Origin of the sequence: Breznakia blatticola, from assembly GCF_004365815.1 — a bacterium.
GTDB classification, from domain to species: Bacteria; Bacillota_I; Bacilli_A; order Erysipelotrichales; family Erysipelotrichaceae; genus Breznakia; species Breznakia blatticola.
Window position 1 is genome coordinate 1 of sequence record NZ_SODD01000005.1, and the last position, 57,671, is coordinate 57,671.

General features: G+C 33.8%; 48 protein-coding genes, 3 tRNA genes and 1 riboswitch (1 of these 52 running past the window's edge). Of the genes, 44 read left to right on the forward strand and 7 right to left on the reverse strand.

Annotated elements, in window-relative coordinates; genetic code table 11:
• Positions 1 to 128: 128 nt before the first annotated feature.
• The 22 genes from EDD63_RS02455 to EDD63_RS02560 all read left to right on the forward strand — a co-directional run bounded on the left by EDD63_RS02455 (position 129) and on the right by EDD63_RS02560 (position 23,421).
• Positions 129 to 791, forward strand: coding sequence for a response regulator transcription factor (locus EDD63_RS02455; RefSeq protein ID WP_134168150.1), 663 nt, complete (start codon positions 129 to 131; stop codon positions 789 to 791).
• Position 792: 1 nt separating this feature from the next.
• The gene (locus EDD63_RS02460) at positions 793 to 1,782 is read left to right on the forward strand and encodes a sensor histidine kinase (RefSeq protein ID WP_166667520.1); all 990 of its coding nucleotides are present in this window, start codon (positions 793 to 795) and stop codon (positions 1,780 to 1,782) included.
• A gap of 84 nt (positions 1,783 to 1,866) precedes the next feature.
• Positions 1,867 to 2,550, forward strand: coding sequence for an ABC transporter ATP-binding protein (locus EDD63_RS02465; RefSeq protein WP_134168154.1), 684 nt, complete (start codon positions 1,867 to 1,869; stop codon positions 2,548 to 2,550).
• Entirely contained in the window at positions 2,534 to 5,074 is a 2,541-nt protein-coding gene (locus EDD63_RS02470; protein WP_134168156.1) for an ABC transporter permease, read from the forward strand. The genes EDD63_RS02465 and EDD63_RS02470 overlap by 17 nt, the downstream gene beginning before the upstream one ends.
• An 88-nt stretch (positions 5,075 to 5,162) precedes the next feature.
• Positions 5,163 to 5,465 carry a rhodanese-like domain-containing protein gene (locus EDD63_RS02475; protein WP_208318290.1) on the forward strand — a complete coding sequence of 101 codons (303 nt, stop codon included), beginning with the start codon at positions 5,163 to 5,165 and terminating at the stop codon, positions 5,463 to 5,465.
• 3 nt (positions 5,466 to 5,468) lie between these two features.
• Complete coding sequence (locus EDD63_RS02480) at positions 5,469 to 5,714, forward strand: metal-sensitive transcriptional regulator (protein WP_134168160.1); 246 nt, start codon at positions 5,469 to 5,471, stop codon at positions 5,712 to 5,714.
• Between the two features lie 16 nt (positions 5,715 to 5,730).
• Complete coding sequence (locus EDD63_RS02485) at positions 5,731 to 7,383, forward strand: FAD-dependent oxidoreductase (protein ID WP_134168162.1); 1,653 nt, start codon at positions 5,731 to 5,733, stop codon at positions 7,381 to 7,383.
• A 108-nt stretch (positions 7,384 to 7,491) separates the two neighbouring features.
• Positions 7,492 to 8,334 carry a pirin family protein gene (locus EDD63_RS02490; RefSeq protein WP_134168164.1) on the forward strand — a complete coding sequence of 281 codons (843 nt, stop codon included), beginning with the start codon at positions 7,492 to 7,494 and terminating at the stop codon, positions 8,332 to 8,334.
• 213 nt (positions 8,335 to 8,547) lie between these two features.
• Entirely contained in the window at positions 8,548 to 11,058 is a 2,511-nt protein-coding gene (locus tag EDD63_RS02495) for a hypothetical protein (RefSeq protein ID WP_134168166.1), read from the forward strand.
• Positions 11,055 to 11,594: a signal peptidase I gene (gene lepB / locus EDD63_RS02500; RefSeq protein ID WP_134168168.1), complete on the forward strand. Its 540-nt coding sequence runs from the start codon at positions 11,055 to 11,057 to the stop codon at positions 11,592 to 11,594. Before EDD63_RS02495 ends, lepB begins: the two co-directional genes overlap by 4 nt.
• 15 nt (positions 11,595 to 11,609) lie before the next feature.
• A complete protein-coding gene (locus EDD63_RS02505) occupies positions 11,610 to 12,818 on the forward strand; it encodes a DUF7601 domain-containing protein (protein ID WP_134168170.1) in 1,209 nt (402 codons plus the stop codon).
• Positions 12,819 to 12,834: 16 nt separating this feature from the next.
• Entirely contained in the window at positions 12,835 to 13,785 is a 951-nt protein-coding gene (gene srtB / locus EDD63_RS02510; RefSeq protein ID WP_134168172.1) for a class B sortase, read from the forward strand.
• A 606-nt stretch (positions 13,786 to 14,391) separates the two neighbouring features.
• Positions 14,392 to 16,416 (forward strand): VWA domain-containing protein, encoded by a 2,025-nt coding sequence (locus EDD63_RS02515; protein WP_166667521.1) that lies wholly within the window; start codon positions 14,392 to 14,394, stop codon positions 16,414 to 16,416.
• Between the two features lie 236 nt (positions 16,417 to 16,652).
• On the forward strand, positions 16,653 to 17,396 hold the full coding sequence (locus EDD63_RS02520; RefSeq protein ID WP_134168176.1) for an NYN domain-containing protein: 744 nt from the start codon (positions 16,653 to 16,655) through the stop codon (positions 17,394 to 17,396).
• Positions 17,397 to 17,414: 18 nt separating this feature from the next.
• On the forward strand, positions 17,415 to 18,641 hold the full coding sequence (locus tag EDD63_RS02525; protein ID WP_134168178.1) for a DUF349 domain-containing protein: 1,227 nt from the start codon (positions 17,415 to 17,417) through the stop codon (positions 18,639 to 18,641).
• Positions 18,642 to 18,733: 92 nt separating this feature from the next.
• Complete coding sequence (locus EDD63_RS02530) at positions 18,734 to 19,162, forward strand: MarR family winged helix-turn-helix transcriptional regulator (RefSeq protein ID WP_134168180.1); 429 nt, start codon at positions 18,734 to 18,736, stop codon at positions 19,160 to 19,162.
• A 251-nt stretch (positions 19,163 to 19,413) separates the two neighbouring features.
• Positions 19,414 to 19,487, forward strand: a tRNA-Trp gene (locus tag EDD63_RS02535).
• Between the two features lie 90 nt (positions 19,488 to 19,577).
• Positions 19,578 to 19,654: transfer RNA gene (locus EDD63_RS02540), tRNA-Arg, on the forward strand.
• Positions 19,655 to 19,728: 74 nt separating this feature from the next.
• A riboswitch (TPP riboswitch) is annotated at positions 19,729 to 19,826 on the forward strand.
• A gap of 149 nt (positions 19,827 to 19,975) precedes the next feature.
• Positions 19,976 to 20,821: a bifunctional hydroxymethylpyrimidine kinase/phosphomethylpyrimidine kinase gene (gene thiD, locus EDD63_RS02545; protein ID WP_134168182.1), complete on the forward strand. Its 846-nt coding sequence runs from the start codon at positions 19,976 to 19,978 to the stop codon at positions 20,819 to 20,821.
• The gene (gene thiM, locus EDD63_RS02550) at positions 20,818 to 21,633 is read left to right on the forward strand and encodes a hydroxyethylthiazole kinase (protein ID WP_208318291.1); all 816 of its coding nucleotides are present in this window, start codon (positions 20,818 to 20,820) and stop codon (positions 21,631 to 21,633) included. Before thiD ends, thiM begins: the two co-directional genes overlap by 4 nt.
• Positions 21,617 to 22,243 carry a thiamine phosphate synthase gene (gene thiE / locus EDD63_RS02555; protein ID WP_134168184.1) on the forward strand — a complete coding sequence of 209 codons (627 nt, stop codon included), beginning with the start codon at positions 21,617 to 21,619 and terminating at the stop codon, positions 22,241 to 22,243. The genes thiM and thiE overlap by 17 nt, the downstream gene beginning before the upstream one ends.
• Before the next feature lie 413 nt (positions 22,244 to 22,656).
• Entirely contained in the window at positions 22,657 to 23,421 is a 765-nt protein-coding gene (locus EDD63_RS02560; RefSeq protein WP_134168186.1) for an alpha/beta fold hydrolase, read from the forward strand.
• A gap of 511 nt (positions 23,422 to 23,932) precedes the next feature.
• On the opposite strand, the gene EDD63_RS02565 is transcribed toward EDD63_RS02560, so the two are convergent.
• Positions 23,933 to 24,454: a hypothetical protein gene (locus EDD63_RS02565; protein ID WP_134168188.1), complete on the reverse strand. Its 522-nt coding sequence runs from the start codon at positions 24,452 to 24,454 to the stop codon at positions 23,933 to 23,935.
• Between the two features lie 295 nt (positions 24,455 to 24,749).
• Here EDD63_RS02565 and EDD63_RS02570 point away from each other — a divergent pair, with 295 nt between their 5' ends.
• The 10 genes from EDD63_RS02570 to EDD63_RS02615 all read left to right on the forward strand — a co-directional run bounded on the left by EDD63_RS02570 (position 24,750) and on the right by EDD63_RS02615 (position 36,125).
• On the forward strand, positions 24,750 to 25,685 hold the full coding sequence (locus EDD63_RS02570) for a LysR family transcriptional regulator (RefSeq protein ID WP_166667522.1): 936 nt from the start codon (positions 24,750 to 24,752) through the stop codon (positions 25,683 to 25,685).
• 314 nt (positions 25,686 to 25,999) lie between these two features.
• Positions 26,000 to 27,190 (forward strand): iron-containing alcohol dehydrogenase, encoded by a 1,191-nt coding sequence (locus EDD63_RS02575; RefSeq protein WP_134168192.1) that lies wholly within the window; start codon positions 26,000 to 26,002, stop codon positions 27,188 to 27,190.
• A 79-nt stretch (positions 27,191 to 27,269) separates the two neighbouring features.
• Positions 27,270 to 28,934 carry a [Fe-Fe] hydrogenase large subunit C-terminal domain-containing protein gene (locus tag EDD63_RS02580; RefSeq protein ID WP_134168194.1) on the forward strand — a complete coding sequence of 555 codons (1,665 nt, stop codon included), beginning with the start codon at positions 27,270 to 27,272 and terminating at the stop codon, positions 28,932 to 28,934.
• Positions 28,927 to 30,105, forward strand: coding sequence for a SpoIIE family protein phosphatase (locus EDD63_RS02585; RefSeq protein ID WP_134168196.1), 1,179 nt, complete (start codon positions 28,927 to 28,929; stop codon positions 30,103 to 30,105). Before EDD63_RS02580 ends, EDD63_RS02585 begins: the two co-directional genes overlap by 8 nt.
• A 13-nt stretch (positions 30,106 to 30,118) precedes the next feature.
• Entirely contained in the window at positions 30,119 to 30,961 is an 843-nt protein-coding gene (locus tag EDD63_RS02590) for a sulfide/dihydroorotate dehydrogenase-like FAD/NAD-binding protein (protein ID WP_134168198.1), read from the forward strand.
• A gap of 2 nt (positions 30,962 to 30,963) precedes the next feature.
• On the forward strand, positions 30,964 to 32,349 hold the full coding sequence (gltA, locus tag EDD63_RS02595) for an NADPH-dependent glutamate synthase (protein ID WP_134168200.1): 1,386 nt from the start codon (positions 30,964 to 30,966) through the stop codon (positions 32,347 to 32,349).
• A 149-nt stretch (positions 32,350 to 32,498) separates the two neighbouring features.
• Entirely contained in the window at positions 32,499 to 33,095 is a 597-nt protein-coding gene (locus tag EDD63_RS02600; RefSeq protein ID WP_134168202.1) for an RNA polymerase sigma factor, read from the forward strand.
• Positions 33,034 to 33,744: a hypothetical protein gene (locus EDD63_RS02605; RefSeq protein WP_134168204.1), complete on the forward strand. Its 711-nt coding sequence runs from the start codon at positions 33,034 to 33,036 to the stop codon at positions 33,742 to 33,744. Before EDD63_RS02600 ends, EDD63_RS02605 begins: the two co-directional genes overlap by 62 nt.
• Positions 33,728 to 34,612, forward strand: coding sequence for an ATP-binding cassette domain-containing protein (locus tag EDD63_RS02610; protein ID WP_134168206.1), 885 nt, complete (start codon positions 33,728 to 33,730; stop codon positions 34,610 to 34,612). Before EDD63_RS02605 ends, EDD63_RS02610 begins: the two co-directional genes overlap by 17 nt.
• The gene (locus EDD63_RS02615) at positions 34,596 to 36,125 is read left to right on the forward strand and encodes a hypothetical protein (RefSeq protein ID WP_134168208.1); all 1,530 of its coding nucleotides are present in this window, start codon (positions 34,596 to 34,598) and stop codon (positions 36,123 to 36,125) included. The genes EDD63_RS02610 and EDD63_RS02615 overlap by 17 nt, the downstream gene beginning before the upstream one ends.
• Before the next feature lie 49 nt (positions 36,126 to 36,174).
• On the opposite strand, the gene glgP is transcribed toward EDD63_RS02615, so the two are convergent.
• Positions 36,175 to 38,529: a glycogen/starch/alpha-glucan family phosphorylase gene (glgP, locus tag EDD63_RS02620; protein ID WP_134168210.1), complete on the reverse strand. Its 2,355-nt coding sequence runs from the start codon at positions 38,527 to 38,529 to the stop codon at positions 36,175 to 36,177.
• Positions 38,530 to 40,467, reverse strand: coding sequence for an alpha-amylase family protein (locus tag EDD63_RS02625; protein WP_134168212.1), 1,938 nt, complete (start codon positions 40,465 to 40,467; stop codon positions 38,530 to 38,532). It lies immediately after the preceding gene.
• Positions 40,468 to 40,628: 161 nt separating this feature from the next.
• On the opposite strand from EDD63_RS02625, the gene EDD63_RS02630 reads away from it, so the two are divergent.
• On the forward strand, positions 40,629 to 42,296 hold the full coding sequence (locus tag EDD63_RS02630; RefSeq protein ID WP_134168215.1) for a glycoside hydrolase family 13 protein: 1,668 nt from the start codon (positions 40,629 to 40,631) through the stop codon (positions 42,294 to 42,296).
• Positions 42,297 to 42,346: 50 nt separating this feature from the next.
• Here EDD63_RS02630 and EDD63_RS02635 read toward each other — a convergent pair whose 3' ends face one another.
• A complete protein-coding gene (locus EDD63_RS02635; protein ID WP_134168217.1) occupies positions 42,347 to 42,796 on the reverse strand; it encodes a hypothetical protein in 450 nt (149 codons plus the stop codon).
• Positions 42,797 to 43,859: 1,063 nt separating this feature from the next.
• Between EDD63_RS02635 and EDD63_RS02640 the strand changes: the two genes are divergently transcribed.
• The 11 genes from EDD63_RS02640 to EDD63_RS02690 all read left to right on the forward strand — a co-directional run bounded on the left by EDD63_RS02640 (position 43,860) and on the right by EDD63_RS02690 (position 55,706).
• On the forward strand, positions 43,860 to 44,156 hold the full coding sequence (locus tag EDD63_RS02640) for a transcriptional regulator (protein ID WP_134167437.1): 297 nt from the start codon (positions 43,860 to 43,862) through the stop codon (positions 44,154 to 44,156).
• Between the two features lie 686 nt (positions 44,157 to 44,842).
• Positions 44,843 to 46,519: a sensor histidine kinase gene (locus EDD63_RS02645; protein WP_134168219.1), complete on the forward strand. Its 1,677-nt coding sequence runs from the start codon at positions 44,843 to 44,845 to the stop codon at positions 46,517 to 46,519.
• Positions 46,520 to 46,523: 4 nt separating this feature from the next.
• Positions 46,524 to 47,315: a response regulator transcription factor gene (locus EDD63_RS02650; protein ID WP_134168221.1), complete on the forward strand. Its 792-nt coding sequence runs from the start codon at positions 46,524 to 46,526 to the stop codon at positions 47,313 to 47,315.
• Positions 47,316 to 47,528: 213 nt separating this feature from the next.
• Positions 47,529 to 48,845, forward strand: a complete 1,317-nt coding sequence (locus EDD63_RS02655) for an IS4 family transposase (RefSeq protein WP_134168223.1) — start codon at positions 47,529 to 47,531, stop codon at positions 48,843 to 48,845.
• A gap of 282 nt (positions 48,846 to 49,127) precedes the next feature.
• The gene (locus EDD63_RS02660; RefSeq protein ID WP_134168225.1) at positions 49,128 to 50,258 is read left to right on the forward strand and encodes an ABC transporter ATP-binding protein; all 1,131 of its coding nucleotides are present in this window, start codon (positions 49,128 to 49,130) and stop codon (positions 50,256 to 50,258) included.
• Positions 50,255 to 51,901, forward strand: coding sequence for an ABC transporter permease (locus EDD63_RS02665; RefSeq protein ID WP_134168227.1), 1,647 nt, complete (start codon positions 50,255 to 50,257; stop codon positions 51,899 to 51,901). Before EDD63_RS02660 ends, EDD63_RS02665 begins: the two co-directional genes overlap by 4 nt.
• A 12-nt stretch (positions 51,902 to 51,913) precedes the next feature.
• A complete protein-coding gene (locus EDD63_RS02670) occupies positions 51,914 to 52,981 on the forward strand; it encodes an extracellular solute-binding protein (protein WP_134168229.1) in 1,068 nt (355 codons plus the stop codon).
• A 99-nt stretch (positions 52,982 to 53,080) separates the two neighbouring features.
• Positions 53,081 to 53,740 (forward strand): deoxyribose-phosphate aldolase, encoded by a 660-nt coding sequence (gene deoC, locus EDD63_RS02675; protein ID WP_134168231.1) that lies wholly within the window; start codon positions 53,081 to 53,083, stop codon positions 53,738 to 53,740.
• A gap of 30 nt (positions 53,741 to 53,770) precedes the next feature.
• Positions 53,771 to 54,622 carry a transketolase gene (locus tag EDD63_RS02680; protein ID WP_134168233.1) on the forward strand — a complete coding sequence of 284 codons (852 nt, stop codon included), beginning with the start codon at positions 53,771 to 53,773 and terminating at the stop codon, positions 54,620 to 54,622.
• Positions 54,622 to 55,584, forward strand: a complete 963-nt coding sequence (locus EDD63_RS02685) for a transketolase family protein (protein ID WP_134168235.1) — start codon at positions 54,622 to 54,624, stop codon at positions 55,582 to 55,584. Before EDD63_RS02680 ends, EDD63_RS02685 begins: the two co-directional genes overlap by 1 nt.
• Positions 55,585 to 55,631: 47 nt before the next feature.
• Positions 55,632 to 55,706: transfer RNA gene (locus tag EDD63_RS02690), tRNA-Arg, on the forward strand.
• 254 nt (positions 55,707 to 55,960) lie between these two features.
• On the opposite strand, the gene EDD63_RS02695 is transcribed toward EDD63_RS02690, so the two are convergent.
• The 3 genes from EDD63_RS02695 to EDD63_RS02705 all read right to left on the reverse strand — a co-directional run.
• Positions 55,961 to 57,007, reverse strand: a complete 1,047-nt coding sequence (locus EDD63_RS02695; RefSeq protein ID WP_134168237.1) for a site-specific integrase — start codon at positions 57,005 to 57,007, stop codon at positions 55,961 to 55,963.
• Positions 57,008 to 57,028: 21 nt separating this feature from the next.
• Positions 57,029 to 57,238, reverse strand: a complete 210-nt coding sequence (locus EDD63_RS02700) for a helix-turn-helix domain-containing protein (RefSeq protein ID WP_134168239.1) — start codon at positions 57,236 to 57,238, stop codon at positions 57,029 to 57,031.
• A 310-nt stretch (positions 57,239 to 57,548) separates the two neighbouring features.
• Positions 57,549 to 57,671 carry the final stretch of an ABC transporter permease gene (locus EDD63_RS02705; protein WP_134168241.1) on the reverse strand. It continues 591 nt past the right edge of the window, so 123 of the gene's 714 nt are visible here — the last part of the coding sequence; its start codon lies beyond the right edge, outside the window; the stop codon is at positions 57,549 to 57,551.

The following is a 57,671-nucleotide window of genomic DNA, read 5'->3' on the forward strand; positions in this document are numbered from 1 at the left end:
AAGCACCTAAAAGTTAAAAGTTTGTGCACTAAAAAGTAGGAAAATAGAATGATAAATATTGATTTATCCATCTTGTTTTACTTATTAACAATCCCTTGATAAAATATTCTTATAAATGGGGGAGTTGTATGAAGAAAATAGGGATTGTTGAAGATGATAGAGAATTAAGTCATGCATTGAGGTTGCTACTTGAGCAACACAAATATCAAGTATTTCAAGCATATACAGTTGGTGAAGGAATTAAAATGATAGATACTATTGAACTTGATATTGTCTTGCTGGATATTGGATTGCCTGATGGTGAAGGTTTTGAAGTAAGTCAATATTTGGAAGATGGTTCAATTCCAATTGTATATTTAACAGCAAGAGATGATGAAGTAGATATGCTTCATGCGTATGACAACGGTTGTGAAGATTATGTAGTCAAACCTTTTTCAATGACAGTATTATTAAAACGAATTGAAGTTGTATTACGACGCAATGAACAAAAAGGAAATATTTTTATTTATAAGGATATTGAGTTAAATGTTGAACGGCATGAGGTGAATGTAAATCAAATGTTAGTTGCTCTGACAGCAAATGAATTTGAGGTTTTACATTTATTTATGCGTAATCAAAAGCGTGTATTAAGTAAGACCCAAATTCTTGAGGCAATATGGGATGAAAAAGAACAATTTGTTGATGATAGTACAGTAACAGTAACAATCAGTAGGCTGCGCAAGAAATTAGATAAGGATCCAAGAAAATATATAGAAAATGTATTTGGTAGTGGATATCGTTTGGTTGCATAATATGAAACTTCTAAAACCAAAGGTATTGTTTATTGGGCTTATTATACTAGTAAGTGGAATTCTTATCTATGCATTATTATTAAATAATTTGGCATTACTCATAAGCTGTATTTGTCTTGTAATATATGGGGTTCTTATATTTTTTATAGAACGAAAAAAAATACAAGAGGAGTTAAATCTCTTATCAGTAATGATTGATCGTATGATGAATCAAGAACGTGTTGAAGGGATTCAAAAACATGATGAGTTTATGTCATCAAAGATTCAACATCAATTAGAAAAAGTAAACACACTATTTGTATCCAAACAAGAAGATATCGAGAGAGATCGTGATGAAATTCGTTTGTTAATTAATGATATTGCACATCAAATGCGTACGCCAATAACAAACATGAAGTTGTATCTAGAATTACTCGAATTGGAAGAATTGACACAAACACAACAACAGTATGTGGATAGTGTTGAGAAAGCAATGGATACACTATCATTCCTGAGTGAGAACTTTATTCGTATGTCTCGAATTGAAGGGAAGATTATTCAGTTAAAATCAATGGAGCAATCATTAACTACAACTATATACGAAGCAATAACAGTGATTGATGGTCTTGCTAGCAGTCGAAATGTTCAAATACACTTTGATGAAGAATTAGCATATGTGGTGTCTCACGATTTTCATTGGATGAAAGAAGCAATTATTAATTTATTAGATAATGCAATCAAATACTCATATGAAAACAGTGATATTTATATACAAATCAATGAGAATGAGATGTTTATGCAAATTGAGATTATTGATCAAGGTATTGGAGTTAATGAAGAAGAAGAGGCGCAAATCTTTCAACGTTTTTATCGTGGACAACGTGTAAGTAATCAAAAAGGATTAGGACTTGGTTTGTATATTACACGAATGATTATTCAAACTCATGATGGATATATCAAAGTAAAACGAAAAGATAGAGGATCGATATTTAGTATTATTCTTCCAAAGTAAGGGATTTTATATTCCTTTTTCTTTTGTTATAAGTTTGTAATAACTGCCTTTTATAATGAGAGTATGAAAAGAGAGGACGATACGATGATAGTATTAAAAACAACAGATATAAAGAAGACATATCAACAAGAAAGTGCGTTAGAAGTTCATGCTTTACAAGGCGTTGATATAGAAATTATGCAAGGAGAATTTGTTGCAATTGTAGGAACGTCAGGTAGTGGGAAGACAACTTTACTAAATATGATTGGTGGTTTAGATTATCCAACTTCAGGTAGTGTTACAATCTTAAATACAAATATAGAATCTCTAAACGATAAAGAATTAACTATATTCAGAAGACGAAATATCGGATTCGTATTTCAAAACTATAACTTGATTTCAACGTTGAATGTTTATGAAAATATAGTGTTACCATTGCAACTAGATGGAAAAGAAATCGACACTACATATGTTGAAAACATAATACAAACACTTAAATTAGAGAAGAAAATATACAGTGTTCCATTTAATTTGTCTGGAGGACAACAACAAAGAGTTGCCATTGCACGTGCGCTTGCATCGAAACCAGCAATTATTCTTGCTGATGAGCCAACAGGAAACTTAGATTCCAAAACGAGCATGGAAGTTATGGGACTATTAAAAATGAGTGCCGCGAAGTATCAACAAACCATAGTGGTTGTTACACATAGTGAAGAAATAGCACAATTATGCGATCGCATTATTCGAATTGAAGATGGATTGGTAGAGTCTTATGATAGTAAAAAATAACAATACATCCATTATTAGTAAGTTAGCCAAAAACAGTTATATTGCAAACAAATCGCGTAATCGCTTATTAATTGGGGCAATCGCATTTGCCATTGTTTTATTATTTAGTATTAGTAGTATTTCGATTGCACAAGTGGATAGTGAATATATGATGTATGCTAGAAGTAGTGGAACTTTAGCAACTGTTTATATGGAACGACCAACGATGGAACAATATAAGTTGGCAAAAGAACTAGATTGTATCGACATTGTTGGAAAAGAATCATATGTAATGACTGGTAAGCAAGGAGAGCATATTTTATTTACGGGTAAAGTTGTGGATTCAGTCGCTTACGAAGAGTTATATAAACCAGCGTATACAGATGTTTATGGTAATTATCCAAAGAAAACTAATGAGGTCATGCTTCCAGTTAGTGTGATAGAGCAACTTGAGATTGATCCAAAAATTGGTGCTGCAGTTGTGCTTCCTCTTTATGTAGAAGATACTGGAGAAATTCAAACAGAAGAATTTATTCTCAGTGGGTACTTTAGCGAATATGTTGATACACATCTGATTTCTCCAAGTGCGTTTTTTTCAAACGCCTATTTAGAGGCTTCAGGAAGAACCTTGAATGATGCAGATGCATTGGTCATGAAGCAACAAGATGATGTATTATTCGAGGAAATTGAGTTTACATTATATGAAAATATACCAACCGTGGATGAGACACAACAATTTATTGCAACAGATAGTTTATCATATGCATCTGTAGAAATGGTTTATGGAGGATATGACACAGCTATTTTTCTAGGTGCAGTTATTGCGATGAGTGTAATTTTGTTAGTGAATAATATAATGCAAATTTCGTTAGAGAAAAGTGTGCGCGAGTTTGGCTTATTGCGCACGATTGGGACAACTAAGAAACAACTGTTTCAAATACAGTGGAAACAAATTATGAAAGTTATACTTGCGGGGACTCTTGTTGGTAGTGTGATTGCGTACGCGATTGTTCAATTTGTTTTCCCGTATTTACTGGCAGGATTTGTGGCTGGGCAAGGAGTTGCTATTGGTGAAGTAATCCAAGCACGGCTATGGTTGTTACTTGCGATACTTCTATTTGTCGCTCTAATTTCAATTTTAAGTATGTTATTTCCTTTACGTATCATGCATTCTATTTCTCCAAAAGAAGCATTGTATTTTACATATGGAAAATATAGAACACGCAGGAAAGAAATTTATTCAAAAACACAAGTATCATTACGAAAGATGGCTATGAGAAATATCAGTCAAAATCGTGGAAAGTCTTTCAAAACAATTTTCTCGTTATTTATGGCAAGTCTATTATGCATTGGTTCAATTATGGCAATTCAGATTCTTGATTATTCTGATATGTATGAAGGAGATCCAGCTTTTGAGTTTACGAATTGGAGTATGTCAGGTGATATGGATATTCAAGCCGAAAATACATACTTTAATAGCGAATTTCTTCAAGATATTTCAGAGATTGATAGTGTTACATCACTCGAATGTAGCTATCAAGCATATGGACGATTTAATGTGAATGACAAAGTTTGGCAGCCATTACTTGAAGTGGATAATAGAGAACTAGAAGGTGATGAATATATTGGGGGTTTTCGTATAGTAAGAGATGAAGAACTTGAACAATTAGAAACCTTTTTAAAGGAAAATGATATTGAAGCAAATATTGACAACTTTGCTAGTGGTGAGAGTGTATTCAACTTAGATCAGCATTCATTTTCTAAGAAAATGAAAGAAAAGGCAAAAAAGGTGGAAGGAGAAACACTACATGTCTATAATCAACAAGATGAAGAAATTGGTGCTTATATCTTCGCAGGTTATTTAGACTTGCAAACACGTGGTTTCCCAAAATTTAAAAATATGTCATCTAACCAACAATATATGCCATATGTCCTCATTAGCGAACAAGGGTTTGCAAAGTTGAATATTGAAAAGACAATCAGTAAATTAGAGGTCTTTGTTGAAGAAGGACAAGATATGCAAGTGTATAATATCATACAAAAAATCATGGTAAAAAGAAATAAAACCGCTAGTATGGAATCTCTTCAAAATGTAAGTTTATCTGTAACATATCTTGCTAAAGAAGAGGCACATGATTACATTCAATCGGTGAAAATTCTACTGTATTCAATGAGTTTCATCTTAATGGCAATGTCAGTTTTTAATTACTTTAATGTCATGCATACTTCACTAACAAACCGTAGACGTGAATTAGTATTGTTAGAAAGTATTGGAATGACTCGTTCACAATTGCGCGGTATGCTGGTATGGGAAGGGTGTTTATACAGTACAGTTATTTATTTACTATTGGTAAGTATTGGTAGTGGTGTATTGTATGCAATCAGCTACTTCATTCAAAGAGAAAATAATACGATTCAATTTACATATCCAATTGAAGCAATGATTGTATTTATGATTGTGATTGGCATCGTGTCAATTGCATTGCCACTCTATCAATATAAGAAGATAGAAAAGCAAAGTTTGGTAGAAAGACTCACGAAATAAAAAAAGAACATGAGCATCTCAATATACATTATTCGGGTATTCGCGTACTATGAGTATGTAAATACCCCTAGGGGTATAGGAGGTGCTTATGTTTTTTTCTAAAGTAAAGTCAATTAGTACAAGTGAATTGGCAACAAAAATACAAGAACAAAAAGATATCGAAATTATCGATGTCAGAGAAAAAGATGAATTTAGAAGTGGTCATATTAAAGAGGCAAAGAACGTTCCATTATCGAACTTTGATGTAAGTAAAATCAAGAAACAACCACTTTATGTCATCTGTCAATCCGGTATACGTAGTAAACAAGCATATCAATATTTAAGAAAACAAGGCTATGATGTTACCAATGTAAGTGGCGGAATGAATGCTTGGAAAGGAAAGATGGTATAAGACATGAAGTGTGATGCAAAGATTGTCAATCGGATTAAGCGAAGCGAAGGGCAACTTCATGGTATATTGAAGATGTTAGAAGAAGAAAAAGACTGTAAAGACATTGTGAATCAACTAAGTGCAGTTCGTTCAAGTGTAGATCGTATCATTGCATTGATAGTTGTGAATAATTTAAAACAACTTTCAGATACAAACGCAAGCGAAAATGATATTGAAGAAGCAGTCGAATTACTAATGAAATCAAGGTAATAGGAAAGGAAGTCTCATGAAAATACTAATTGTAGGAGGAGTTGCAGGTGGTGCATCTGCAGCAGCAAGATTAAGAAGATTATCGATGGATGATGAAATCATTCTATTTGAGAAAGATGAATATATTTCATTTGCCAATTGTGGACTACCATATTATATTGGTGGCGTGATTGAAGAACGTGATGAGTTATTAGTCCAAACGGTAGAAGGAATGACAAAACGATTCAACTTGGATATTCGAAATTTCCAGGAAGTGATGGCAATTCATCCTGATACAAAAACTGTAGATGTATACAATCATCAAACAAATGCATCTTATACAGAGAGTTATGATAAACTGATTTTATCGCCAGGAGCAAATCCAATTTGGCCAAATGTACCCGGTATTGAAGAAGCAAAAAATGTTATGAAGTTACGAAATGTACCAGATACAGATCGTATCAAAGAAATGCTAACGCATAATCCTAAAAAAGCGGTTGTAATTGGTGCTGGATTTATTGGGATTGAAATGGCAGAAAACTTACGTCACTTAGGTTTGGATGTAACACTTGTTGATTTAGCAAAGCAAATACTTGCACCTTTTGATCCAGAAATGGCAGTAGTTTTGCAAAATGAAGTAAGTCGTAATGGCGTGCACTTGCATTTAGGTGTAGGTTTAGAAGGCTTTGAAAATGAAGGCAAGACAGTATTACTTAGTGATGGAAGTAAATTGGAATCTGATCTCACCATTTTGGCAATTGGAGTATCTCCAGCTTCTAAACTTGCAAAAGATGCAGGGCTAACATTAGGGCTGAAAAATGGAATCGTAGTAAATGAACAACTACAAACATCAAATCCAGATATATATGCGATTGGGGATGTAATTCAAGTAAATCATTTGGTATCCAATACACCAACGTATATTCCACTAGCTTGGCCTGCAAACCGTCAAGGTAGATTAGTTGCGGATCATATTCATGGAATTGATATCAATTATCAAGGAACCCTTGGATCAAGTGTCGCAAAAGTGTTTGATATGGTTGGTGCATCAACAGGATTAAATGAGTTTATGGCTAGAAAACTTGGCTATGATGTAGCAACGACGATTGTGCATCGTGCAAATCATGCAAGTTATTATCCAAATGCTAAGAACTTAACGCTAAAACTTGTGTATGATAAACAAACCCTAGATATACTGGGAGCACAAGGTGTTGGATATGAAGGTACAGAGAAACGAATTGATGTACTTGCTACTGCAATAATTGGAAAGTTGAAAGTAACAGACTTAGCAAGCTTAGAATTATGTTATGCACCACCGTTTTCAAGTGCAAAAGATCCAGTAAATATTCTTGGATATGCAGCAAGTCATTCCATTAATGGGATATATCAAACGATAAGTTGCCAGCAAGTAAAAGAACATCTAAATGATTACTTTGTCTTAGATGTACGAACTCCAAGTGAGTTTGCTGGTGGACATATTGAAGGTGCGATCAATATAGAACTAGACAGCTTGCGTCATCAAACAGATAAGTTACCAAAACAAAAAGATACAGCGATTGTTGTGTACTGTCAGGTAGGACAAAGGGCACACTATGCACTAAGTTTATTACACCAATTAGGTTACACAAATTTATATAACTTAAGTGGTGGATACATTACATTTAACGAAGTACAAAAAGCAAATAAATAGAGATAAGGAAGGTGCATGTTGGAAAATGTGCATCTTTTTTACGTATTAGGCAAAACAGTTGCCTAAAGTGTACTTTGCTTCTATGATGTGGTAAAGGAAGTGATATTAATGGAAAGAAAAGTTAAAAAATTAGTACAAGGATTTCATGCAGTAGATGGTGCAGGAGTACATTTAGTGCGTGTCTTAGGAAATACAACAGTAGAGGATTTCGATCCCTTTTTAATGTTGGATTCATTTGACTCGCATAATCCAAATGATTATATTAAAGGATTCCCATTTCACCCACATCGTGGAATTGAAACAGTAACCTATTTAATTCATGGAGAAATGGAACACTCTGATTCTTTAGGGAATAAAGGAGTGATTCGTGATGGAGAAAGTCAATGGATGAATGCAGGAAGCGGAATTATGCACCAAGAAATGCCAAGTCCAGTAGATCAAATTCTTGGACTGCAGTTATGGATTAACCTTCCAAGAAAAGATAAAATGAGTCAACCAACATATCGTGATATTACACAAAATGATATCAAAGTTGTTGAAAAGGATGGTGCAACTGTACGTGTTGTCTCTGGGAATTATGATGGTGTTCAAGGTGTTGAGCCAAAATATGTAAATGCCCAAATTTTTGATGTTGATTTAAAAGCGAACGAAAGTATCGAGATTCCAACACGACCAGAAGACAATGTATTTATCTTTACGATTGTGAATGATGTAGTTGTTGATGGCTCAAATATAGCTGCTAAAACTGCAGTATTGTTTGGCGAAGGTGACCATATTCGCATTAGTGCAAAAGAAGAGGGCTCTCGTTTTATTTTCTTTGCTGGTAAGAAATTAAACGAACCAGTTGCATGGGGTGGCCCAATTGTAATGAATACGCGAGTAGAGCTTGAACATGCATTTGACGAATTGTCTGATGGTACCTTTATCAAAGATCATGCAAAAAACATTTAGTTAAGAAAATAGATTTACCTCAATAGAAAAAGCGAGTAAAAATTTGCTCGCTTTTTCTATATCTATAGTATATTGATGACATTTCAAATGGTTTCTAGGGCAAGAGACTAGACAATATAATAAAACTAATTATATAATAGCCAAGATTCAATACTTAATCATAAACTAAACAGTGCAGGCAGTATGTGTGTCAGTCGAAATTGTGGAGTTAATATGATGGGTAGAAAAGTGTTTTACAAAAAATCAATTTTAGTAGCAATGGTATGTTCTTTTTTGTGTACATTTTTTCTTGTGCGCATGAAGCAAGATGTCCTTGCATATGCTAATGAACGCGTATCTATAAAAGTAGATGATATGCGTTTTTTGTCGTCTTTGGATGAACATAAAGTATATGAGGATACATTATATCTTGATGATGTATATAAATTGCAAATTTATGCGACAGCAACAAATGTACATCCATTAGCAACAGATGAAACGTTCTCAATTGCATTTAGTAATTATGAGCAATTACAATTTTCATTTCAGCCAAATGAAGTGCTAGATGTACTGAATGTTGATGGTCAAATCGCAGGATCCTTTTCACTTAAACAGCTTGGTGAACAATTATTTATCGATGGGATTTTGTTTGAGCCAATAGCAAACGATGAAAAACTTGTATTCAATATTCCATATGAAATGCAATTGGATGCTAATGTACAAGATAAAGCGACCATTACGTTTGGATTTGATCAGTATTCAAAGACGTATGCAATTGATAGTAAAGATGTTGATCCATTTGTGTCAAATCCAACGGATACAACAACACAGATTAGTGAAGTTTTTGTAAGTTACGACATTAACGGACAAGCTCCTCCAGCTGAATCAGCAACACCTGGTTCTGTCATTGAATATAAGATTGTAGCAACTAGTTTTCGGGATGGAATCGTGCGACTTCGATTTAAAGATGAAATGCCATTGTTAGATAATACAACAGGTTTTGGTGAGCTATTGGAAGATCCGTATAGTTCATTAAGTTTAGGCGATGATACAATTCGCATTCGGATTTACACTCCTGGAGTTAGTGGGTATCAAGAAAAATTAGCATCATTTAAAGATTTGCAAAATGGTGATATTTCTTTAACGATGAGCAAATATGTATCAATAGAAATTTCGTATACATTGTACATGCGTAATCTAGATGATATTGCTGTAGATGGAGAGTTTTACGGAGATTACAATCGTGAAATGAATAGTAGTGTGCTTGTTGAAGAGTTGAATGGAACGAGTGTTATAGATGCTTATGTTGCGACAAATGGAATTGAAATCCAAATGCCTGTACCTGTATCAAAACTAGTGATCAGTGATCACAACCAAAATGGAATCGGTGAACCAAATGAATTTATTACATTTTGTTTGCAAAGTGAAAACATTGGTGAAATTGATATGGAACGGCAAAAGGTAGAGATGTATTTTGTAGAAAACTTAAAGTACTTTGTTGACCCAAATCTCGTAGCTGTTGATGTTTATTATGATAATCAGAAAGTTGAACGATCCTACACTTTAGATGATTTAATAAATGGTCGATTTAATGAACACTTGAATGCAAACCAAAAATTTGAAGCAAAGTTTACACTACAGTTAAAAAATGAAGCGGAATTGACAGCATTAGGGGTTAGTTCTACTTCCGTGTTGCGCAGTGCGGGAACTGTCGGAAACTCTTTTGTATATACACAACTTGCTTTAGGTGGACAACTGTCAATAGATGGCCGTGTCGAGAAGTTGAGCTTTGTAAGCAATAATGATGGTATTATTCGACCTGGTGATTATATGCAATATACAATTGATGTAAAAAACACAAGTTTGCAAACCTTGAACAATGTTCCATTTCGTATGTATTTCCAAGATAATCGTGAATATATTGATTTTACTGCTACTACTCAATACAGTGGGTATCTAAATATAAAAAGCAATTTGAATGGAACAACACAAAAGAATATAGCTAGTTTGTGGAATGAATCGAATCCCCTTCTATTAAATATGCAGCCCGGTGAAAAAATAACAATACAGTTTGTACTTGTGACACATGAGATTGTTACAGATTATGGATATAACCTAGATAAACTAAAAAATGTAATGCACAACAAATTTGATGCAACTTTTACAGTACAATCTAATGCAACTTATCAAACGTTTGTTTCGATTCCAATGGATAAACCGAACTTAAAAGTGGATTTAATAATTGTTGATCCAAATAATAATAAAGTGTTGGAACCGGATGAAACATTTACTTTTCACTTTATTGTGCAAAATAATGATGCTGCAAGAAAACGAGTTCCAATCATTGCATATCTTGAGGATCTTCGACCATATGCTAATTCCTTTGTTTTGAATCAAATAATGATATATGAGTATACACCTTCTGAGATAAAGGAAAATGGATTCTATAGAATTAGAGAGTTAATTTCAGGTATTGATGCATTTTATCTAGAATCTAATTATAAAATGCATATAACTTTTTCCATTCGATTTCTGGATAATAAAGCATTGATCGATGGACTTAATTTAGATGTGATTGTGGAAGCAAACGGAATTAGAAAAAATGAAGAAGTATTAACATATGTTCCAATACCAGTAACTGGCTTTGATAACAGACAAAATTATTTATTGTGGCTTATCATTTGTCCAATAAGTATTGGAGTATCTTATGGAACATATAAATATCGGAAGTGGAGGAAAGGATGATAGAAAACTTAAAAAATAAATCTGTGGAGAAAAAAGACAAACACGCCACGTTAAGAAAAGAAGGTTTGCACTTACTTGCGAAAATCGCAATTGTTGGAGTTGTTGGATTCATGATTTTTACTTTTATTTTTGGAGGATACAAAGTAAAAGATTATATGATGGATCCTTACATTTCGTACGGAGACTTCGTTTTGTATTACCGAATGGAAAATGATTTACGCGCAGGAGATGTCGTAGCTTTGCAAAAAGATGATGAAAAACAAGTAAGAAGAATTATTGCTGGGGCAGGAGATACAGTGGATATAACTGAAGAAGGTTTACATATCAATGGTGCCTTGCAGTTTGAACCAAATATTACACATCAAACCCTTCCGTATGAGAAAGGGATACGCTTTCCAATCACACTAAAAGAAGACGAATGGTTTGTGCTTGCGGACAATCGTCAAGATGCTCTAGATAGTCGTGTATATGGAATCGTGAGAACAAACGAAATTGATGGAAAAGTAATTACTTTGGTTCGAAGAAATATGATATAGAGGAGAAAGAGAAAGATGAAACAGAAAAGTAGTAGAAGATGGAAAAGTTTAAGTTTAGTGTTGTTGTTATGTATGACAATTATAGGAACAACAAAAGTTGGTGTATTAAGAGCAGATGTAGTTGAAACAGTAGATCCTGTTATTACAAGTCGTTTGCTGGTGGCAGATGGAATTACAATTCCAAATGTGAAATTTAAATATGAATTTCATGCGACAGGATATAACGATACAACAGATGTATCAAATACACCTAATATCAATAGTGTTTTTATTTCAATGACTGATAATGAAAAACAATTAGATACCACAAACGGGGGTTACGTTATTGAAAAAAGTGTAGCAGTTCCAAAACCAACTGGTTTTACAAAACCTGGGGTATATACATATACAATTAATGAAGCAATTGGTACGTATAATGATGCAACAGGAATCATGAATGAAGTAAAAGGTATGACTTTTGATCCTTCAATCTATGAAATGCGCGTATATGTAAAACTAGTAAATGGAAGTTTTCAAATTGATACAATCACAATTGAAAAAGATAATGAAAAAGTTGATGGAAGTGCAACAGAAAAAGGATTGCTATTTACAAATGTATTAAAAAAGGTTGCAGGATCAGATGAACAAGAAGTAGATGAAACAGGAAGGTTAGTTTCTTTCTCGGTAGAGAAAAGGGTTACTGGTGAGTACGGAGATTTAAGTAAAGAATTCGAGTTTAACTTTGCAATTGGTACATCACCTACAGAAACAGAAAGTAAAAATTATACATATTATATTGTGGATATGTTAAACAATGGAGCAAAAGTTAGTTCAGATGAATTATTTGTGTTAACACCTAACGGAAAAACTTCACTCTCTGTAAATCTAAAACATGGGCAACGTGTCGTATTCTTAGAATTACCTGCTGGAACAACGGTTAGCGCAACAGAAACGCATGATGCTAAATATACTGGTTCATATGATATTACACAAAATGGTGTAGAAATCACAGGTAAAAATACCCTTGTTGGAAGTGGTTCAAAAGATCTATATATTTCATACTATGATGATATAAATAAGCCAACTGTACTTGGAGAAAATGCAAATAAAGCACTTGTAACAAACACACATGTTGAAGTGAACTTCACTGGATTTGTCGTTGACAGCTTTCCATTTATTGTATTAATCGTAGTTGGTTCAATCGGACTATATATGGCATTACGTAAAAAACGTACAAGTCACTAAGGAAATATAATTACTCATGCAAGAAAAGAAAGGATATATTGATTTTTGGATACTTGTTGTACGGTTTATGCATAAACTAATGAATCGAATCATCATTCTCCTATGTATTTTGATGATAGCGTATGGTACATATGCGATGTGGGACAACAACAAGACAACTATCGCTGCATCAACAAAACAATATAAAATCTATAAACCAAGAACTGATAGTCATGTATCCTTTGATGAATTGATTGCAAAAAACAACGATGTATTTGCATGGTTGTCCATTGATGGAACTGCTATTGATTATCCAGTAGTTCAAGGCAATAATAACAGCAAGTACATGAAGACAAATCCATTAGGTGAACCTTCACCTAGTGGGGCTATCTTTTTAGATGCTAGAAATAGCAAAGATTTTCAAGATTTTAATAGTATTATTTATGGACATCATATGAATAAAAATGCGATGTTTGGACAACTTCATACCTTTACACAACAAGAAGTTTTTCAAAAGAATGCAACAGGTTCATTATTCTATAAAGATACGACTTACGCGCTTGATGTTGTGGGAATCTTAAAAGCAGATGCGTATGATATGGATGTATATCAACCAGCAATCAAGCAAGATTATAAAAAAGCACAGTATGTAGATTACTTGCAAAGTAAGGCTGTACATTGGAGAGATACAGCGATTCAAACGGATGATCGTATTTTATTGCTTAGCACATGTTCAAATGATACAACCAATGGACGCTACATTTTAGTGGCAAAAATTTCAGATGAAATAGTACATCCAAGTATAGGTAATCAACAAATAATCGATACCAAACCAACAGTCAAGACAAATGGGCATTGTTTATGGATAATTGTTGGAATAATGATGTTGATTATCATCTTCGTTGGAGTGTTGTTACTATGGGTAAGTAAACACAAAAAGAAAGAAGCAAACAAGGAAGATATAGATACCAATTCCGATTCTTTATAGATAACAATATAAGTTATATTGTTATTGAAATAAAAAGTACAAATACTTTATATAAAAAGACAAGCACAATATGAAAAAATATTGTATAATACCTCATGGTAGGAAGTACTAACATAATATGTAGTATGGATGCTGTGTAACAAAGGTATGGAATTGTAAGGTAAGTGAAGACTTGCAAAGCCATGTTTGCGTAAAAAATCAGATATCGATTGCGTGCTATTGGAGAGAGCAGTAATCCTATGATATCTACATTATGCAAAAGAGAAAGAATAAATGAGATTGGATATAACAAATTAGGGTGTAAAGCGGAAGTCGGATATGATATGGTGACTTTACTTGCCTTAGGTATAACATACAAATCTCATGAACAAAGATGATTCCAACGAGTCATCTTTTTTTCGTTTGAATGAGTTGTTTAATTATTTGTGTAATGATACCATTCTACTGTATAAATAATAATTGTGTGTGAAAGAATAAGACAGGGAGCATAATATACGTAGAATGAAACTAGAAAATAAGAAAAAGCATTACTGGAAATTGGATCTCAAATCGCAAAAGCTCCGTTTATTTTTGATGGTCCTTTTTTTAGTATCTCTTGGATTTAGCATGATTCAAATTGAACACAAATTTCAAACGCCAAATCATTATATTGAAACACGAAGAGTAAATAATCAAATAAGCCAAGTTTCGCATATAAGTACATATGATTATCAAAATCCAATTGCCATTGGTAGTGATGTGGATTACAAACGCTCCATCAATCGTGGTTTATCAAGACTCGACGAAGGAGAAGCAATCGCTAAAAAATACGCCGTTATTGCTTCAGATGAAGATGGAAAAAACGGAATTATCAAATCCATTTATGATGTAGTCGGAAAACCAGTGACGTACCAACAGGATGTACTTTTCGTACTTGACAGCTCAAGTTCTATGAATATGTATGCACAACAAGCTTACGCAGCACAAACCATTCATTGTTTACATGATGAACATTATTATAAAATTCCTGCACGTACATTTATTAATACAAGCAATAAAGACATTTACTTTCAGCCAAACAAATTCTTTGGTTTATTGATCTGGTCAAACATTTCCCAACAACAGTGGGAGAATTTCACAAATACATACAATTTAAAAAATACAGAAGTAACCCAGCAGATGATTGAAGCATGGAATCCAGTGGTACATCATTATAAAAAAGAAGATACGAAATATGTTCATATCAAAGCGGATGCAAAACAACTTAAAAACCATGCGTTTGCTAGTCCACAAAGCCATGTAGATGGTTGTACAGATCGATTATCGATTGCGAAGTCTTCGATTCAGTCGCTCACTCGAAGTATGTTGAAAGCAAGTGAGGGAAATCAAATAGGGTTTGTTTCTTTTTCTGGAACACATACGGATTACACGGCTTTTACAAATGAATATGCAACAATTATTGAAGGAATTCATAATACAAAAAGTGATGTAGAAGGAAACACAGATGCACTTTTTTCTTATGTTGAAAAGATTGTAAATGAAAGAAAACAACAAAGGGAAAGTGTACCAATGAAAATCATTTTGATTTCAGATGGAGCATCTACTCATGATCAAACATCACTACCCATCATCAACCGTATAAAAATGTTAGATGATGTCGAGATATTTGCAACAGGTATTCATGTTGAAAATGATACTGTATTACGTGCATTCGCTTCTGATGAAACACATTTTATGAATGCAACAAGTGAAAATCACTTTGTTGAATACTTTAAGAGTTTGACTACAGAGTTAGTTACAAGACCTGAAGTGAATTTAACTTTTACACTATCTGAAGCATTTACTATATATTGTGATATTACACACCCAATTACCATTGGTGACAAACAATATACTGGTATTGATCAAGTCCCAAGTTCATTGTTAGAAATATCAAAAGATGCAAAAGCATATCAGTGGAATATTGGAGCGATTGGTTTAGATGGTCAACGGCTATCTTTTTACACAAAGATGGATGAAGACATACGATACACCACAACAGGTACGCACAATTATTCAACAACAGATAAAGCACAACTAAATTACAGGGAATTACTTGCAAGTGTTGATGGCATAGCTAGTGGAAATCAAATTATGATGCCACTATATCAATTGCGAGAAGTATCTGTATTAAATAGTCAGCTCGAAACAAAAAAGCGAATAAAGAAAATCGATGGCAATACTATTACCTATCAAATAGATGTTTATAACAATGGTTCGATGGATTTACGTAATATTGTGTTAGTGGAATTCTTAGAAGATAACATTACATATGTTAATGACGAAAAAAATACAAGTGAAAAACGATATGTGAATTTTAAAATTGATGAACTAGCAGCGGGTAAACATGCAATCATTACTTATGAAGCTATTGTTGATAATGATACACTTGATATATCAACGCAAGCGAATATTGAAATTCGAAGTTATGAAGCACATAGTAAGGCAAGTCGTGCAAAGGATGTACTCATGTCACAAGAATACTTATATCGTGAGCATAGTTCGAATACATATATGGCTGAGTTTTGCGGTTTTATAACTGTTGCACTTGGTTTATTGTTGCTACGCTTGCGTAAAATTCGAAAGCGAGCAAATACTACAAAAAGCAGTTAAAATTACGACACCAAAATCACTGGTGTCTTTTTCATTTATCTAAAATCTTCATATGGAAATGGTAAAGAACAAAGAAAATAGGTTAATTATGGACTATAAGGATACATTTTATGCATTTTATAAGAAAAGTCCGTTAAATTAACGCGCAAAAGTTGTTTATCAATGGTATACTAATAAATGATAGTAATTTTCAATAATCTATGTTATAGAGTTGAAAAGTATAAGGGGTAATAATAATGAAAGATGACATTAATCTAGCTTTATTGATTGACGCAGATAACGTATCGGCAAAGTATATTGGTTATATCATGGAAGAGATTCCGAATTATGGTTTACCAACGCATAAGCGAATCTATGGTGATTGGACAGACTCGCATATGAACAAGTGGAAAGATGTTCTATTGGAATATTCGATTCAACCGATTCAACAGTATTCATATACCGTTGGAAAAAACGCGACAGATTCTGCACTCATCATTGATGCAATGGATATTTTGTATGAAGATAAAGTTGATGGATTTTGTATTATAAGTAGTGATAGTGATTTTACTAGACTTGCTGCACGTTTACGTGAAGCTGGTAAAATCGTTATTGGAGTTGGAGAAAAGAAAACTCCTAGACCATTCATCGTCGCATGTGAAAAGTTTATATATTTAGAAACGTTATCAAGTTCACATGAAGCAAATGATGAGGTCACTCAAAAGCGCATTGTAAGTAGCCAGGATGATATTCGTTGGTTAACAAAACAAGTTCGTGCTATTATTAAAGATATTTCAGATGATGATGGTTGGGCTAACATGTCATCTCTGGGAAATATGTTAAGTAAGAGATTCCCTGATTTTGATACACGGAATTATGGGTACTCGAAGTTAACACCGTTGATCCAGTCGCTAACGAGTTTTGAAATTCAATCCATACGAGCAAAAGACTCGCATGTTGAACACAAGCTTGTTCGCTACAAGGGAAAACGAAGTAAATAGAAGTTAGAGGGCGATACTATGGAAGAAATGAAAAGCAGAATTGAACAGATTAAAACCGATGCATCAAGTGTTCAGGAAAAGAAAGAAGCACTAATTCAACTTGGAAAACAAATGATCCAAGAAGAAAAAGGGCTTGTTGGTGAGGTGCAAGAAACTTTACACAACACTTGGGACGAACTTCAAGATGAAAATATCCCAGCTCACATCAATTTGCAATTGGAAAATGAATTCCGTCAAACGATGAAGAATTTAACGAAAGAAATTAATCGTAATGAATTTCAATTAGAAGGAAAACATGCAAAAGAAGAAATTCTTGAAAGCATGGAAGAACTTAGAAATTCAACTTCATGGAAAGACGTTATGGGTAAATTATATGCCTTAAAAGACAAATGGGCAGACTTACCATATGCTGGTAAAGATGTAGATGCAGAACTATCAAGAAAATTTGATGAAGCATTCAATGAAATTATGTCAAAGAAAGATGAGTTCTTTGCTCGTCTAGATGAAGCTAAAGATGAAGCGCGTGAGAAAAAACGTGCATTGATTGATCGTGCTAAAAAAGCTAGCCAATCAACACAATGGAAAGAAACTTCAAAAGAAATGAAGACTTTGATGGATGAATGGAAAACATCAGGAAATATCAACAAAGAAGAAAATGATCAACTTTGGGAAGAATTCAATGATGCACGCCAAGCATTCTATAAAGCACAAGCCGTTTTCTTTGAAGAACGCGATAAACAACAAGTAGAAGCAAAAGCGAAAAAAGAACAACTAGTAAGTGAAGCTCAAGCATTATCATTAAGTGAAGACTATAAAGAAACTTCACAAAAAATGAGGGATTTAATGGCAGAGTGGAAAGCCGCTGGATTTGCTGGAAAAGATGTCGATAATGAATTGTGGGATGCATTTTCAACCGCACGTAACACATTCTTTAAACGACAAGATGACTTCTATCAAGAGAAAAAAGGTCAATTTAGAAGCAAACTAGAGGATGGTATCAATCGACGTAAAAAACAATTGGATGATTTAACTGCAATTAATCACGATCTTGAAGCGGAAATTGCGGAAATTCGTGCACAAGATGCTCCACTTGGTAACCAAGACAATCGTTGGGAAATCATGAATGAAAGAAATCAACAAATCGATAAATTACAATCATATATTGATGAAAATTTAAGAAAAATTTCTGGAATTCGTGCAGAGCTTAACGACATGTTAAAGAAGATTGAGGACGTAAAAGAGTAGTTCATTATTGAACTATTCTTTTTTTCAAAAAAACTTTTCAAAAAAGAAAGAATATATTATATAATATAGTTGTAAAGTAGAGGAGATAACATATGAAAACAGTAGTAGTTATTGAGAAGATTGAAAATCAAATCAGTGCAATTCAAGCAAGTATTCAAAGAGCTATGAAATCTTACTATGCAGAAACAGGGTTAAGTAAGACACATACACTTGTACTTCGCGAAGTAAGAACATGTCAGCCAATTACGTTAAATGAGCTTTCAAGCAATTTATCTAAGGTACCAGCGAACATGTCAATTACCGTAAGTGAATTAGAAGACGATGGATACTTGGAGCGTGAGCGTTTTGTTGATGATCGACGTGTGACGAAAATCAAATTAACTTCAAAGGGTGAAGAAGTGGTAAATCTTTATGATTCATATTTGGAGAAGAATCTTAAAGAAATGGTCGAAGATGAAAAAACACTGAAAGATATTCTGACAAAGCTCAACACAGTATACGAAAAAGTTAAAAAGTATTAAGAGAAAAGCTTGTATAAACATTATTGTAATACTTGATAAAATGGTTTATTATTAGGTTATGGATATATAACTATCCGTACTACTTACATTTATATTTCTGGTTAAAACCGCCCCTCCAAAACAGGTTTTAGCTAAGTAAATATAATGATGTGAGAACTTTTCTCTTTTGGGAAGACAGCAATGCTGTCTTTTCTTTTTTTATATTGAAATACCAAAATGAATATGCTATGATTATCTAGCAGTAAAAACATAGGGGCATGGTCCAATGGTATGATAACGGTCTCCAAAACCGCTGATGGGAGTTCGATTCTCTCTGCCCCTGCCATGTAATAAATTTGTCGAAATCACAAGGTTTTGACTTTTTTTATTTTCATGTATCATCTAAGAAATATGATATAATAAGTTACGGACTCAAGCGTTCGTGGCGCAGTTGGATAGCGCACTCGACTCCGACTCGAGAGGTCGCAGGTTCGAATCCTGTCGAGCGCACCATAGAGAATTAACATCAAACTATATGTTTGGTGTTTTTTAATATAGTCTTGCTTTTTAAGTATATATCACTTACGATAGTGGTGCGGGGGGACTCTTCGGAGTTGAGAAGGTAAAACCTGACCCTTTGAACCTGTTGGTTAAGACCGACGTAGGGAGCAATCAATACAAAGATAGTATTTGATAAGGACGCTCCATTTTTGAAGTGTCCTCTTTTTTTATCTATGATTTGTTGCTGCAACACAAGGCTTCCGCATATGCGAAGTCTTTTTTTGCGTATGCGATGTACTGTTGCTGATTGCCTACCAGATACAAGGAGGTAAGATGAAAAACGTATTAAGTATAGCTGGTTCAGATTGTAGTGGTGGTGCTGGTATTCAAGCAGACTTGAAAACCTTTAGTGCCAACGGAGTGTTTGGAATGAGTGTAATTGTTTCGGTTGTAGCTGAGAACACAAACCGAGTTATTTCTATTGAAGATGTGAGTCCTAAAATGATTGGAGAACAAATGGATGCAGTATTTGAAGATATTGAGGTAGATGCTGTAAAGATTGGAATGCTTTCTACACCAAAATGCATGGAAGTAGTAGTACGTAAGTTAGAACAGTATAAACCAAAACATATAGTTATTGATCCTGTAATGTATGCAAAGAATGGGTGTCCTTTGATGGAAGAAAGTTCATTAGATACACTTATTTCAAAAGTGCTTCCATTTGCAGAAGTACTTACACCAAACATTCCAGAAGCAGAAAAGATTACAGGAATGAAAATTCAAAGTGTTGATGATATGGAACAAGCAGCAAAAGCAATACTTACACTTGGATGTAAAGGCGTCATTATAAAAGGCGGTCATCGTGAGGGAAGTGCACTTGATGTATTGTATGATGGAGAAGTTTTTACGCATTTTGAAACTGAGCGAATTGCGACAAAACATACACATGGAACAGGGTGTACGTTTTCATCTGCAATTGCTGCACAGCTTGCAAAAGGTCGTTCGATTAGAGAAGCAACAAGTATTGCAAAAACGTATGTCATAACAGCCATTACACATGGACTGAATATAGGAAAAGGTTGTGGTCCAACAAATCATTTCTATGCACTATATAAGAAAGCAGGATTGTTGAATCACGTAAATGAAATCGTTGAAGAAATAGTGGAGGTAGCAAAATGATTCAGCAAATGCAGTTCGCATTAAAACAAGTACAACAAAAAAGACCATTGGTCCATCATCTAACAAATTATGTAACTGTGAATGATTGTGCCAATATTACATTAGCGATAGGTGGTTCGCCAGTTATGGCAGATGCAATTGAAGAAGTAAAAGATATGGCAAGTATGGCAAGTAGTGTGGTATTGAATATGGGAACAATAAACAAAAGAACACTTGCATCTATGATTACAGCAGGAAAAACAGCAAATCAAAAGGGAATACCTGTAGTATTTGATCCTGTAGGTGTAGGAGCAACAAGATATCGCAATGAGAGTGCGTTAGAAATTCTTTCAAAAGTTACATGTGATGTAATTCGTGGAAATGCATCAGAGCTATGTTTTTTACTTGAACGAAAATCAGAGACAAACGGAGTAGATGCTGCAATTAATGCTCAAGATTATGATATACAAACTATGGTTGTGAATTTGGCAAATACATTTCATTGTGTGGTTGCATGTACTGGTGCGATAGATATTATTAGTGATGGAAAGAAAGTGATTAAAATTTATAACGGACATAAACAAATGTCTGCAATTACTGGAACTGGTTGCATGTGTACAAGTTTAATTGGAGCATATTGTGGAGCAAACGATGATACTTTTATTGCGACGTGTAGTGCATTAATAAGTATGGGTATCGCAGGAGAACTTGCATATGAAAAAACCAAACAACAAGGACTTGGACATTTCCATATGGGGATACTTGATGAAATTGGTAAATTAGATGCACAAACAATAGCACAAGAGGCAAAATACGATGAAACCGAATATTGATTATCGTATCTATCTTGTTACTGATCATCAAAGTTTAGGTGGTCGTGATCTATGTGAAGCAATCGAACAAGCAATTCTTGGCGGATGTACACTTGTACAAATACGTGAAAAAAACAATCAAACAAAAGAATTCTATGATGAAGCAATCCAGGTAAAACGGATTTGTGATCGATATAATATTCCTTTGATTGTAAATGATCGCATCGATATTGCACTAGCAATACAGGCAAGTGGTGTTCATGTTGGACAAAGTGATCTTCCAGCAAATGTAGTTCGTAAAATTGTTGGTGATGATATGGTAATTGGTGTTTCAGTAACAAATCTTAAACAGGCGATACAAGCCAGGGAGGATGGAGCAGATTATCTTGGAGTTGGTGCGATGCATCCTACAGGTACGAAAAGTGATGCTACTCTTGTAAGCAAAGAGGAACTTGCTCGTATTAGAAGACATATCGATTTACCAATTGTTGTTATTGGTGGGATTGGTATGGATAATGCAAGAACATATGCTAATATGCATATCGATGGATTTGCTGTAGTTTCTGCGATACTAGGACAAAGTGATATTCAACAAGCAACAGAAGGTTTAAGAAAAGTGTTTGTCGAATGAAAAAAGGGCTGTAACGAATACAGTCACAAAAAAATATATGTATGAATACACAATTAAGTGAGGCTCACCAATATACCTTTCCTCAGCTAGAAGAGTACACCAGGAAACAACATATCTTTTCGCAAGATTTATCAATCGAAATTGACATCCAACAACCACTTAAAAGTTATATTTCATCGCTTGAAGTGATCGCGGATTACTGGTACTATTTTATAAATAAGCTACAGAGAGATTACTTTTCTTTTATGTAGCAAATAGAAATATAGAACGGCATGAGCCAAATTTATATTAGGTTGATTAAACGGAAGGAGGCATTGGTGATGGTAATTTTGATGTAACGGCAAGACCATTATAGAAAAATCGGTCTTATGTATATATAGAAAACAAAAACTTAAATAAACAGGAGGGCTATTATGGCTTACTTTAATTATAAATCGCACAATATTTATTATGAGGAAATCGGAACTGGTACACCACTTTTAATGCTACATGGAAATACTGCTTCGTCTGTTATGTTTTCAGAAATTGCTGTGAAATACAGTGATAACTTCAAAGTGATTTTAATAGATTTCCTAGGTCATGGTAAATCAGACCGACTTGCAGAATTTCCTGCTGACTTGTGGTTTGATGAAGCACAGCAGGTTATCGCTTTTCTTAAAGCGAAGGATTATAAAAACGTAAATGTTATTGGCAGTAGTGGTGGCGCATTAGTAGCTATCAATGTAGCCTTGGAAGCTCCCGAGCTTGTAACAAAAGTAGTGGCAGATAGCTTTGAAGGTGAAATACCTCTAAAAGAGTTTACAGCGAACGTTGTTGAGGACAGAGAACTTTCAAAGCATAATGAAAATGCGAAAATGTTCTACCAGCAGATGCAAGGGGATGGTTGGGAAAAAGTAGTAGACAACGATACACTTGCGATTGTTCGACATGAAAAAGAGATTGGAAAGTTTTTTCATAAGGATTTAGCTTTTTTTAAGCCTGATATTCTTATGACAGGCAGTAAACAAGATGAATTTGTCGGGAGTATTTCACCCACTTATTTTGAAAAAATTTACGGGGAAATGCTGTCTAAAATCGGGCATGGAACGATGCACTTATTTGAAACAGGTGGTCATCCTGCGATGATGTCAAATCAAGATGAATTTGTTTCAATAAGCAAAGCTTTCTTTGCAAAGTGAGATGATGAGCAAAGACCATGTTCCACACTTAAAATCTCGCCTTTCTAGAGTATAAAAATAACCTTTTCCCTATGGTAGCAAACATGCCGCCGTAGGGCATTTTTATCTAGCAATGTCCTGTGTCTTGCGTGACTATTGTTCCCTCTGTTGCTGCTGCAAAATGCTAAAAACGCTCTTGCAAAGTTGCTTGGCGGTCAGCTTGACGTATTCTGCTTTCTACGCCATTCCATGCAGCGAAGAGGATTAAAAAACGCTAAAAAGGAAGTTCTCTTGGTTTGTCTTGGATACAATCTAAAAAAATATCATAATAAGAAGCATGGACCGAACATATTAAATTAATCATGTTCAATCAAAATCTACATAGATGTTTTCATAATGCCTTAATTCCAGATATTTAAGGTGTTTTTTGCATAAAAGTTATAAAAAAAGAGGCTGATAAACCTCCATAAATCATAAACTAATCTATTTTGTTACAGCCTCTTTCATTTCAATTCACATTTACAAGCGGCTACTATTTAGTAAGTGTATACACACAGTACAATAATAATAAAACAACAATACAAAGACCTAAAATGATACAACTTAATATGACAATGTATGGTTTTTCATCATTTACGTCTTTTTCGGTTTTATGTACCTCTACGAGAGGAATGGAATTTCTTTGATCTAGAGTTTTTTGACTCTCTACTTTTTCTATAGGCACTGTTTTCATTTTTGCAAATGCTATGTAGCAAAAAACTGTTTGTACCAATACAAACATAAAGTAAATAGGCATTAAAACTATAGACACAGAATAAAGAATTCCTGCAGTTAATGCAAAAGCTCGTTTATTCATGAAAAGAGCCAAACCATTAAAAAGTACTGCAACTATAACAACTACAAAGTGTGGGATAATTAGCATAAACCCTAGAGCGGTTCCAACCTCCTCCGCACTGTTTGAAGATGGTGATAAGCCAGTTAAGTAAAATACTTCATACACAATATACACTACACTTAATACAAAAGATATCAGCAATAATCTATTCTTTTTCATTATTCTCTCCCTACATTTTTTACACACAAATATTACTTTCATGAATCTTAATAATTCAAATGATATAACTTATTATACTAAGAAATCGCTATAAACTGCATTAAAAACTACAAGTTAGGATCAAGTTTATTTATATAGAGATGAAAAAATATATTAATATGAAATGATAAAATCGCATTGTTTCGTGATAGTTAAAAATTTCACAAATTAGCTTCAGAGTATTTCATGTCCATAATTGATATGTTATACTTTTTATAGAACATACAAAATAATGAATATGCAAAGGATGAATACAATGAATATAAACACGATATTGTTGCGGTATGTTGTCGAAGTTGAGAAAAGTAAATCTATTTCAAAGGCTGCAGATAACTTATACATGGCACAACCAAATTTAAGTAAAGCAATTAAAGAACTTGAGGAAACTGTAGGGTTTCCAATCTTTGAACGCGGACCCAAAGGAACCATTCCAACGGACTTAGGAATAGAATTTATCGAGCAAGCACATAAAGTACTTGCACAAATTGATGCGATGGGAAATCTTGCTTCGGGGAAAAAAGAAGGAACGATTCACTTTGATGTGTCGATTCCTAGAGGAAGTTATATTTCTGAAGGTGTTCTTGATTTCGTGCGTGGTTTAGATTTTAAAGTACGCACCGAAGTATTATTCCAAGAGACAAATGCACTAAAGGCAATTCATAATGTATCTGAACATCGCTTTAATCTAGGTGTCATTCGTTATGAAAAGAAAAATGAATTGTATTTTAAAGACTACTTGTATGAACGTAATTTAAAAACGGAAACGCTTTGGGATTTCCAAGAAATTGTTTTAATGTCGAAACATCATCCATTAGCAAATAAAGAAAAAATTGAACTTTCTGATCTTGAACCATATATTGAAATCGTATATGAAGATGAAGTATTACCATATTTTCATCAATTGAAGAAACGACGCGAACAACCAACGAGTAGCAAGTTATCGATATTTGAACGTTCGAGTCAATTTCAATTTCTTTCGACAGTGAGTGAATCATATACATTTGCTTCACCAATTCCAGAATACCTACTGGAACGTTATGATGTTGTACAACGCAAGGTATATGGAATTCGTGATACCTATAAAGATGTAATTATTTATCGTAAAGATTATGAACTTAGTGATTTAGATAAAGATTTCATCAATAAGCTAGATCAAGCTAGAAATAATGTAGCTTTTCTAAAGTTAAAGTAATTGCTATATATTACATTATAAATAACCATAGATAAATATTATATATCAATAATGAATCGTTATTTGGTAGTATAAACCCACAACATTCGTTAGTGTCCTTTATATGACTTAGATATTATGCGCTCAAGCGACTTGTTAGCTAAAAGCAAGTGAGGGAATTGCTTGTGAAGAATGTTGGGAGTTTAACAAGTCAGCATGAAAAAAGAACATGTTCATATTTTCACAAAGATATGGAGATGTCCTTTTTTTATATATCCGCAATAAAAGTTGCAGTGTTAGAATGTGAAAGTAGATAAAAAGGAGGTCTAGATTTTATGGCTAGATATACGATACCAAGAGATGTGTATCACGGAAAAGGATCACTTGAAAACTTAAAAGATTTAGTAGGTAAAAAAGCAATCGTTGTTGTTGGGGGAGGAAGCATGAAACGCTTCGGATTCCTAGACAAAGTAGAAACGTATTTAAAAGAAGCAGGAATGGAAGTTCAACTATTTGAAGGTGTTGAACCAGATCCATCAGTAGAAACCGTTATGCGTGGAGCACAAGCAATGCGTGAATTCCAACCAGATTGGATTGTCTCAATCGGTGGTGGATCACCAATTGATGCTGCTAAAGCAATGTGGGTATTCTATGAATATCCAGAAACTAAATTTGAAGATATTATTACTCCATATAGTTTCCCAACATTACGTCAAAAAGCAAAATTCTGTGCGATTCCATCAACGAGTGGTACAGCAACAGAAGTAACTGCATTCTCAGTTATTACAGATTATGAAAAAGGAATTAAATATCCATTAGCAGACTTTAACATTACACCTGATGTAGCAATCATTGATTCTACATTAGCAGAAACAATGCCTCAAAAGCTAACTGCACATACAGGTATGGATGCTATGACACACGCAATTGAATCATATGTGTCTACATTACATTGTAACTATACTGACCCACATGCATTGCATGCAATTAAATTAATTACAGATTCTATTGTTGCTTCATATGAAGGTGACAAAGAAGCTAGAGAAACAATGCACGATGCACAATGTTTAGCAGGTATGGCATTCTCTAATACTTCACTTGGTATTGTTCACTCAATGGCACATAAAACTGGTGCTGCATATAGTGGTGGACACATTGTACATGGTTGTGCAAATGCTATGTATTTACCAAAAGTTATTAAATTCAATGCAAGAGAACCAGAAGCTGCAACACGTTATGCACAAATTGCAGATTCATTATACTTAGGTGGAAACACAACTGCAGAAAAAGTGGAATTATTGATTAACCACATTCTTACATTAAACAAAGAATTAAATATTCCAACATGTATTAAAGATTATGAAGGTGGAATCATTGATGAAACTGAATTCTTAAACAAACTTGATGAAGTTGCACAATTAGCTGTGGATGATGCTTGTACAGCAACAAACCCACGTACGATTGATGCATCACAAATGGCACGCTTATTAAAAGCTTGTTACTACAACGAAGACGTAGATTTCTAATTACTAGAAACACTGTCGTTTGCGAATAGTTGTCACTTTTGTGGCAACTATTTTGTCGCTTATTAATGAAGAGGTCGCAATGGAAAAATATATTGAATCAAAGAAATCGAATTGTAAAAACTGTTATAAATGTATCCGTAAGTGTGCAGTAAAATCCCTTAGTTTTTTAAATGATCAAGCCAATATTATCGGTGATGATTGTATTTACTGTGGAGAGTGTTATCTTGTTTGCCCACAAGATGCAAAGTACATTCACAGTGATGCAAATAAAGTAAAGGCATGGTTAGCAGAAGGTAAGCAACTTGTTACAAGTATTGCACCTTCTTACAATGCACTAAACGATACGGATTTCTTTTTGCTGAAGCAACAACTGTTAGATCTTGGTTTTACAGATGTACAAGAAACTGCAATTGGAGCATATATGGTAAAAAACACATATGAAACATTATGTGCTAATATGCAAAACGATGTGATTATTTCATCATGTTGTCATAGTGTGAACTTATTGATTCAAAAACATTTTCCTGAAGCATTAAATGCACTTGCAAATGTTGTCACACCAATGGAAGCACATGCAAGAAAACTAAAAGACACCTATCCAGAAGCAAAAGTTGTTTTTATTGGTCCATGTATTTCAAAGAAAGCTGAGATTGATGATACACGTTCAAGCACTGATGTTGTATTGACCTTTGATGAACTTCTAGATCTAGGCTTATCTGCATATATGAAACCAGTATATTCTACTGGTGATTATCAACTATCGACGCGTAGTTTTCCAATTTCAGGAGGGATATTATCCACGATGAAACAAGAAGAGAACCGTACTTATTTAGTAGTTGATGGACAAGAAAATTGTGTGCAAACTATCCAAGATGTCATTGATGGAAAGATTCATCATTGTTTTATTGAAATGTCACTATGTTCAGGCAGTTGTGCAGGTGGTCCAGTATTACGCAAAAGTGGATATACACGTGTACCAAACACACTACATATTCAACAAAAGGCAAAGCAACATGGTGAAATACTTGAAATAGATATTCCAAACTTAGAGACAACTTTTGAAAGTCGCAAGCAAATGACTTATCGAATTAGCGATCAAATGATTAATGAAGTGCTAGCAAATATTGGGAAATTAAAGGTTGAAGATGAACTAAACTGTGGTGGTTGTGGATATAATACATGTCGTGAAAAAGCAATTGCAGTTATTCAAGGAAAGGCAAACTTAGAAATGTGTTTACCGTATCTTCGTGATCGTGCAGAAACATTTTCTGATAATATTATTCGCAACACACCCAATGGGATTATTGTATTAAATGAAGAATTTGAAATCGAACAAATGAATGAAGCAGCATGTAAGATATTTAATATTGAACATAGCTTTGAAATTATTGGGGATCAAGTAGTACGATTATTAGATCCTAAGTTAATTATGGATACGTATTTTGATGGAAAGAATACATATGACAAACAAATCTATCTTGCTGAATTTGATAAGCACATCAATTTAACGGTTATTGCAGATAGAGCGTATCATATTTTAATTTGCATCATTCGTGATATTAGTGATGATATAAAGTTGCAAAGCGAACAAGAAAACTATCGTAAATCTACGATCGAAATCACGGATCAATTGATTGATAAACAAATGCGCACGGTACAAGAAATTGCATCTTTACTTGGAGAAACTACAGCAGAAACAAAGGTTGCTTTGACGAAACTGAAGGAGTCGATGGCTCGTGAATAATGTATATTTCGATGTTGGAATTAGTCATGTCAATAAACGCGGAGAACAGTTATGTGGAGACCATGTTGATGTTGTGAAAATGGAAGATGGTAGTAAAATCGTAGTCTTAGCAGATGGGTTAGGAAGTGGTGTAAAAGCGAGTATCTTATCCATTTTAACTGCAAAAATTATTTCCACAATGATGGCAAACCAAATGTCTTTAGAAGATTGTGTACAAACCATTATCAACACGCTTCCGGTATGTAAAGAACGACAACTTGCATACTCCACATTTTCCTTTGTGTATTTACATGCAAATTCAAGAGTTGCAGATATTGTACAGTACGATAATCCCAAAGCGCTTGTTTTTCGCGATGGAAAACAACTGGGGTATAATGAAACTGTAGAAATCATCGATGGCAAGCAAATTAGTCGAACACGGATCACCTTACAAGAAGGTGATTACATGTTGTTGATGAGTGACGGTGTTCTATTTGCATCCAAAGGACAGATCTTAGATTTGCAGTGGGATGAAAAACAAATTGCAACGTATATGGAACAGTCTTTGCAACTTCAAGAGAACTTTGATGCAAAGACATTCAGCAGTTTGCTTTTGCAAGAATGTTTATCACATTATGATAATCAACCAGGTGATGATATTAGTGTTTGTGCAATTCGTCTATGCAAACGCAAAAATGCGAATATTTTAATTGGTCCACCTAAAAATCCCGATGATGTAGATAAGATGATGCGCTTATTTTTCTCACGTGATGGATACCATGTAGTTTGTGGAGGAACTACTTCACAACTATGTGCCAAGTATTTATATAAACCGATAAAAATGAATCAGGTTTATGCAAATACAAATGTTCCACCTACATGTAGTATTGAAGGTGTAGACTTAGTTTCTGAAGGTAGTGTCACGATTCAGAAAGTTTTAGAATATGCAAAAGATCATACACATATGAATGAGTTGTATACTTACTGGACATATCAGGATGATGGAGCAAGTAAAATTGCTAAACTACTTTTTGATGAAGTAAGTGATATTCATTTCTATGTTGGGCTTGCAAAAAATCCAGCACATCAAGAACATCAAAGTGTAAGTTATGGTCATAAAATGGAAATGATTGAACAACTCGTTGCGGAGTTGTTAAAACTAGATAAAAAAGTAAAAGTAAATTACTTTTAGATAAAGGAGACCTATGTATAAAATTGTTGAAAAAGAACGATTAAATCCAACGGTTACGAAAATGGTAGTAGAAGCACCAGCAATTGCCAAAAAGGCAAAAGCAGGACAATTTATTATCCTTCGTTCACATGAAATGGGAGAGAGAATTCCCTTAACTGTTGCAGATTATGATCGTGAAAAAGGACTTGTTACGATTATTTACCAATTGGTAGGTCGTAGTACGATGTTACTAGATAACCTAGAAGTGGGAGATGCCATTCTTGACTTTGTAGGACCACTAGGTGTACCAAGTCATGTAGAAGGCATGAAACGTGTCTGTGTCGTTGGTGGAGGAGTTGGTTGTGCAATTGCCTATCCAACCGCAAAAGCACTATATGATAATGGCACAGAGGTAACTGTAATTACTGGATTTAGAAATAAAGATTTAGAAATCTTACGTGATGAATTTGAAGCAGTTAGTCATCATATGTATACGATGAGCGATGATGGAACTGTAGGAGAAAAAGGATTAGTCACAAATAAACTACAAGAACTACTTGATGCAGGTGAAGTGTTTGATGAAGTCATCGCAATTGGACCACTAGTTATGATGAAGTTTGTCTGCCAACTCACAAAACAATATGATGTGAAAACAACGGTCAGCATGAACCCGATTATGATTGATGGAACAGGAATGTGTGGATGCTGTAGACTAAGTGTAAACAACGAAATGAAATTTGCTTGTGTAGATGGACCTGATTTTGATGGACATCAAGTCGACTTCGATGAAGCGATTGCAAGATCTAGACAGTATGCAGACTTTGAAGCCAAAGCACGTGAAAAAGACTGTCACTTATTTCATAAGGAGGTGCGCTAGTTATGCCAAACATGAGTCCAAATAAAGTACCAATGCCACATCAAGAGCCAAATGTACGAAATAAAAACGTTGCAGAAGTAGCAACAGGATATACCTTGGAAATGGCACAAGAAGAAGCGGATCGTTGTCTACAATGTAAACACAAACCTTGTGTAAATGGATGTCCAGTAGGTGTGCAAATTCCTGAATTTATCGCCTTAATCAAAGAAGGAGATATCGAAGGAGCCTACGATAAGATTAAAGAAACCAATGCTTTACCAGCAGTATGTGGACGTGTATGTCCACAAGAAGACCAATGTGAAAAGCTATGTGTAAGAGCCATTAAACATGAAGCAGTCGGAATTGGAAGACTTGAGAGATTTGTCGCTGATTATCATATGGCAAATGGAGAAAACAAGATTCCAACAATTGAGAAGAATGGACATAAAGTAGCTGTAGTAGGAGCTGGACCTGCAGGATTAACTTGTGCAGGAGATTTAGCGAAAAAAGGATACGAAGTTACAGTCTATGAAGCATTACATAAAGCAGGAGGAGTACTTGAATATGGAATCCCAGAATTCAGACTACCAAAAGCGATTGTAAGTAAAGAAGTACAAGCACTCAAAGACTTAGGTGTTCACATGGAAACCAATATGGTTATTGGAAAAGTGTTTGATATTGATGAACTATTTGAAGATGGAAATGAAGCTGTATTCATCGGTAGTGGAGCAGGACTTCCAAACTTTATGAAAATACCTGGAGAAAACTTAAATGGAGTATTCTCTGCAAATGAATTTCTAACACGTTTTAACTTAATGAAAGCTTATGATGTAGAAGCTGACACACCAATTTTCAAAGGTAAGAAAGTAGCAGTTGTCGGTGGAGGAAATGTTGCAATGGATGCTGCAAGATGTGCAAAGCGTCTAGGAGCAGAAGTGTACATTGTATACCGTCGAGGAACTGAAGAATTACCAGCAAGAAAAGAAGAAGTGGAACATGCAATGGAAGAAGGAATTATCTTTAAGACATTGAATAATCCAGTCCAAGTACTTGGTGATGACAAAGGAAATGTAAGAGCGATTGAATGTGTACAAATGGAATTAGGAGAACCTGATGAAAGTGGAAGAAGACGACCAGTCATCAAAGAAGGAAGTAATTTTACACTAGATATCGATTGTATGATTATGTCGATAGGAACTAGTCCCAACCCATTAATTCACAGAACCACAGAAGGATTAGACACCAATAAGTGGGGATGTTTAATTGCAGATCCAAAAACAGGAGCAACAACACGAGAAGGTGTATTTGCTGGAGGAGATGCAGTAACTGGAGCTGCAACGGTGATCCTAGCAATGGGAGCAGGAAAAGAAGCTGCACAAGCAATGGATGAATACATTCAAAATAAATAATCTTAGATAAGATGGAAACCAATCGAAATCCATCTTTTTTTATTTAATGATATTTGAATTCTTTGTTTTCTTATGAAAACATGAAATAATGAAAAGAAAAGTAAACTATTTTACTAGCAAAAACGTTATATAGATGAGAGGAGGAAATTATGAATGAAAAAAGAATAATAAAAAAGATTCGTAAAGGTGATCAGGAATCACTAAATCAGTTCATTGAGTTTCTCTATCCTCAAGTATATCGGTTTGTATATCGAAAATTACAAGGTGATGCTGAGTGTGCAGATATTACACAGGAAACATTTATTCGTTTTATAAGTAATATAACGACTTATAAAGTACAAGAAAAAGTAATTCATTATCTATATCGAATTGCATCGAATTTATGTATCGATTATTGGCGCAAACAAGAACGGATGATGTTTCATGAACTAGAAGTAGAACGTATAGAGGACACGAATATACAACCACATGAATCGATATTGAAAAAGTTAGAAAGTGAAGAATTATTAAAGTGTATTGCAAAGTTGCCAAGTTTTCAACAAGATGTCATACTCTTACGGTATTTTGAACAACTTAACTTTCGTGAGATTGCAGCAGTATTGGAAGTAAATGAAAACACGATTAAAAGTCGACATAAATTGGCACTACATAGGTTAGAAATTATTATGAAAGGAGATAAGTCAAATGAAAAGAGAAATCATAATTCCAAAAGAAAAGATGCAAGAAACAAAGATTGCTTGCACTAAAGTACTTTATGAAGTGCAAGCTAAAAATGAGAATAATCCTTATAAAATTGCTTTTGAATTTCTTCATTATGAATTACATAATTATGTACGATTAACATTCATTGGACTTTTTCTTTTATGTATATCTAGTTGTTTAGAGATATTTCGAAATATGCTTATTCCGATTATAGTTCTATATTTACTCATGATTATTTTGATAGGATTGTTTGAAGCATATAGAAATTCGTATTATCAAATGGATGAATTACTTGCAACAACAATGATTTCACCAATGCATGCTATTTTATATAAGGTAAGTGTAATCCTAATAATAGAATGTGCTGTATTTGCATTTCTGGGAATACTTACAAGCATACTGAACATTGATTACTATTTCCAAATTGTAGCAATATTATTATTTCCATTAGTAATTACTAGCTTATTGTGCTTGATATACATGAAAGTATTCAAGCAGCCAATCTTATGCATTTTAGCTAGTTTAGTTAGTTATGCAAGTCTATCAATCGCGTGTTATTGGGTATTGTATTTTTCATGGTTATTAGAACAACAACTTATTTTGTATAGTGTGTTCGCACTTGTTTTATACATCATTGTATTCATTAAGATAATGAGAAATAGTAAAGGAGGATCCTATGGAGTATATTATTAAAAATGTGTCCAAAACGTTTAAGAAGCGCTTAGTTGTTAGAGATGTAGAAATAAAACTACAACCAGGAATACATGCTGTACTTGGTGCGAATGGCAGTGGAAAAACAACTCTATTTCGTATTCTTTGTGGTGTATTGAATGCAGATAGTCAGCCATTGATTTCGCTAGATGGAATTCTTTTACACAAACAGCGTGAAAACTATTTATCTTCAATTGGATATCTTCCTCAACAATTTGGATATTATCCAAATTATTCAATAGATCAATTCTTATATTATATGGGTGTGGTGAAAGGTTTAAAATCTGAATACATTAAGAAACGAATGGAAACTCTGTTAATACAACTTCGCCTAGAACAACATAGAAAAAAGAAAATGAAAAACTTGTCTGGTGGTATGCTGCGACGAGTGGGTATTGCACAAGCATTATTAAATGAACCAAAAGTTTTAATACTTGATGAACCTACAGTAGGATTGGATCCAAAGGAAAGAATCAATTTCAAAAATATACTTACATCACTAGCGCAGGATACTATTATCTTGTTATCAACACATATAGTGAGTGATATTGAAAATGTTGCAGATGATATTATTGTGATGAAAGAAGGTTCAATTATTTTTCATGACAAAGAAGATCAACTGTTAGAATCAATTCAAGGAAAAGTATGGGAGATACAAATTCCAACAATACAAGCATCTAGTTTACTTGAGCAAAATAATATTGTCGAAAAACATACAATGCAAGACAATACAATCTTGCGAGTTGTAAGCGAAGACATTCCGCATCCACAAGCAAAAGTAATAAAGCCAAAATTGGATGATTTTTATTTGTATCATTTTAGAGAGGTATTAGATGCTAGCACTTATTAGAGAAGAAGCAATTAAACTATTTCGAAAGAAAACTTTATGGATTATATTTATCGTTTTGCTTGGGTATGTTTCGTATGCAACATACGATAATTATCAAGAAGTGATACCTAAAAATCATTACCTACTTAATGAAAGTGGAGAACAACTAACTGGAATCGAGGCGATTCGTTACATCGATGAGAAACGACACGAGCTTGCTGGTAATGTTGATAAAGTCTTCATTCAAAAATACAACGAAAAGTATGATGAAGCGTTAAGGAAAGCTGGATACTATAATCTTGAAGAAGATACAGAACGTATGAATCAACTATACACAGATGAAAATAAAAAAATGCTTGAAAGATATATTGAGGCATCAAAAAACTGGAATTTTGATGATGAATTGCAGGAATGGATTGGTGCGTTTGATATGTATATTTATTGTGCAAACGAAAATGAATCGGACATGACATGTTCATTTTTACCATTGTACAAACAAGAATCAGAAGTACAAACTGTTCACGCAATTTATGATCAAGCAAATACCTTCTTTCCGTTGATAAAACCACAAACTAGTGAGAAACCAACAGATTCAAAGACTTTTTTAGATATTGGATTACAGTATATGATTGATAAGGATACTCATATTATTTTAAAGTGGGGAGATATCGATGGAGTAAATTATCAACAATTCTTTGTGCCTATGAAACCAAACAAGGAAATTGGTCAGTATTTAGATACAAGCCCGTATTGGCAGCAAATGAATAAGGAATATTTACAAACGAATACTTACTATGATTCACTGATCGGTACAGAATTGTACGTGAAAAACTTAGGTGAGATAGATAGTGTATTTGGGGTTTCCTTATTATTGTTTTTTGTGCTTTTATTTGGAGATTTGTTTTCATATGACTCACAAACGAAAACGGATCAGATTATTTACTCAAGTGCATATGGTGGAAAACAGTTACGTTTTGCTCGTTGTATAACTGCATGTATTTTCGTCGTCATGACTGTTTTGATTAGTGAACTACTCATATTGCTCATTAGTCATGCAATTGTACCAATTCGTGGACTGGATCTTGCTGTAGTCATGCAGGATGGATTGTTTAATATATATCAAAGTCATTTAAATGTTCAATACGGAACGATGGTATTAGCATCAATTGGGTTGTTTATAATGGCGTGTATTGCGGTTAGTTCATTGACTATGATGCTTTCATACTTGTTAAAAAACCGAATTGTTACAACCATAATAATGTTTATGTTCATCATTATTACATTCTTTTATGTATTTCCATTAGACATATCACTTACAGGGATGCAGTCTTTTCTTCCAAGTGTGATGCTTAAATTTGAACAGTATTTTCAATATAATGCATCTGGAAGTAATGGGACTTTCTTACCATACATAACAGTATTTGGTCATGTGTTTGGACGTTACCAATTTGTTATTGGATTTTGGATTGCAATAAGTACGATACTTTGTTTAATGATTACATTTGTAAATGTCCATAAAGAGATATCGCATTAATGAAAAAAGTTGAGATCAAACGTCTCAACTTTTTCAATAGAAATTAATGTTAATTTTCAAGTTTCTTTAGTTTCCAAATGTCATGTACATACTCTTCAATGGTACGATCACTGGAGAAAAATCCAGAACGAGCAATATTGATTAATGCTTTTTTAGTCCAATTTGTTTGATCTTTATAAAGATGTTGTACATGCTCTTGTGCTTTGATGTAAGCCTTAAAATCTTTAGCGACTAAATAGTAGTCATTTTCTTTTTCAAAGTAATCAATGATTGGTTGGAAATCTTTTAAATTTTTAATGAAATTTAGGATATTTTGAAGTTCTTTATCAGCTTTGATATCATCTTCTACTTTATAATCAGAAGCATGGATTGCAAATACATCATCTTTCTGTAAACCAAAGATCTCGATGTTTTCATATCCAACAAGATCATAGATTTCCACATTTGCACCATCCATTGTTCCTAATGTAATTGCACCATTCATCATGAATTTCATGTTACCCGTTCCACTCGCTTCAAATCCGGCAGTTGAAATTTGCTCGGAAATATCAGCAGCTGGAATGAGTTTTTCTGCATAACTTACGTTGTAGTTAGTTACCATAATAACTTGTAGTTTATTTGAAATACGAGTATCTGCATTAATGATATCGGCAATTGTGCGTATGAGATGAATCGTGTTTTTTGCTAGAACATAACTTGGTGCTGCTTTTGCCCCAAAGATAAATGTTTGTGGATAAAAGTTTTCTCTAAATGTAACATCATCAAGTAAGCGATGATACAAATAAATAATATGGAAAACATTCAATAACTGACGTTTATATGCATGAAGACGTTTGATTTGAATATCTAAGATAGAACTCTCATGAATTGAAATGCCTTCGTGTTCTTGAATATAAAGATTCAATTGATGTTTGTTTTTTGCTTTAATCTCTTGCAGTTGTGTAAGCACATCTTGATTATCCACTTGTTTTTCAAATTCTTTAAACCAAGAAATTGGTTGACTAGAAAGTGCATCATCACTATATTTTTTAACTAATTGATACAGCTCTGGGTTTGCATATTGGAACCAACGTCGATGTGTGATTCCATTTGTTTTATTATTGAATTTTTGTGGGTAATGATCTGCCCATATTTTCATTTCTTTTTCGATAAGAATTTTTGTATGTAAGGCTGCAACCCCGTTCACACTAAAACTTCCAACGATGGCAAGATTTGCCATACGTACTTTCTTATTACCTATGATAGCCATTTTCTTTATTTGCGATTTTGGATAGTTGTATGCTTTTAGTGAATCTAAGAACATGTCATTGATATCTTCAATCATTTGGTAGATACGAGGTAGTAGTTTTTTCATCATCTTTGCATCCCAAGTTTCTAGTGCTTCTGCTAGTATTGTGTGGTTTGTATAAGCAATACATTTTGATGTAAGTGCATAAGCATCTTCAAGACTGTATCCATGTGTATCTACAAGTGTGCACATTAATTCAGGAATAAGTAATGTAGGATGTGTATCATTGATTTGCATTACTACATAATCTGCTAAGTTATCTAATGTTCCATGTTTTGCTAGATGCTTTTTAAGAATGTTTTGCAGTCCTGCACTAACAAATAAATACTGTTGTTTTAAGCGTAATTCTTTACCTTTTGGCGTTGAATCATCGGGATATAAACAACTCACGATATCCATGATTTCTTTTTCATAAACATCGAAATTCTTTTGGTTTTCTAAAGGTAATACATCATACATCCGTAATGTGTTTGTTGTTAGTGATGCACCAACTATTGGCATATCGTATGGCATTGCTAAAACATCAACAGTATCGGTTAATGTATATTTACCATCTTCTGCTTTTATTAGTTTTCCATAGTATGAAACGATGGCAGCATCTTCACTGATTTTATTTTCCCAAACATTTCTGTTATTTAACCAAAGGTCAGGTAATTCGACTTGTTTGTTATCCACAAAGATTTGCTTGAAAAAGCCATGACGATAACGAAGCGTGACTCCATGTCCTGGATAATTTAGTGATGCAATAGAATCCATGAAACAAGCAGCAAGTCGACCTAAACCACCATTTCCTAATCCTGCATCTTCTTCTTCAAATTCGATATCCTTAATTGATATGCCATAGGGTTGTAGAACATCGTCTACTGCTTTTAATAGTTGCATGTTTTGCAAGTTATTAATGAGCAGTCGTCCCATTAGAAATTCCATGGAAAAGTAATACAATTGTTTAGCATCTTGTGTATCTATTTTCTTTGTGGTTTGTGCAACACTACTAGCAGCCATGTTTTGAATCATTAAGGCTAGTGCAATATACATTTCATTTTTACTAAGTTCTGAAAAGTCTTTTGAAAATAGTTGTATTGCGCTTTGTTGAAGTTGTTCTTTGATCTGATGCATTTAGTTTTCCTCCCAGATAATACGTAAAGCTAAAGGTTCTAATGTCAATGATGTTGTTTCTGTAGTGGAAAACAACACCTTATAGTTGTGTAATGGTAAATCAAAGGTACATGTATCTTTCAAATTTGCATTTGCTAGAATGTACAAGCGTTGTTTATCATCTTGAAAATGGAAGATGATTTCATCTTTATTTGGTGTAGTTAAATAAGCAACATGCTCTTTTTTTGTAAGTAGTTCACGATAGGTATCTTTAATCTTTGCGATTTGCATAAGCGTATCCATAAATGGTTCGTAATCATTTAGATAATGAAATTCATATTTATCGAACAATGCGAGTTTCTTATAGTATGGATCATGTTCTTCAAGTGCATATAATGTATGCTCATCTACATCAACACCAGTATTCATCGCTTGTTTTTCTAGCAATTCTTGTCCCGAATTCATAAAAGGGGCAAAATTGTAGGCAAATTGATTAAGAATACTAATAAGCATACTTGTTTTATATCCACCTTTACGTGAGATAAGTCGTGGGGTATCGTGTGTTTCACCTGAAGCAAAAACCAAAGTAGGTAAACTCATACCATTGTAATAGAAATCACGTGTTAATTGCTCATCAAAACGATGGGTGTGATAAAATCCATCTCCAATAATGAGATCATAGCCAAGACGTTTCGCTTTTGTTGCGCTGTTTTTGTTTGCTGCTAATTCTTCAGCAATGAAGTAAAAATCAGATTTACATGCTTTGGCTTTCTTGATAATCAACTCCGTTAATGGTTCAGGAAGTGCATGTCCCATATCAATTCTAGCCCCATCCAAACCAAAGTTTTCGATATAGTAAGGAAGGATATCACTTAATACATCCCATAATGGTTGATTTGGAATTTCACCTGGAAATAGATTGGCTTTTATTGTGTCAAAAAGAATGTATGGTGTTGTAATGTCTGTTAAGTGTTTGTCCTTTACAATCTTTGGTTGGTCCATATACATTCGAAAGAATGTTACATCACTCCATGCAGGTTGCACATCATTCAGTTGATCACTGAAGGCAGGAGCAACAGTCATTTGAAATTCTTGACGAATTAATTCCAGTGGATTGTATTGTGGATTTGCTTTATATGTAGCAACAAGTTTTTCCCATTTTTTTGGATTGCGAATACTTGGTGCTTCTTTAAATTTTGCAATATGTTCATGCGTTTCTTTTGCAGCATATAAGGGTTCGATATATTTTTCTTCAATTGGTGTAGTTGGTGGGATTCCATCAACTCGTGGTGGTTTGTAATCATCTAAATCTTGTAGATCAATCCAATAAAACCAATCTGGATGTGATATAAGCAAGGTTGTATTTACAGAGTTTGTTCGTGGAATAATATCAAGTACAACACGCATACCAAGAAGATGACATGCTTCAATAAATGCTTTGAACTGTTCATCGAGTGTCATTTCATCTTTTGTGATAGGATCAAATAAATCTTTATCAATGGTAAAGAAATCACTTACGCCATAAACAGAGCCAAGTTCACCTTTTTTATCCATGCGTGAATACTGCATGATAGGTAATAAATAGATCACATTGATTCCCATTGCTTTTAGTGTTGGTAAATAGGCAATCATTTTGACAAATGTACCAGTTTCCTTAAAGCCTTCGCGATTCATTACATCGAGTTGCTTATCTTGATTGTGATCAAAAGTTGTTGATGTACGTATCATTGTTGAATAGTAATATGCATCTTTATAATCTTGGATTTGCGGTTGTGGATGACTGATAATATAGTCGATTTGTTCCTTATAGTATTGGTATGGTTGCACACAAAATACTTTTTCATTTTCATGTTTGTGATGGATATAGGTCCATGCTTTAGGAACATAGTATGGAGAACATGTTTCATGTTCGTATGTTTGTAATATATTTCTTAATTTTGTTAGAGCAGTATATTTCATAAGATGACCTCTTTATCTGTTATATAAAAATGGTAGGCTATTCACTGTTGAATTGCAATCGAAATAAATTAAAGTTGAAAGGATATATATCATTTTATGCAATGAACTTCTTTTTCGATTGATGATATACTTAGTATATTGGAATATGAGGAGTTATTGTTATGGACAAACATACAACATATAAGTGGTGGAAAGAGGCAGTTGGATATCAAATTTATCCAAAGACGTTTTATGATGCAAATCATGATGGACACGGAGATATTCAAGGGATTATTGAAAAGCTACCTTACTTTCAAGCACTAGGTATTGATTTTCTTTGGATTTGTCCATTCTTTGATTCACCATTAGATGATAATGGCTATGATGTGCGTGATTACTACAAAGTCCATGAAAACTTTGGAAGTATGCAAGATATCAAAACGTTGATCACAACAGCAAAGAAATATAACATTCGAATTATTGTGGATTTAGTTTTGAATCACACATCAGATGAACATGCTTGGTTTATGGATGTAAAAAACAATCCAGATAGTAAATATCGAGATTACTATATTATTCAAAAAGCAAACCAAAAGATGCCACCAAATAACTGGGGAAGTTTCTTTGGTGGAAGTGCATGGGAAAAACTAAATGATGATGAATACTATTTAAAAATATTCTCTAAAAAAATGCCGGATTTAAACTGGGCAAATAAAGAACTACGAAGTGCATTGTATCAGATTGCTTTGTGGTGGTTAGAACTAGGTGTTGATGGCTTTCGTATTGATGCAATTGCACATATCGCAAAAGATACAACGTATGAAAATTCAACACTTAAAAGTGAAACAATGTTTGTCTCAGATTGGTCAAAGTTTTCAAATTTACCACAGGTACATGCATACATTCGTGAATTTCATGAAGAAGTTTTGGCACCAAATGATGCATTTGCAGTCGGTGAAGTGGGTGGTGATCCAAGTATTGAGGATGTCTTAAAGTATTGTGCATTTGATCGTAAAGAATTAGATGTTACATTTACATTTGATCATATGTGGTGTAATAACATTGACACAGCAACATCACTAGCAAACCTTAAAACAAATGTACAAGAATTAAAAGAGAAACTGGAGTACTGGCAAGTATCTTTGATTAAGAGAGCTTGGTATCCATTATATTGGAATAATCATGATTTTAATCGTGTCGTTTCAAATTATGGAAGTCAAAAATATCCGCAACAATCCGCGAAAGCATTAGCAACACTTATGTATGGAATGTGGGGAACCATGTTTATTTATCAAGGGGAAGAAATCGGAATGGAAAACTATCCATTTACGTCAATTGACCAATTTGAAGATGTACAAGCTAAAGGTCAATATGCAGCAACACCAACATCACAAAAAGAAGCATTTTTAAAGAAACTCATTATGACATCTCGAGATAATGTGCGAACTGCTATGCAGTGGGATGATACGACAAATGCCGGGTTTTCACCAGTAAAGACAGATATCTTAATACATCCAAAGTATAAAGAAATAAATGTTCAACAACAGATGCAAGATCCAAACTCCGTATGGCAGTATTATAAAAAAATTATCAAACTTAAGAAATCTAATAAAACATTCATCTATGGTGATATTGTTTTTAAAGATGTCATTGATGAACAAGTCATTCAATATGAGAGATTTGATGATACCAATCACTATCTTATTATTGTTAATCTAGGCGAATATGAGTGTGTAATTGAAATACCAAAAGTAATATCGATTGTACTAACAAATACAAGTGTAACTGCAATTTGCGAAACAACACTTACATTAGCAGCTTATGATTCCTATATTCTAAAAATCAAATAGTAAAATGCGCACCTATCGAATTGATAACGTGCGCATTATTTATAATTATTCTACTTTGATTCTAAAACGTGAATTTCAAAATTAGCAGATCCATCAAATGTTAATTGATATGCAATGATGTACGCATCACTTTCATCTTCATTATACTCTTTTGCATAACATTGAATCATCATTTCATTTTGTTTGTCATCTGCTTCACTATCTTCTAAAAAATGACAGGTGTCATCTAAACTACTTTGTATTGACTTTGGTGTATTACCAGTTCCAATTGAAATTGCACCATCTTCAGTAATGATAGTCGTTGGTGAATAAGTAACAGATTTTCCATCAATTTCACTTGTTAGGACAAGTTCAAATGTTTTTGTTTCTACACCGCTTATCGATTGTGTAGATAGATTCTTACTTTCTATTCTTGGATTACTGGCTTGATATGTAGACTTTGAATTACTACATGAACACAATAAACAAATTAGCAGTGATACCATAATGATTTTCTTCATACATTAACCTCCTTTTTTCTGTTGCGATAAAAAATGTACTCTTTAATAAATAGTATATATTTATAATGACATGCATTATTTAAGTTGTCAATACTGTATTATATTGTTTATTAATTAGATTATTTCATTCAAAGAGTTTGTAGTATGTTTTGATGAACGAGAAAGAAAATATCAATATTTTAGGTTTTATAGTTAAACTTATAATTATATTAGTTAGTAAATAAGACAAGTGAAAATTTTTCATGACACTACCTCCTCTGCAATTTGACAGATTACTTTATTACTTTTTAATAAATAGTAATATTGATAAAATAAAACACTTAGTTTGCGTGACAAATATCTTTACATACTTAAGTGCTTTTCCTATAATTATTTTAGAGGTTTGATCGTATGAGAAACACAAAAGAAATAATTAACACTGCAATAAGTAATACTCATTTTGTATTGTCGAAAAACAAAGATACTCGTAATATATCGAAATATATGAAATATCTTTTCTTTTTCTATTTTATCGCATCTGCAATATTATATATATACCAATCAATTATGCGCATAAATGGACTTTATCAGAGTGAACTATATTATTCGATATATCGAATAATGCTGATATCATTTTATATAGTAATTCCATGCTTATATTATTATCTTGTTAAGCGAAATAAAATGAATTTATCTGATAAAAATTTCTTGTACTCATTTATGATAATACCGATTTTGTTGTCATTTAATAGTCTCGTTTTTATTCTTATATACTATTTTGATTCAATTATAATGTATTATATGCATTTAATGATACCGTTGGAAGTAATTATTATGATAGCTGCTTTTTTACTTATATATAACTTTACGAAAAGAAAGGCTTTTTTAATACCTATTATTTTTTTGTTAATCTATTTTGCATGTGTTGTTTATGTAAGGATAACTATGGAGACAGCGGTTGAATTGACAGATTATTTTCTTTTTATAGTTAAAATGAACGATTGTTTTGTTTGGTTTGAAGGTTTTAATATAATTCCGATTATTTCTTTATTGTATTGCTGGTTATTATTGAGAAGTGCTAAAGATGTCGACTAAACTTCTTCAGACGTCAAAGGTATTCGAATCAAATATTCGTTTGCAAATGATCGCAAGCCTTTCAGTATCTGATTTAACATATCGCGAATTAAAAGATATTTGTGAATGCTCAGATGGTAATATGACGACTCATACAAAAAAGTTAATCGAAAATGATTATATCTCTGTTAAAAAAGAGTTTATTAACAATAAGCCGCAAACTACATATTCGTTAACAAAGAAGGGAAGACGTGAATTCTTAGAATATGTAAATATACTAAATAGTCTTACTACAGGAAGCAAATAATGAAGATTTCAATATTAATTTACTTAACGAGTTTATTTTTGAATTTGTAAAGAATGGTTTAGATGATTTTTATGCTAACTATATAAAATTGATACAAAGAGAAAATAGTATAACTGTAATTGTTAATGAACGAAACACTATTACATCGATGGTAAATTGTATCGTTCTAGAGATATTGCAGTAAGTAAAACCTATATTGTGAACTTTGATTCATAAGGAGTAAAGTATTATCGCGCTAAAAATGAACCCGTATAATTTTGTTTGGAGTTATATGGGTTTTTAATAGATATTATGACAAGTTGTGCGGATACATAATAATGGACATTGTATCCTGCGAGAGTCGCTATACAAATTTATGACGTTTAAAAAGCGAGAATAAATTGTTAAAAAAAGATCTGCTTCCTTTTTAAATTCGATATTTAATTTTGCTAGCTTCTATAAAATTTTCACTTTTAATAAAAAAGTTTTGTCTTGCACTAACTTCAGAATTAATTATTATATTAAACTACTCTTCTTTGCGGAGTTTAGTTATATACTTCGAGAGTTGAGAAAGTGAAGTATGAATGCTAAAAGCTTGCAAGATATGTTACAAATATGTTCATGACATTTTGCTTGTGTTTCATAGAATACATTTGTACATTACATGATTCATGCTATACTTTTTTTGAAAGTGTAGGGAATAGAATATGGCTGGAAGCAAATTTAAAGAGCGTTTGCTTCGTAGTTCCTTATTGAAAATTATTCGATTACTTGTAATCGTTTCTATTGTTTTTGCTGTTGGATTTTTGGGAGTGACGATGGCAAAAAATGAATTTAAAGCGGATCATAATTTAGATATGATGCGTGATTTTTTTCAATCGAATTACGATAATGCAAAAGAGTTCTTGACCAATGATGCGCAACAAGAAATATTTAGAGAAATATTAGAAGATGAGACATCACAAATCGTTTTAGAAGGTAAGTTAAATCAATACAATAATAAAAATGATCTTACAGCAAAAGCGATATTGTTTGATGTACATGGAGAAGTAAAATATTCAACATATAGTGAACATGAGCTCTCAAGAGCTTTATTATCACATAGTATTCTCGTAAGTAATAATGCAAGAGGATTAAAAACGGAAGATGTTTATACTTCTACGTATTTTAAACAAGCACGTGGTTTTTCTGATTATATTATGATGAAAGAAATCGCGGATGAACAAGGGCAAACTCTCGGGTTTATGACGTTGTATTTGTCTGGTGAAGACTGGAGTTATTATATGTCATTTTATAACTGTGATGGAGTGATTACGGATAGTAATGATATTGTCATATTCTTTAATGAACCAAAAGTACTGCAAAATGATTACTACTTTTACACAAATGATAAAAGTGTAAAAATTCGTGATGATCGCTATTGGGTAATAAAGAAATATTCGCAAAAATATGATGTGAATTTCTATTCTATGGTATTTAACCCAACAAGTTATGAAATTCCTTTTGCTTTGATGATGGTCGCAATCATAGGTATTTTGTGGTATCGAGCAATCAAAGATATGGCAAATACAATGGCAGATAAGAATTCAAAATCTATTAGTTTGCTTGCTAGTGAGATTGATATTATTAAAGATGAGAATCCTGAACATCGTATTGCAATTTCAACGCAAGATGAATTTGAAGCAGTAGCAAACCAAATCAACACATTGCTTGATAGAGTACAGGAACTGCATAATGAAAATACACAATTACTTGAACTAAATAATATGGTCGAGATGAAACAACTGACAGCTCAGTTTAATCCACATTTCTTATATAATACACTAGAGATTTTAAGGAATTTATGGGCTGTGGATAAAGAAAGAGCAGATCGTCTTATTTATCAGTTAACACAAGTATTACGATATAGCATCAATAACGCGAAACGCGATGTACAACTTGCAGAGGATATGATTTATATCAATCACTATTTAGAAATACAAAAATTACGTTATGGTGATCGATTTGAATGTAGTATTGATATTGAAGATAATTGTTACACATGTGTGATTCCAAAGTTACTATTACAACCAATGATAGAAAATAGTATCAAGTATGGATATCTAAAAGTAAAGAAACTAAAGATTCAAATTCGAGCATATATGAATGATAATGTGCTATACATTATGATCAAAGATAATGGGCATGGTATGGAACATGATCGAGAACTTGAAATGCAAGAATATATTAAGGGGACACAAGAAGCTGAAGAGTCTTTTGGTTTGTATAATGTTGCTAGACGCTTAGAGTTGCAATATGCAGGAGTCAGCGGAATTGAACTTGTCAATGAACAGGGAATTGGATTAGAAGTATGGATAAAAATAGAACAATCAAAATTGGGGTGAAAATGTGGTATATAAAGTATTAGTAGTAGAAGATGAAGAAATTATTAGAAAAGGGTTAATCTACAATACAAACTGGGCAGCATTAGATTGTGTTGTGATTGGTGAAGCAGGAGATGGTGAAGAGGCAATTGAAGCAATCAAAAGCAAAGAACCAGATATTGTGCTTGTGGATGTAAATATGCCTGTAGTGAATGGATTAGACATGTTAAAGGCAACAAAAGATTACTCATATGTGGCAATTGTACTTTCTGGATATGCTGAGTTTAGCTATGCACAAGAAGCAATACGACTTGGAGTAACTCGCTATTTAACCAAACCCGTGCAGGAACAAGAATTGGTTGCAGCAATTACTAGTGCAAAAAAGAAAATTCAAAAAAATCGTTTCGTATCAGAAAATCAAGAAGAACTACAAAAAGTAAAAGAGATGGAAGTTATAGCAATTCCAAAAGCTGCACATAAGGATGAGTTGGTAGAGAAAATGCTCAACTACATCGATGCGTATTACCAGGATCGTATTCAAATGCGTGATTTAGCAGATGCATTTAATTATAGTGAGGTATTTCTTAATAAGCGATTTAAACATGTAGTAGGGACAACTTTTATTGATTTCTTAAATAAATATCGTGTTCAAGTTTCATTGAAGTATTTAAAGGAGAAACAATACACACTTGAAGAGATTGGTGCATTTGTTGGTATACCTGATCCAAAGTACTTTCGTGTTGTATTTAAGCGCTATGTAGGATATAGTCCACGCGAGTTTATTACAATTTTAGAACAAACAACAGAAACAAGATAGGTGCCCCTTTAATGTCATTAAGTTAAGTAATAGAATTGTAAGAGGAGTCAATTAATTTTGACCCCTCTTTTTTTCTATTGACTTTTACTACAAAATTTGGGCGCTCCGCGCCTTTCGTAAGAGAGGTATATGGAGGTCGCTTAATTATGAAAATCGTATTTTTTATCTGTTTCATATTTTTAGTTCATAAAAATAGAATAGGAGGACTTTCTAATGTCTGATTATTCTAATAAAGTTTTACGAGTTTTCAATTCCCATATTGATACTCTTGCGTCCGAGAAAAATAGCCGGAACCTTGTAAATAACATCTATTCTGATTTCACTAGAAATCGCAAATTATCTTTCCAAGATTTAATGAAAATCATTATTTTTTCTGCTGCTAAACCTATCAAAGAAGAATTATGGGATTACTTTGATTATGATGCGAATACTGCATCCTCAAGTGCATTTGTCCAAGCAAGAGATAAACTTAATTCCACTGCATTTAAGGAACTATTTTATTTATTGAATTCTTCTTTCCCTTGTAGAAAATTATACAATGGGTATCAACTTCTCGGTGTTGATGGCAGTGATCTTTCTATTCCTCTTGATTTAACTGATGCAGATACTTTAACTTCTTGTGGTTCCAATCTAAAGCAAATGAGTCAGTATCACATCGACTCTGCTTATGATCTGCTAGAACATCGATACGTTGATATGATAATAACTGGCTGTAAAAATAAAAACGAACCTAAATCGCTTGTGTCAATGGCTGAATCTCATCCAAAGGACAACGTTATTTATATTGCGGATAGATATTATGCTACTTGGAATACTATGGCACATATTATGAATGCAAATAAATCTTTCGTTATTCGCTCCAAAGACATTGAATCAAAAAGTAGTTTACTTAAAAAGTTCAATTTACCAAATGAAGAGTTTGATGTAGATGTTCACACGATTCTAACAAAGAAACAAACGAAAGAGATCCGAAGTCAACCTGATACATATCGATTTATTTCAACAACAACGACATTTGATTATATCGAAACTGTTAATGATGAATACCCAATTGGTTTTCGAGTTGTACGTTTTAAAGCGAATGGCGACGAGGAATATGAATCAATCTTAACTAATCTATCAAGAGAAGAATTCCCTGCTACTGCTATTAAAGAGTTATATAAATTGCGTTGGGGGATAGAGGTTTCTTTTCGCCATCTTAAGTATGCAACTGCACTTAAAGTGTTACATAGTAAAAAAAGAAACAGTATTCAACAAGAGATTTGGGCAAAGGCTATTTTGTATAATTTATCTATGCTTATCATAAATAAAACTTGTGATAAAGTAGAGAAACGGCGTAAATGGGAGTATAAAATCAATCTTACAAGTGGTATTCATCTCATTCGCGAAATGATAAAAAGAAAAGGTGGTTTCCCACCCAGCTTCAAAACGATAATATCCAAGGAACTTCTTCCAATACGCCCTAACCGACAGAACGAAAGAAATGTAAGAATTCAACGAACCATTGGTTTCAATTATCGTTTCTCTTAAGCAATTACATTATAACCTAACTTCAAAAAATGTTCACTACAAAGAACATCTTTTTAGCATGTTCTTTACTGCTTGAAATATCACAACTTTTAGAAGACAACAAAAAAGCCAAGCAAAATTCACTTCATCGATGAATTTTGCTTGGTTAATGGATTCTTAACTTAATGACATTAGGTGCCCCTTTCTTGTTTTGTTTTTTATCCAATTGTTATTTATTTTGAGTGTAAACGCTTACAAATTGTTGGTAAGATACAAACAGTTAGAAAGTAAGAGGTGGATTTTATGAGTGTTGAGATTTCAATTAGAAACGCTGTAAAAAGATATGGGGAGAATACAATCATTGAGGATTTATCATTAGATGTAAAAAATGGGGAGTTTTTTACCTTACTAGGTCCTTCAGGATGTGGAAAAACGACACTGCTTAGAATGATTGCTGGATTCAATACGATTGAAGGTGGAACGTTTAAATTTAACGATACCTTAATCAATATAATGAATCCAGAAAAAAGAAATATTGGGATGGTATTTCAAAACTATGCCATCTTCCCAAATATGTCTGTAAGAAAAAATGTTGAATTCGGATTGAAACATAAGAAGAATTTGAAAGTGGACATCAAAGAAGAAACAAATAAATTCTTAAAATTAGTAAAAGTTGATGGATATGCAGATCGAATGCCAGATCGTTTATCGGGTGGACAACAACAACGTGTTGCACTTGCTAGAGCTTTAGTTATTAAGCCAGATGTATTGTTGATGGATGAGCCATTATCAAATCTAGATGCAAAACTTCGTGTAGAAATGCGTACAGTAATTAAGGAGATTCAAAGAGAAGTTGGGATTACAACGATTTATGTAACGCATGATCAAGAAGAAGCGATGGCGGTATCTGATCGAATTGCAGTAATGAAAGATGGAGTGATTCGTCACTGTTCGACACCGCAAAAGATTTATCAAAGACCTGCGGATGTATTTGTTGCTACATTTATTGGGAAATCGAATTTACTACAAGCTAAAGTAGTTAAAGAAAATGATACACAATATGTAGAATTTCTAAATGGATATAAAGTTGTATTCAATGATATGAAAGATGCAAACCATGAGGAAAAGGTGACAATTTCTGCTAGACCAGAAGAGTTAACTGTACACAAAGAAGTGCAAAAAGATGGAATCAAAGGAATTGTAAAAGATAGTGTATTCCTTGGGTTGAATACGCATTACTTCGTTGATCTTGAAACAAATGAAGAAATTGAAATTATTCAAGAATCAGAAATTGGAGAAATTATACAACCAGGTAGTGAAATTACATTAACAATCAATACCAAAAAAGCAAATGTATTTAGCGAAGATGGAAATAGTTTAATGCATGGTGTAGATAACATCACTACAAAAGAACAGGCGGATAAAGCGCTATGACAAATACAAAGAAACAAGATATATGGACGTATGTGTCCATTGGACTAGCCGCTTTATTTATTTTATTTCTAGTATTTCCACTAGGTAAATTATTAAAAGAAGCAGTATATACAAATGGGGAGTTCTCATTAGATGCATTTGTGAAGTTCTTTCAAACACCGTACTATTACACATCGATATTCAATAGTACGAAAGTTGCATTAACTGTAACTGCATTAAGTTTACTATTGGGGATTCCATTCTCCTATTTCTATACCTTCTTTAAAATGAGAGGGAAGAAAGTATTATTTGTGCTTGTCTTACTATCGACAATGTCTGCTCCATTTATCGGAGCCTATGCATGGGTATTATTGATGGGAAATTCTGGATTGATTACAGAATTTCTGGCGAAAATAGGAATTACGGATTTCTCAATATATGGATTTGGTGGAATTGTATTTGTACAATCGATGAAGCTTTTCCCATTAGTTGTAATCTATATGAATGGAGCATTCAAAGATATTGATAACAGTTTACTTGAAGCAGCAGAGAGTATGAACTGTACGGGACTTAAAAAATTCAAAGAAGTTATTATGTCATTAACTATGCCAACCATTTTGGCTGCTGCATTACTTGTATTTATGCGATCGTTTGCAGATTTTGGAACACCAGTTTTAATTGGACGTGGGTATTCAACATTCCCAGTATTAATTTACCAACAATTCTTAGGTGAGAATGGTACGGATTATCACTTTGCATCAGCCATTAGTGTTATTGCGATTTTAGTAACAGGATTAATCTTTATTATTCAAAAATACGCGACAAACAAATTTAAGTTTACAATTAATGCAATGCATCCAGTGCAACCAAAGAAAGCAAAACGTTTTCAAAATATGTTTATGCATGGATTTAACTATATCTTAGTTGCATTGGCGATGTTGCCACAATTTTATGTCATTAACATGTCATTTAGAAATTATCGAAATTCCATCTTACAACCAGGATATTCACTAGTGAATTACCAAAAGGCGATGGAAAAAGATTTATTTAGATCACTTGGTAATACATTACTGATTAGTGTAGTTACATTAACTGTTGTAATTATTATTGCTGTTCTTATTGCATACTTGGTAGTAAGACGTAAAAATGCATTTAACAATGCAATAGATGTTGTTTCTATGTTGCCATATGTAATGCCAGGAGGAGTTATTGGTATTGCAATGATTATTGCCTTTAGTGGAAAACCATTCTACTTAACAGGAACAATTGCGATTATGGTTATTGCTCTGGTGATTCGACGAATGCCATTTACCAGTCGATCCGCAACTGCCGCAATGATGAAAATACCTGAAAGTATCGAAGAAGCTGGAATAAGTTTAGGAGCTTCAAAATTACAGACATTCGTTAAAGTTACCATACCAATGATGTCGAGCGGAATTATTGCCGGTGCGGTATTGAGTTGGGTATCTATTATTACTGAGATGTCATCAGGAGTTATGTTATACAATAATAAAACGATTACCTTAACATTAAGTGCATACGCTGCCATTAACAATGGTACATATGGAGTTGCAGCGGTGTTTGCGACAATAACGACAATCTTTACAATTATTAGTTTAGTGATTTATTTGAAATTTGCCAAAACCGAAGATGTTTCGGTCTAAAAGGAGGACATTATGAAAAAATTAAAAGGATTATTTTTAGTAGCAATGCTGTTATTAGCAGCATGCTCAGGAAGTGGAGGAGATGGTGATTCAAGTGATAAATCAGATGAAGCAAAACGTCCAGAATGGGCGCGTCCAGTTGATGAAATAACTGGAACAATCACGGTTTACACGACAATGGAAGAAACACAACAAGAAGCATTAAAAGAAATTTGGAATGATATTTATCCAAATTCAAAAATTGAAATTCAAACAGATTCATTAGGAACACTTTCTACTCGTATTCGCAGTGATGAAAAAAATGATGCAGATGTAATCGTAGGAGGATTATTCCAAGCGGATGGTGATACATACCACGATATCTTAGAAAAATATACATCACCATTAGATGGAGAACAAGGGGACTATGTTGATCCAAATGGATACTACACATACTACGATGTACAAGTAATGAGTTTAGTTGTAAACCCTAAACTTGCAGAAGACTTAGGTGTGGAAATTAAAGGATACAAAGATTTATTAGATAAAAAATTAAAAGGAAAAATTATTCTTGCAGCTCCAGATGCAACTTCATCAGGATGGCGTCAAGTACAAACGATGTTAGCTGTTATGGGTGATGAGTTTGATGATGACAAAGCTTGGGAATACATTGAACAATTAATGCCACAAGCATTCAGTACAACATCATCAAAAGATGTGTATAACTTAGTAACAAATGGTGAATATGTAGTTGGATTATCATACGAATCAACAGTAGATGCATTAATTCGTGATGGTGCACCAATCGAAAATGTATACATGGTAGAAGGAAATACAGCAATGGCCACAGCTGGAGCAATCGTAAAAGATGCTCCAAATAAAGATGCAGCTGAAGCAATGATGGATTTATTAGCATCACGTGAATTCCAAGATATCCGTGCGGAAAGATCATCAGGTAGAGGAACAAACGTTAACAGTAAATTAGTTGATTTACCAGAAGAAAAAGAATTGAACTTAACAAAATTAGACTTCGATTACCTTATTGAAAATAAAGCAAAAATCATGGATCGTTGGAACACACTTTGGAATAAAACACACTAGTTAAAACTACATAAAGTTGTTAAACATATGAGGTGATGTAAAAAACTAGGGGTATACAATCTCTAGTTTTTCTTTCATCATCTATCAAGGAGAAAAGAAATGAATAAATTAATTGATCACACATTACTAAAGGCAAACGCAACAAAAGAACAAATACTTACATTATGCAAAGAAGCAAAAGAATATGACTTTGCAAGTGTTTGTGTCAATTCCTATTGGGTACCTACGTGTAAAGAAGCACTAGCTAATTCTGATATAAAAGTATGTACAGTTGTGGGATTTCCATTAGGGGCAATGAGTAGTGCAGCAAAAGCAGAAGAAACAAAGATTGCCATTGAACAAGGGGCACAGGAAATCGATATGGTATTAAATATCGGGGAATTGATTGCAGGTAATGATGAAGTAGTACGCAAAGATATTGCGGCTGTAGTAGATGCTGCAGATGGTCATATCGTCAAGGTTATATTTGAAACATGCTTATTGACTGACGAACAAATTGTAAAAGCATGTCAGTTATGTGTAGAAGCAAAAGCACCATATGTAAAAACAAGTACTGGATTTAACAGTGCAGGTGCAAACCCGCGAGTTGTTAAACTTATGAAAGATACAGTAAAAGATCAGGCGTTGGTGAAAGCCGCTGGAGGGGTTCGCTCAATTGATGATTTACAGGAAATGGTAAAAGCAGGAGCAAGTCGTATTGGAACAAGTTCTGGAGTTGCACTAATGAAAGGTGCAAATACAGATCCAAGTTCTTACTAAAAAGAAAGCTAATCTGGGGAGGAAAATAAGATGAATGAAATGGAAATGCGAAAGGTGCAGTTATTAGCAGATAAAACACGACTTGATGTTTTAAGAATGTTGAAACATATTGGATATGGACATGTTGGTGGTTCTTTATCGATTGTTGAAGTATTAGCTGTACTTTATGGAAAACAAATGCGCTATGATCCAAAAAATCCAAACTGGTCTGAGCGTGATATGTTTGTTTTATCAAAAGGGCATTCAGGTCCAGGATTATATAGTGTACTAGCAAATAGTGGTTTCTTTGATAGAGAAGAGTTATTAACACTTAATGCAGGAGGAACAAATCTACCTTCGCATCCTGACCGCTTGAAAGTTGTTGGAGTTGATATGACAACAGGTTCTTTAGGACAAGGTATTTCTGCAGCTGCTGGAATGGCAACAGGTCTAGCTATGCGCAAGAAAGATCAATATGTATATGCAATTGTAGGAGATGGTGAATTGAATGAAGGGCAAGTGTGGGAAGCTTTTCAATATATTGCACATCATGCATTGCATAATTTAATTGTGTTTATTGATGCAAATAAAAAACAATTGGATGGAACTACAGATGAAGTAATCAAACAATTTGATATTGCCAAGAAAATGGAAGCTTTTGGATTTTATACACAAACGGTTAAAGGTAGTGATATAGAGGCAATTGATCAAGCAATTGAAAAAGCAAAAGCATATGAAGGTAAAGCATTATGTATTGTACTTGATGGAATTAAAGGGGCAGGCGTTCCATATTTCGAGACATTAAAAGCAAATCATTCCGTTAAGTTTACTAATGATGAAATTAATCAAGCAACAGATGATGCAATTGCTAAACTAGAAGCAAAAATAGGGGGAGCAAACTAATGTTTACACTGGATAGAGAAAATAAAAAACCACGACGTGATTTACGCATGGCAGTGGTAGAAACATTAATTGATGTTATGAATACAAATCCAAATGTAGTTGCATTAGAAGCTGATTTAGGTGATGCAAGTGGATTCAACAAAATCAAAGCTGCACATCCAGAACGCTTTATCAATGTGGGGATTGCTGAAGCAAACATGGTTGGTGTAGCTGCAGGACTAAGTCTTATTGATTATGTACCTTTTATTCATTCATTTGGACCATTTGCTTCACGACGTGTATTTGATCAATTGTTTCTTTCTGGAGGGTATGCAGATACAACAATTAATGTATATGGTTCCGATCCCGGATTTAATGCAGGACCAAATGGAGGAACACATACGACATTTGAAGATGTAGCACTTATTAAGATGATTCCAAATTCGATTATTTGTGATGCAGCGGATGATGTACAAATGGAATGGATAGTTCGTGAATTAGCAAAGTTAAAAGGTGTACACTATATCCGTGGAAATAGAAAAGCGGTAAGAAATGTATATGCGCAAGGGTCTACATTTAATTTAGGAAAAGGAAATGTTGTAAAAGAAGGAAGTGATGTCTTATTAATTACTGCTGGACAAATTCTTTCAGATGCACTTGATGCAGCAGAATTACTTCAAGAACAAGGGATTTCTGTAGAAGTAATTGATATGTTTACAATCAAACCATTTGATACAGATCTCGTATTAGAAAAAGTAAAAAATAAAAAAGTGATTGTTACATTCGAAAATCATTCAATCTATGGTGGAATAGGAAGTACAGTTGCAGAAATTCTAGCTGAAAATACAGTGAATGTACCACTCTATCGAATGGGAGTAGATGAACGCTTTGGACAAGTTGGTAGCCAAGAGTATCTACAAAAAGAATTCAACTTAACTGCAAGTGATGTAATTGATACAATAAAACGTGCATTAAGTTTATAAAAAGATGAGAAAAATATATCCATTTGTAGTATGATAATATAGGTCATGCCTCCGTAGTTAAATGGATATAACCCGCCCCTCCTAAGGGTGAATTGTGAGTTCGATTCTCGCCGGGGGTGCCAGTAAACAACGCTGTAAGCCTTTATTCGTAAGGGTTTGCAGCTTTTTTGATTTTTGGAACAGAGAAGCTGACTCACAATTAATAACGGATAAATCTGTCCCCTATTCTGTAATGCTTCGTTCATATTTGCTAATTAGATTCGAACACTTTCCCACATTCTTGCTAAGAAAAATGCTTATTTGCTAATCCCAGAATTTTGGTTAATCAGAGCTGCCAACGTGGTTGCCAGTTCGGGGGACTTCTGAAGCTGCTCAATCAGGGCATTGATATCCAGTGCTGGAGCCTGTGTTTTTTTTCCGGTGGATGCACATTTCTCAAATCAGGATTAGAATAGAAAGCGGTTTCAAATTTTAGAGCATTCACTTTTCTATCTTCATCCAAGATATGAGCGTAGACTTTGGTAACCATATCAATCTCAGCATGTCCGGTATCGCCCTGAGTGGCTTTCAGGTCGCCGTGGTTGAGCTTTAACTTGTAAGTGGTACTAGAATGTCTAAGCGAGTGAAAAACCACGTTAGGAAGCCCTGCACGTTCTTTGAGCTCTGCAAATGCTTTGTGAATCAACCGTTCATCACACGGGCGCCCATTCGGCAACGCAATCACAAGATTATAATCCTGATACTCTTCACCTAAGAATCCTCTTAGCTCATCCTGTACCGATTTCCATTCTCGCATGATGTAGGCAACTGTTTTAGGCAGCCATATTTTCCGGATGCTAGAAGTTGTCTTTGGCTTTTTCAAAATTACCCGTGTGCTTGTATTTGGCATAAGCGGTGTAAAAATGTGGTAGATATCCTGCTCACCAATCATTTCAATTGCACGCTTTGAGCAACGAGTGAGCTCCTTATCGATATAGATATAAGCATTATCGTCAGCAATATCTTCATCTGAAACATGAACATTATCCCACGTCAAACCCAGACATTCACCCATTCGCAAGGAACAAGCAAAGGCCAGGTTCATTGCAATATAGAGTTTCCCGTCACGGCATTCATCCAAAGCAACCCGAATCGTGTTTGCATCCCATATATCACGTTTTTTATATTCAACCTTTGCTAGAATTGTGTGTTCAAACGGATTCTTACCAATCATTTCCCAACGCACTGCCTGATGAAAGGCGCAGCGTAAAAGTTTGTTGATTTGTGAAATGGTTGAATAGGTGACATACTGAGTTTTTGCTTTTCTTTTCATGGCTTCTTTATGGGTATGCCATGTTTCCCATTTTTGTTTTGTTTCGCCTTTTTCATCCACATAGTTATACACCAGTGAATACGATTTTTTTCTTTTTATAATTGAGGCCATACGTCTTTCTTCCTTTCGTGACTAGAGATTTTGTTTATCTAGCCAATCATCAAATGATTTTTTTGAAATTCGTATGGCAGTACCGATGCGTACTGTTTTGAAATGCCCCTCCTTGACCAAGGTATAAGCGGACGTTCTGCCGATATTCAAAATTTCAGCAATATCCTCTACTTTATATGTTCTGGAGTTTGAGGCACAATTAGCATTTACGCATTGCAATGTGCTGTCCATAATGTCCTCCTTTCGGACACAGAGCAGTGCGTGTAAAATAACTTCCATTTATACTTTACCGCGTCTCTACTCAAATGCCTGCTAAAAAAGTAATCGAATTATCCATAAGCATAAAACGGACAGCTACTGGCATACCTAAAGGTATTTCCTTTGGGCACAGCTCCACGGGAATTTCACCCCTCCGGCGGTCTGATACATTTCAGATTCAGCCGCCATAAACCCATACTTTGTGTAGAGAAAAACGAAAGCCACTACCGTCTAAAGTGCGGTTCTGTGCTTACAAATCTGAATTATAGGTGTATTTTTCGACTCAAGCTATTTTCTTATTAAATCGTTTTGTCGGTAATACCATCCACATAAGAACTGCGAATAGTGCAATCCCTATCAATATATAATCACTTTCCTTGACGGCTTTCGCTAGCCAGTATGACGG

Coding starts and splice junctions, on each gene's coding strand:
- EDD63_RS02575 (WP_134168192.1), top strand. CDS start 26,000: ATGGCTAGATATACGATACCAAGAGATGTGTATCACGGAAAAGGATCA.
- thiE (WP_134168184.1), top strand. CDS start 21,617: ATGAAACCGAATATTGATTATCGTATCTATCTTGTTACTGATCATCAA.
- EDD63_RS02460 (WP_166667520.1), top strand. CDS start 793: ATGAAACTTCTAAAACCAAAGGTATTGTTTATTGGGCTTATTATACTA.
- EDD63_RS02700 (WP_134168239.1), bottom strand. CDS start 57,238: ATGGACAGCACATTGCAATGCGTAAATGCTAATTGTGCCTCAAACTCC.
- EDD63_RS02570 (WP_166667522.1), top strand. CDS start 24,750: ATGAATATAAACACGATATTGTTGCGGTATGTTGTCGAAGTTGAGAAA.
- EDD63_RS02580 (WP_134168194.1), top strand. CDS start 27,270: ATGGAAAAATATATTGAATCAAAGAAATCGAATTGTAAAAACTGTTAT.
- EDD63_RS02635 (WP_134168217.1), bottom strand. CDS start 42,796: ATGAAGAAAATCATTATGGTATCACTGCTAATTTGTTTATTGTGTTCA.
- EDD63_RS02605 (WP_134168204.1), top strand. CDS start 33,034: ATGAAAAGAGAAATCATAATTCCAAAAGAAAAGATGCAAGAAACAAAG.
- EDD63_RS02530 (WP_134168180.1), top strand. CDS start 18,734: ATGAAAACAGTAGTAGTTATTGAGAAGATTGAAAATCAAATCAGTGCA.
- gltA (WP_134168200.1), top strand. CDS start 30,964: ATGCCAAACATGAGTCCAAATAAAGTACCAATGCCACATCAAGAGCCA.
- EDD63_RS02485 (WP_134168162.1), top strand. CDS start 5,731: ATGAAAATACTAATTGTAGGAGGAGTTGCAGGTGGTGCATCTGCAGCA.
- thiM (WP_208318291.1), top strand. CDS start 20,818: ATGATTCAGCAAATGCAGTTCGCATTAAAACAAGTACAACAAAAAAGA.
- EDD63_RS02615 (WP_134168208.1), top strand. CDS start 34,596: ATGCTAGCACTTATTAGAGAAGAAGCAATTAAACTATTTCGAAAGAAA.
- EDD63_RS02520 (WP_134168176.1), top strand. CDS start 16,653: ATGAAAGATGACATTAATCTAGCTTTATTGATTGACGCAGATAACGTA.
- thiD (WP_134168182.1), top strand. CDS start 19,976: ATGAAAAACGTATTAAGTATAGCTGGTTCAGATTGTAGTGGTGGTGCT.
- EDD63_RS02480 (WP_134168160.1), top strand. CDS start 5,469: ATGAAGTGTGATGCAAAGATTGTCAATCGGATTAAGCGAAGCGAAGGG.
- EDD63_RS02465 (WP_134168154.1), top strand. CDS start 1,867: ATGATAGTATTAAAAACAACAGATATAAAGAAGACATATCAACAAGAA.
- EDD63_RS02685 (WP_134168235.1), top strand. CDS start 54,622: ATGTTTACACTGGATAGAGAAAATAAAAAACCACGACGTGATTTACGC.
- EDD63_RS02660 (WP_134168225.1), top strand. CDS start 49,128: ATGAGTGTTGAGATTTCAATTAGAAACGCTGTAAAAAGATATGGGGAG.
- EDD63_RS02505 (WP_134168170.1), top strand. CDS start 11,610: ATGAAACAGAAAAGTAGTAGAAGATGGAAAAGTTTAAGTTTAGTGTTG.
- EDD63_RS02665 (WP_134168227.1), top strand. CDS start 50,255: ATGACAAATACAAAGAAACAAGATATATGGACGTATGTGTCCATTGGA.
- EDD63_RS02610 (WP_134168206.1), top strand. CDS start 33,728: ATGGAGTATATTATTAAAAATGTGTCCAAAACGTTTAAGAAGCGCTTA.
- EDD63_RS02470 (WP_134168156.1), top strand. CDS start 2,534: ATGATAGTAAAAAATAACAATACATCCATTATTAGTAAGTTAGCCAAA.
- EDD63_RS02625 (WP_134168212.1), bottom strand. CDS start 40,467: ATGAAATATACTGCTCTAACAAAATTAAGAAATATATTACAAACATAC.
- deoC (WP_134168231.1), top strand. CDS start 53,081: ATGAATAAATTAATTGATCACACATTACTAAAGGCAAACGCAACAAAA.
- EDD63_RS02695 (WP_134168237.1), bottom strand. CDS start 57,007: ATGGCCTCAATTATAAAAAGAAAAAAATCGTATTCACTGGTGTATAAC.
- EDD63_RS02590 (WP_134168198.1), top strand. CDS start 30,119: ATGTATAAAATTGTTGAAAAAGAACGATTAAATCCAACGGTTACGAAA.
- EDD63_RS02630 (WP_134168215.1), top strand. CDS start 40,629: ATGGACAAACATACAACATATAAGTGGTGGAAAGAGGCAGTTGGATAT.
- lepB (WP_134168168.1), top strand. CDS start 11,055: ATGATAGAAAACTTAAAAAATAAATCTGTGGAGAAAAAAGACAAACAC.
- glgP (WP_134168210.1), bottom strand. CDS start 38,529: ATGCATCAGATCAAAGAACAACTTCAACAAAGCGCAATACAACTATTT.
- EDD63_RS02640 (WP_134167437.1), top strand. CDS start 43,860: ATGTCGACTAAACTTCTTCAGACGTCAAAGGTATTCGAATCAAATATT.
- EDD63_RS02515 (WP_166667521.1), top strand. CDS start 14,392: ATGATTCAAATTGAACACAAATTTCAAACGCCAAATCATTATATTGAA.
- EDD63_RS02525 (WP_134168178.1), top strand. CDS start 17,415: ATGGAAGAAATGAAAAGCAGAATTGAACAGATTAAAACCGATGCATCA.
- EDD63_RS02475 (WP_208318290.1), top strand. CDS start 5,163: ATGTTTTTTTCTAAAGTAAAGTCAATTAGTACAAGTGAATTGGCAACA.
- EDD63_RS02565 (WP_134168188.1), bottom strand. CDS start 24,454: ATGAAAAAGAATAGATTATTGCTGATATCTTTTGTATTAAGTGTAGTG.
- EDD63_RS02670 (WP_134168229.1), top strand. CDS start 51,914: ATGAAAAAATTAAAAGGATTATTTTTAGTAGCAATGCTGTTATTAGCA.
- EDD63_RS02495 (WP_134168166.1), top strand. CDS start 8,548: ATGATGGGTAGAAAAGTGTTTTACAAAAAATCAATTTTAGTAGCAATG.
- EDD63_RS02645 (WP_134168219.1), top strand. CDS start 44,843: ATGGCTGGAAGCAAATTTAAAGAGCGTTTGCTTCGTAGTTCCTTATTG.
- srtB (WP_134168172.1), top strand. CDS start 12,835: ATGCAAGAAAAGAAAGGATATATTGATTTTTGGATACTTGTTGTACGG.
- EDD63_RS02655 (WP_134168223.1), top strand. CDS start 47,529: ATGTCTGATTATTCTAATAAAGTTTTACGAGTTTTCAATTCCCATATT.
- EDD63_RS02560 (WP_134168186.1), top strand. CDS start 22,657: ATGGCTTACTTTAATTATAAATCGCACAATATTTATTATGAGGAAATC.
- EDD63_RS02600 (WP_134168202.1), top strand. CDS start 32,499: ATGAATGAAAAAAGAATAATAAAAAAGATTCGTAAAGGTGATCAGGAA.
- EDD63_RS02455 (WP_134168150.1), top strand. CDS start 129: ATGAAGAAAATAGGGATTGTTGAAGATGATAGAGAATTAAGTCATGCA.
- EDD63_RS02680 (WP_134168233.1), top strand. CDS start 53,771: ATGAATGAAATGGAAATGCGAAAGGTGCAGTTATTAGCAGATAAAACA.
- EDD63_RS02490 (WP_134168164.1), top strand. CDS start 7,492: ATGGAAAGAAAAGTTAAAAAATTAGTACAAGGATTTCATGCAGTAGAT.